Annotated in this window: 36 protein-coding genes, 1 tRNA gene and 2 pseudogenes (1 of these 39 running past the window's edge); 23 read left to right on the top strand and 16 right to left on the bottom strand. The window is 57.1% G+C overall.

The genetic code is table 11. The annotated features are described in order from the left end of the window. Positions 1 to 408 precede the first annotated feature (408 nt). Positions 409 to 1,809: a multiheme c-type cytochrome gene (locus NZK35_RS23195; protein WP_259634908.1), complete on the top strand. Its 1,401-nt coding sequence runs from the start codon at positions 409 to 411 to the stop codon at positions 1,807 to 1,809. Between the two features lie 178 nt (positions 1,810 to 1,987). Here NZK35_RS23195 and NZK35_RS23200 read toward each other — a convergent pair whose 3' ends face one another. The 3 genes from NZK35_RS23200 to NZK35_RS23210 form a co-directional block, all read right to left on the bottom strand. After that, a complete protein-coding gene (locus NZK35_RS23200; RefSeq protein ID WP_259634909.1) occupies positions 1,988 to 3,259 on the bottom strand; it encodes a DUF1559 domain-containing protein in 1,272 nt (423 codons plus the stop codon). A gap of 387 nt (positions 3,260 to 3,646) precedes the next feature. Further along, a complete protein-coding gene (locus tag NZK35_RS23205) occupies positions 3,647 to 5,254 on the bottom strand; it encodes an ArnT family glycosyltransferase (RefSeq protein ID WP_259634910.1) in 1,608 nt (535 codons plus the stop codon). A gap of 202 nt (positions 5,255 to 5,456) precedes the next feature. Next, positions 5,457 to 5,645 (bottom strand): hypothetical protein, encoded by a 189-nt coding sequence (locus NZK35_RS23210; protein ID WP_259634911.1) that lies wholly within the window; start codon positions 5,643 to 5,645, stop codon positions 5,457 to 5,459. Between the two features lie 284 nt (positions 5,646 to 5,929). Here NZK35_RS23210 and ahr point away from each other — a divergent pair, with 284 nt between their 5' ends. After that, entirely contained in the window at positions 5,930 to 6,934 is a 1,005-nt protein-coding gene (gene ahr / locus NZK35_RS23215) for an NADPH-dependent aldehyde reductase Ahr (protein ID WP_259634912.1), read from the top strand. Positions 6,935 to 7,005: 71 nt separating this feature from the next. Here ahr and NZK35_RS23220 read toward each other — a convergent pair whose 3' ends face one another. Next, positions 7,006 to 7,296: a hypothetical protein gene (locus NZK35_RS23220; RefSeq protein ID WP_259634913.1), complete on the bottom strand. Its 291-nt coding sequence runs from the start codon at positions 7,294 to 7,296 to the stop codon at positions 7,006 to 7,008. Between NZK35_RS23220 and NZK35_RS23225 the strand changes: the two genes are divergently transcribed. The 3 genes and pseudogenes from NZK35_RS23225 to NZK35_RS34955 all read left to right on the top strand — a co-directional run. Next, complete coding sequence (locus NZK35_RS23225; protein WP_259634914.1) at positions 7,295 to 8,608, top strand: sulfatase-like hydrolase/transferase; 1,314 nt, start codon at positions 7,295 to 7,297, stop codon at positions 8,606 to 8,608. The two genes, NZK35_RS23220 and NZK35_RS23225, sit on opposite strands and share 2 nt — an antisense overlap. A gap of 248 nt (positions 8,609 to 8,856) precedes the next feature. Further along, entirely contained in the window at positions 8,857 to 10,440 is a 1,584-nt protein-coding gene (locus NZK35_RS23230) for a sulfatase (protein ID WP_259634915.1), read from the top strand. A 230-nt stretch (positions 10,441 to 10,670) separates the two neighbouring features. Further along, positions 10,671 to 11,228: pseudogene (locus NZK35_RS34955) on the top strand (sulfatase-like hydrolase/transferase); the annotation flags it as partial. 8 nt (positions 11,229 to 11,236) lie between these two features. On the opposite strand, the gene NZK35_RS23240 reads toward NZK35_RS34955, so the two are convergent. Next, a complete protein-coding gene (locus NZK35_RS23240; protein WP_259634917.1) occupies positions 11,237 to 11,374 on the bottom strand; it encodes a hypothetical protein in 138 nt (45 codons plus the stop codon). Between the two features lie 21 nt (positions 11,375 to 11,395). Between NZK35_RS23240 and NZK35_RS23245 the strand changes: the two genes are divergently transcribed. Next, a complete protein-coding gene (locus tag NZK35_RS23245; protein ID WP_259634918.1) occupies positions 11,396 to 12,211 on the top strand; it encodes a LamG domain-containing protein in 816 nt (271 codons plus the stop codon). A 446-nt stretch (positions 12,212 to 12,657) separates the two neighbouring features. Here NZK35_RS23245 and NZK35_RS23250 read toward each other — a convergent pair whose 3' ends face one another. The 6 genes from NZK35_RS23250 to NZK35_RS23275 form a co-directional block, all read right to left on the bottom strand. Continuing rightward, on the bottom strand, positions 12,658 to 13,011 hold the full coding sequence (locus NZK35_RS23250; protein WP_259634919.1) for a hypothetical protein: 354 nt from the start codon (positions 13,009 to 13,011) through the stop codon (positions 12,658 to 12,660). 483 nt (positions 13,012 to 13,494) lie between these two features. Beyond that, positions 13,495 to 15,090: a hypothetical protein gene (locus NZK35_RS23255; RefSeq protein WP_259634920.1), complete on the bottom strand. Its 1,596-nt coding sequence runs from the start codon at positions 15,088 to 15,090 to the stop codon at positions 13,495 to 13,497. A gap of 360 nt (positions 15,091 to 15,450) precedes the next feature. Continuing rightward, the gene (locus tag NZK35_RS23260; protein WP_259634921.1) at positions 15,451 to 16,389 is read right to left on the bottom strand and encodes an SGNH/GDSL hydrolase family protein; all 939 of its coding nucleotides are present in this window, start codon (positions 16,387 to 16,389) and stop codon (positions 15,451 to 15,453) included. Positions 16,390 to 16,759: 370 nt separating this feature from the next. Next, positions 16,760 to 18,094, bottom strand: coding sequence for a PQQ-binding-like beta-propeller repeat protein (locus NZK35_RS23265; RefSeq protein ID WP_259634922.1), 1,335 nt, complete (start codon positions 18,092 to 18,094; stop codon positions 16,760 to 16,762). Between the two features lie 114 nt (positions 18,095 to 18,208). Beyond that, entirely contained in the window at positions 18,209 to 19,504 is a 1,296-nt protein-coding gene (locus tag NZK35_RS23270; RefSeq protein ID WP_259634923.1) for a DUF1552 domain-containing protein, read from the bottom strand. Between the two features lie 74 nt (positions 19,505 to 19,578). Beyond that, positions 19,579 to 22,263, bottom strand: a complete 2,685-nt coding sequence (locus NZK35_RS23275; RefSeq protein ID WP_259634924.1) for a DUF1592 domain-containing protein — start codon at positions 22,261 to 22,263, stop codon at positions 19,579 to 19,581. Between the two features lie 233 nt (positions 22,264 to 22,496). Between NZK35_RS23275 and NZK35_RS23280 the strand changes: the two genes are divergently transcribed. Both NZK35_RS23280 and NZK35_RS23285 read left to right on the top strand, forming a co-directional pair. After that, positions 22,497 to 22,784: a sulfatase-like hydrolase/transferase gene (locus NZK35_RS23280; RefSeq protein ID WP_259634925.1), complete on the top strand. Its 288-nt coding sequence runs from the start codon at positions 22,497 to 22,499 to the stop codon at positions 22,782 to 22,784. A gap of 216 nt (positions 22,785 to 23,000) precedes the next feature. Beyond that, complete coding sequence (locus NZK35_RS23285) at positions 23,001 to 24,320, top strand: hypothetical protein (protein WP_259634926.1); 1,320 nt, start codon at positions 23,001 to 23,003, stop codon at positions 24,318 to 24,320. Between the two features lie 147 nt (positions 24,321 to 24,467). Here NZK35_RS23285 and NZK35_RS23290 read toward each other — a convergent pair. Continuing rightward, positions 24,468 to 24,644, bottom strand: a pseudogene (locus NZK35_RS23290) (DUF1588 domain-containing protein); the annotation flags it as partial. Positions 24,645 to 24,809: 165 nt separating this feature from the next. On the opposite strand from NZK35_RS23290, the gene NZK35_RS23295 reads away from it, so the two are divergent. The 14 genes from NZK35_RS23295 to NZK35_RS23360 all read left to right on the top strand — a co-directional run bounded on the left by NZK35_RS23295 (position 24,810) and on the right by NZK35_RS23360 (position 44,125). Continuing rightward, positions 24,810 to 25,277 carry a hypothetical protein gene (locus NZK35_RS23295; RefSeq protein ID WP_259634927.1) on the top strand — a complete coding sequence of 156 codons (468 nt, stop codon included), beginning with the start codon at positions 24,810 to 24,812 and terminating at the stop codon, positions 25,275 to 25,277. A gap of 117 nt (positions 25,278 to 25,394) precedes the next feature. Continuing rightward, positions 25,395 to 26,336 carry a sulfatase-like hydrolase/transferase gene (locus tag NZK35_RS23300; protein ID WP_259634928.1) on the top strand — a complete coding sequence of 314 codons (942 nt, stop codon included), beginning with the start codon at positions 25,395 to 25,397 and terminating at the stop codon, positions 26,334 to 26,336. Next, complete coding sequence (locus tag NZK35_RS23305) at positions 26,333 to 27,706, top strand: sulfatase family protein (protein ID WP_259634929.1); 1,374 nt, start codon at positions 26,333 to 26,335, stop codon at positions 27,704 to 27,706. The genes NZK35_RS23300 and NZK35_RS23305 overlap by 4 nt, the downstream gene beginning before the upstream one ends. A gap of 64 nt (positions 27,707 to 27,770) precedes the next feature. Further along, positions 27,771 to 29,759, top strand: a complete 1,989-nt coding sequence (locus NZK35_RS23310; protein WP_259634930.1) for a sulfatase — start codon at positions 27,771 to 27,773, stop codon at positions 29,757 to 29,759. A gap of 626 nt (positions 29,760 to 30,385) precedes the next feature. Beyond that, the gene (locus tag NZK35_RS23315; protein ID WP_261364841.1) at positions 30,386 to 31,885 is read left to right on the top strand and encodes a sulfatase family protein; all 1,500 of its coding nucleotides are present in this window, start codon (positions 30,386 to 30,388) and stop codon (positions 31,883 to 31,885) included. A 71-nt stretch (positions 31,886 to 31,956) separates the two neighbouring features. After that, the gene (locus NZK35_RS23320; protein ID WP_259634932.1) at positions 31,957 to 32,934 is read left to right on the top strand and encodes a DUF6807 domain-containing protein; all 978 of its coding nucleotides are present in this window, start codon (positions 31,957 to 31,959) and stop codon (positions 32,932 to 32,934) included. A 51-nt stretch (positions 32,935 to 32,985) separates the two neighbouring features. Continuing rightward, on the top strand, positions 32,986 to 34,326 hold the full coding sequence (locus NZK35_RS23325) for a sulfatase-like hydrolase/transferase (RefSeq protein ID WP_259634933.1): 1,341 nt from the start codon (positions 32,986 to 32,988) through the stop codon (positions 34,324 to 34,326). A 101-nt stretch (positions 34,327 to 34,427) separates the two neighbouring features. Beyond that, entirely contained in the window at positions 34,428 to 35,891 is a 1,464-nt protein-coding gene (locus NZK35_RS23330; RefSeq protein ID WP_259634934.1) for a sulfatase, read from the top strand. Positions 35,892 to 35,929: 38 nt separating this feature from the next. Next, a complete protein-coding gene (locus NZK35_RS23335; RefSeq protein WP_259634935.1) occupies positions 35,930 to 37,204 on the top strand; it encodes a Gfo/Idh/MocA family protein in 1,275 nt (424 codons plus the stop codon). Between the two features lie 14 nt (positions 37,205 to 37,218). Then, on the top strand, positions 37,219 to 37,929 hold the full coding sequence (locus NZK35_RS23340) for a 3-keto-disaccharide hydrolase (RefSeq protein WP_259634936.1): 711 nt from the start codon (positions 37,219 to 37,221) through the stop codon (positions 37,927 to 37,929). A 71-nt stretch (positions 37,930 to 38,000) separates the two neighbouring features. Next, positions 38,001 to 38,351, top strand: a complete 351-nt coding sequence (locus tag NZK35_RS23345) for an ArsA-related P-loop ATPase (RefSeq protein ID WP_323379656.1) — start codon at positions 38,001 to 38,003, stop codon at positions 38,349 to 38,351. A 1,202-nt stretch (positions 38,352 to 39,553) separates the two neighbouring features. Beyond that, on the top strand, positions 39,554 to 40,120 hold the full coding sequence (locus NZK35_RS23350) for a sigma-70 family RNA polymerase sigma factor (protein ID WP_259634937.1): 567 nt from the start codon (positions 39,554 to 39,556) through the stop codon (positions 40,118 to 40,120). After that, positions 40,113 to 43,817 carry a WD40 repeat domain-containing serine/threonine protein kinase gene (locus NZK35_RS23355; protein WP_259634938.1) on the top strand — a complete coding sequence of 1,235 codons (3,705 nt, stop codon included), beginning with the start codon at positions 40,113 to 40,115 and terminating at the stop codon, positions 43,815 to 43,817. Before NZK35_RS23350 ends, NZK35_RS23355 begins: the two co-directional genes overlap by 8 nt. 158 nt (positions 43,818 to 43,975) lie before the next feature. Further along, positions 43,976 to 44,125 (top strand): hypothetical protein, encoded by a 150-nt coding sequence (locus NZK35_RS23360; protein WP_259634939.1) that lies wholly within the window; start codon positions 43,976 to 43,978, stop codon positions 44,123 to 44,125. Between the two features lie 297 nt (positions 44,126 to 44,422). Here NZK35_RS23360 and NZK35_RS23365 read toward each other — a convergent pair. Beyond that, positions 44,423 to 44,496, bottom strand: a tRNA-Arg gene (locus NZK35_RS23365). 431 nt (positions 44,497 to 44,927) lie between these two features. Between NZK35_RS23365 and NZK35_RS23370 the strand changes: the two genes are divergently transcribed. After that, positions 44,928 to 46,577: a putative transporter gene (locus tag NZK35_RS23370; RefSeq protein ID WP_259634940.1), complete on the top strand. Its 1,650-nt coding sequence runs from the start codon at positions 44,928 to 44,930 to the stop codon at positions 46,575 to 46,577. Between the two features lie 80 nt (positions 46,578 to 46,657). Here the strand turns inward: NZK35_RS23370 and NZK35_RS23375 are convergent, their stop codons facing one another. The 3 genes from NZK35_RS23375 to NZK35_RS23385 all read right to left on the bottom strand — a co-directional run. Continuing rightward, complete coding sequence (locus NZK35_RS23375) at positions 46,658 to 53,659, bottom strand: hypothetical protein (RefSeq protein ID WP_259634941.1); 7,002 nt, start codon at positions 53,657 to 53,659, stop codon at positions 46,658 to 46,660. Positions 53,660 to 53,985: 326 nt separating this feature from the next. Continuing rightward, entirely contained in the window at positions 53,986 to 57,165 is a 3,180-nt protein-coding gene (locus NZK35_RS23380) for a vWA domain-containing protein (protein WP_259634942.1), read from the bottom strand. Beyond that, a protein-coding gene (locus NZK35_RS23385) for an RNA polymerase sigma factor (protein ID WP_259634943.1) crosses the window boundary here: on the bottom strand, positions 57,162 to 57,671 show its 3' portion. 102 nt of this gene lie beyond the right edge of the window; only the last 510 of its 612 coding nucleotides appear in the window; the start codon falls outside the window, past its right edge; it ends in the stop codon at positions 57,162 to 57,164. Before NZK35_RS23385 ends, NZK35_RS23380 begins: the two co-directional genes overlap by 4 nt.

A 57,671-nucleotide genomic window follows, 5' to 3' on the forward strand; every position in this document is an offset into this window, starting at 1 on the left:
GAGAGATTCGCGAAAAGGGGTCAGCCCCCAATAGCCGGAACGGCCCGAAGGGTGCTTCGCACTATTGGGGTCTGACCCCTTTTCGCCGGCCCCTTTTCGCCGGCCAGCCCTAATTTCAAATTGGAACAAAGCACTCGCTGGGCGCGCCGTTTCGGGATCCTTTCGGTCGATTTTTCGGCAAACCGGACGGGCTCGGCCCCGTATGAAACCGAGACGTGCCCGGTTCGGCCGTCACACGACGCTCGACTAAGCTAAACTGTTGGCAAACCGGTGCGGATCCAAGGCTTGTTGTGATGCAATGCTTTCTCAATGCTTCCGCCAAGGCCCTCTTTCCTGATTAGGACAAAGCACGCGTTCGTGTGGTCCAATCGAGTTTTCTGACAGATCTTCGCCGCAGGAGATGAAACCTTGAATTTGAAACGCTGGTTCGCACTCCTTGCGATCATCACAGTCGTCGCCTGGCTCGGCTACGACGCGATGCAAAGGAAACGCGATGATGATCTGGTTCGTGATCTGATGAATGCGCAGCAACAGCGAAAGGGTGATGAACCGGAAAGGTCGGCCCTCTCTGAACCGCCCGGTAACATGGTCGTTCGTCCAATTCCCGGGAACATCTGGTTCGTCGGCAAATACGAAGACGGCGGCGGCATCGAAATCCCGTTTCGCCCCGGCGAGTCTCCGGAGAAGAGTGTGGGGCTTACCCCCCTGCATGATAATCCGGGATATGTCGGACCTGAACAATGCCAGGAGTGCCACCAAGACAAGTACCAGTCGTTTCTCGCGACGGCGCACTACAAGACAAGCCGACCGGTCAACGAAACGACCATCGACGGAAGCTTTGAACCCGGCTCCAACACCTTCCAGACCTCCGACCCCAACATGTCCTTTGAAATGATTCGCAAACGCGATGAGTTTCTTCAACGCGTCCATTTCTTTGACTGGAGCTTTGAGGTCCCGATGGAAATCATCATGGGTTCCTCCAAAATGGCTCAGACGTATCTGTATTGGCACAAAGACGGGCTCTATCAACACAACGTCACGCACATCACCGACGGCAACCAATGGATCAACAGCCCCGGATACATCGACGGCGACGCCGCGTACGCCCGGCCGATTCCGCAGCGTTGCCTGGAATGCCACCTGACGTATTTTGATTACCGTGGACAAAGGAATCGCTACACCCCCGATTCATTGATTTTGGGTGTGACCTGTGAACGCTGTCACGGGCCGGCAAAGGAGCACGTGGATTATCACCGCGAACACGAAAACGCGCGAGACGCCGTCGGAATCACCAACCCGGCCAACCTGGAACGGCAAGTCCAGATGGAGATCTGTGCTCAGTGTCACGGAGGATCGAGGGAGCTGAAAGGCGATGCATTGAGTTTTCGGCCCGGCGATCGCCTGCAAGACCACTACCATCCACCGGACGATGAACTCGATGCAAAAAACAGCGTTCACACCAGCAATCAATTGAACCGATTGTCACAAAGTGCCTGCTTTCAGCAGTCGCAAATGACCTGTATCGATTGCCATGACCCACATCACAACGAGCGTGGGGATCGAAAACTGTTTTCCAATCGCTGCATGAACTGTCACGAAAGCGAAAGTGATTGCGGATTGTTTCCTCAACCTGGTGTCGACTTTGCCGGAAACTGCATCGACTGCCACATGCCACAACGCCCGACCGAAAAATTGCGTCTCAAGAGCATCGAGGGCGATGTCTTTCCACCACTTCGTGATCATTACATTCGCGTCGATGAAATGGCGACCAGCCGGTTCATCAAGAGCGGCGTCGAGAATGAAGAGTGACGAGATCGCCTCGATGAGCAGTGCAGGCTCCTCGACCAGGATTCTCGAAACGCTGCATTTCACGCCGCGGTAGAGAACGTTCAGCCGTTTCAGCCGAAAAGCAGGTCACCGGTCCAAGAAAAAACCTCGCCCGCTGATTGCGGACGAGGTTTCGATGATCGATAGCTTGCTGTCAACCTTATTGGTTGAGCTGTTCTTCGATGGTTTCACCCGAATCACGTGTGCCCAGGGCACCCCACAATCCGTAGTTGCTACTGCTTCCAGGTACACTGGCCACGCCAACCACGTCGGAACGCTGGACGCAGACCGTCGGCAACTCTGGATCGCCACCGTCGACACTGTCACTCATAAAGATCACGGCACCATCGCCCATCAGCACGTGAGCACCACCTGTATGACGGCTACCGGCGGTCGAGATCACACCGGAATGGTTCCCGTCGTTGTTGGCGTCCACGCAATTGGGATTATTGGGTGGAAGGATGGTGTGGAACGCGGTGTAATAGGCCCGGCAATCCGCCCAGCGACTGTGCTTTGACTGGGACAGCGATGCGCTCACCAAAGCGGTCTCGTCGTAAAAATTAGGCTTATCCGGGTCGATGTGAGCGCCTGTCTTGCATCGGGCCGGAGTCAGGATCGTGTTGTTGTTGGAACCCGGAGCCCGCATTTGGATGTTCCGGACGAAGTCGGCTTTGACCTCGCGTTTGCCGCCCGAAGTGACCACTTCAGCGGCAGCAATGGTGTTGGAGAGTCCGTCCAAAACGTCCCGGAACTTCATCTCGTTACGATTCCAAAAGAACCCGCGCTGGGCGGCACGTGCCCGTTCAACGGCCCAGTTTTCAGCTCGGGCGGCAGCATCGTTGTTGCCGAATTCTCCGAAGTCATTGACACCACCATTGTTGGATCGGTCAACGGCATCGCCGAGATTACAGGCATAGTTCGTCCGTGCAAGTTGCCCGGCAGCAAGAGACTGTGCCGGGTCGCTGGGGCAACGGAATGCCGGCACTTGGGTCGCCCAAGGGATGTACTGGGTTTGCCATGGGCAAGGGCCCATCGCCTGCCAGACGCCCCCGGTTCCTGCCGGAGTTCCACCACCGGCCCGCTCCCTGCTGGGATTCGAGATCTGATCCCACAAGCCTTGCTGCTCCATGTAGGGCAGGATAGGTACCAGCCAACTCAGGAAAAGTCGGTTGCAATCGTTGGTTGGGTTGGGAGTGCCTGCTGTACGCTCACTACCGGTACCGTTCGTAGGGATCTGCTTGAACGCGGTGTGATAGTTGTGCATCGCAAGCCCAATCTGCTTGAAATTGTTGCTGCATGACATTCGCCGCGCAGCTTCGCGGGCTGCCTGAACAGCCGGCAACAACAAGCCAACCAAAATGCCAATAATGGCGATGACGACAAGTAGTTCCACCAACGTGAAACCCTGCCGCAGAGAATGAGGTCTTTGCATTCTGAGACTCCAAAAATAGAAAAAGACATCGAATAGAGATTCGGGGGAAGAAGTCCCCAATAAGGCAGATCAATATAACCTTAAACCGGGATAGTGTGGAGCAATAATCCGGTGAGTTTTTCCAATTTCAACCAGAGACGAAGGCCGCCTCGGGACTGGTATCGTTTAGGCCGGCGGGGGGGGCTTGCTGCCGATTTGGTGCTAAACGCGGGAAAACGTAGCCTTTTGGGTCAGGCTTTTTTCTACCCGCCCCTTGTTTCCTCGGGCTAGCGGCCTGTCGATTTAGTCGATGTTCCGAAATCAACGTGATCATGCCAGGCGCGACGCGTGAGCGAGGAGCGCCGCGTGGCCCCTTGCTAACGCGTGCGGGCTTCAATCGACAGGCCGCTAGCGGATTCGGCTCAGCGCTTCGGCGGCTCGCGCATCGGGTGGGGTTTCGGTCAAGGCGCGTCGATATTGCTCGATCGCTTGCCGTCGCTCACCGGAGTACTCCAGCGCCTCGCCGAGCTGGTAATGGACACCCAGAAGCCGTGGATCAAGCATCAGGGCGGTCTGGAAGCACGGTACCGCGCGAGCTGGCTGTCGATTGAGCATGTACGCCCGGCCAAGATTGACGTACCCCTCAGCCATTTCGGGAAACTCGGCAACCGCATGCTGCAGCAACTGGATCCCGGACGGCAGATTGCCCGCCTTGCAGGCCGCAATCCCCAGGTTCATGTAACAGCTCGCTTGCAGGGACCGTTCTTCATGAACGCGAATGTTGCAGAAGATTCCGGAGACCAGCAGGACCGCGACGACGCCGATCGATCGCCGGTTTGCTGCCCAGGTGCGTGCGAACAGGTCGACCGCGCCAGCGGCCGCAAATGGGATGAACAGGATTGCGACCGGGTTGCGATATCGACCCAGGATAAAGAACCCCACCACGGCCGCGATCATCGTCAGCAAGAGCAGGTAGTACAACCACAGCTTTCGCCAGTCCCGCCAGGTCGCGACCAGGCCCCAGATTCCCAGCGGGCACAGGATGCCGAAGTGCCAGATTCGGCTCATCTGCAACGGGACGGAGTACTCGCGAAAGATGTACATGCTTTCGACGTCGGGGACTTCGTAGCGATTGAACACCATGAACGTTTTCGCGACCATCAGTTGCAGCCAGCGACCGGGTGCCTGCCGAATTTCTTCCCAGGCTCGCGACATCCAAAACTGAGAGACTTCGCGGGCGGACAGCTCATGGCCGACGGCTTGTTCGGCCAAACGTTCCGCGTCCGCACGCTCGTACATTGGTGTTCCGCGACCGGGAACCAAGGGCACGTAGATTCCGTTCGCTTCGATGTTGTTGCCGATGTAGAAGTTGGGGCCCGCTTGAAACGTCGTCGGCGACCACTCCCCTCCGAGTGAACCATTGCGGGCCGCGACAGGCAGCAAAATCAAGGCAATCCCGCCGGCGTAACAGCCGACCAGTTTCCATCGGTGCCAATTCGTTTCGCGTAGCCCCAGCAGGATCCAAACGGGAATCAACGGGGTCCAGAGCAGCGCGTTCTCTCGCGCCAGCACCAACAGGCCCAGTGACACCCCGACCAAGACCGCGTACCACCAACGTTGCTCGGTTTGCAGATAAACGCAGGCTGCGATCACGGCGCACAGCAGAAATGTCGCCAGCGCGGCTTTTTGAATGATGCCGTCGTAATAAATGGCAGGCGGGTAGGCGGCCAGCATCAGTGCGGAGACCAGTCCGACTCGCTCCGAAAACAGTTTGCGACCTGCCAGGCCGATCAAGGCCACGCCGGCAACACCCAGCATCATCTGAACCAGTCGGATCAGGGTGATGCTGGGGCCGAAGATCGAAATCAGGACCGCCAAGAAATAGGGGTACAGGGGCGCCTGGTAAAAGGTCTCGGTGCCATACCAATCGCCATCGCTGATCTTGATTGCCCAGTCGACGTACCCTTTGGCATCTCCCAGCAATTGAACCAGCGTTGGAACTTCAAACGTCTGCAAGACGTGCAGCAAGCGCAGAAAAAAAGCGAGCCCACAAGTGCTCGCTAGGAGGATCGCAAAGGAAGGGCGATTGGCGGACGCCGTGCCCGTCGGGGCAACACCCTTCGAAGTCGGCGGCGCTTGGCGAGGCTTTTGCGATTGATTTCCGCGTCTAGCCATTCAAACACGCCGCGTGCTTCACGAAACCGTCAGTAATCGAGGACTATTGGGTGACATCTTCAGCTGCAGCTGCTTCCATCTCCTTTTCGTAATCTTCCATTTCTTGTTGGATTTCGGCATCCGACCGAGTGTCTTCGATGACGGCGTTGTCAGGGCCACCGCAGCCGACAGCCGAGATCGAAAGGACGAAAAGGCTGAACGCGAACATGACGGAGTGAATCAAGCGTGACATTCCAATGGCTCATTCGTAAAAAGAGGGGGGCAAACCTGATGAAGGGGTTCATTTTTCCCCGAATTGGTCGGTACCGCAAGTAGCCTGGCGTCAAATTGCCCCTCAAACGGGATCTCGCTTCGTTTCGGCGGCACTCAAAGTTTCAAAAGTCGACCCACCACTTGGAGTACTACGCTGCTGGGAATCTCGCGGTTCGCGATCGCCTTGGCTCGCCCCTACAGTCCTCGAAGCGAGTCGACGATCGCAACCAAGCATTCCACCAGTCCTTCGACCACGAGAGATGCATGTCTACCATTGAAGCGTATGCGGCTCACAAGCCGGGCGGATCTTTTGAGCCCTTTGAGTACGATGCGGGCTCGTTGGGGCCTGACGACATCGAGATCAAGGTCGAATCATGCGGGATCTGTCACAGCGATCTATCGATGGTCGACAATGAGTGGCAGATGACCGAGTATCCCTTCGTCGGCGGGCATGAAGTCATCGGCCGCGTCGCTGCGGTAGGCGATCATGTCCCGAGTCTCAACGAAGGGGACTTGGTCGGGCTGGGTTGGACAAGCCGAAGCTGCATGCACTGCGATCGCTGTATCGCCGGTGACCATAATTTGTGCGTGTCGGCTCAGGGGACTATTACCCATCAGCACGGTGGTTTTGCCGACAAGGTTCGCTGCCATTGGGGCTGGGCAACCAAGATTCCCGACGGCGTTGATGCGGCATCGGCAGGCCCCCTGCTGTGCGGCGGGCTGACGGTATTCAACCCGTTGGTGCAATTTGAATTGTCGCCGACGGCACGCGTCGGCGTCGTGGGTATCGGGGGTCTGGGCCACATGGCGATTCAGTTTTGCAACGCATGGGGCTGCGAAGTCACCGCAATTTCGCGAAGCCGCTCGAAAGAGTCGGAGGCACGGCAGCTCGGCGCGCACGAGTTCCTTGCCACCAACGAAGAGGGATCGCTGGAAAAGGTCGCGGGGAAGTTTGACCTCATTCTCAATACCACCGATGCCGAGTTGCCGTGGGACGCCTACATCGCGGCTCTCGCACCGCGTGGGGCACTGCACACGGTCGGTGCGGCCCCGTCCATTACGGCGACGGTTTTCCCGATGATCATGGGACAAAAGTCGTTTTCGTCCTCCCCCACCGGCAGCATCGCGACGACACGAACGATGCTCGACTTCGTCGCGCGGCACAAGATTTCTCCCATGACGGAGGTGTTTCCGATGAGCGACATCAACGAGGCCTTCACTAAGCTACGAGAGGGATCACCACGATTTCGCCTCGTGCTTGTTCGTTAGACTTAGCAACGCACGGAATCTAAGTGGGATACGCTTCCAGCCTGTCGACGCTGAAACGACAGGCTGGAAGCCTATCCCACTTCAAGAGATCCGGCAGTTATATTCCTTTCGTCGCTTAAACGCTCGCCGCCGCGCATGCTCGTCACCTTCACCGGCAATAGAAGCTCAACGATGGACAATAGGATGATGCGAACGCTTGCCCTCCTTACTGGCCTGCTGCTTGGGCCGCTGGTTGGGTTGAACGCTGACGACAACGTTTCGACGGCGCCCGTCCCGCCGAATTCAAAGCCAACGATCAGTTCTCCGGGAGGTTCCGCATCAACCGCAGATGAAGCGACACCACCAAACTTCGTGATCATCATGGTGGATGACATGGGCTACGAGGGAGTCAGTTGCTTTGGGAATCCGTATTTCAGGACGCCTGAAATCGACAGACTGGCTGAAGAAGGTATGCGTCTGACGGACTTTCATTCGTCCGGAACAGTCTGCTCGCCCACTCGTGCGGGATTGTTGACTGGTCGTTATCAGCAGCGAGCGGGCATCGAAGCCGTCATCCACCCTCGCGCCGACCATCCGGAACATCGCAAAGGGCTGCAGAAGTCAGAAACGACGTTCGCTGAAGTGTTGAAGCAGGCCGGTTACGCGACGGGAATTGTCGGGAAATGGCACCAGGGGTATCCGCAGAACTCTCAGGACTATCATCCGCAGAATCATGGCTTCGATGAATTCATCGGCTACCACAGCGGCAACATCGACTTCGTCAGCCATGTCGGCGACCACTATCGGCATGACTGGTGGCATGGCCGTCAGGAAACCAATGAAGACGGCTACACGACTCACCTGTTGAACCGCTATGCCGACGCTTTCATCCGCCGACAGGCAATGGCTGATGCGCCGTTCTGCCTCTATGTGGCCCACGAAGCCATTCACAATCCCGTTCAGGTTCCCGGCGATCCCGTGCGTCGAACGGTCGAAAAATGGGATCGCTGGAAATGGCAGGAGCACTCCGCCGAGGAAAGGATTGCCAAATTCAAAGGGATGACGATGCCTCTGGATGAAGGTGTCGGCCAGATTCGAAAGACGCTGGTTGAGCTTGGGATCGACCGGAACACATTCGTCCTGTTTTTCTCAGACAACGGACCAGCTGCTGACTGGCCGGATTCGGATGATTATCGCGGCCGAAAGGGCTCGATCTATGAAGGCGGCCATAAAGTTCCCGCGATCGTCTGGTGGCCGGGAAGAATCGAAGCTGGCACGCGATCCAACGAACCGTTGATCAGTATCGATGTCATGCCAACGCTGCTCGACCTGGCGGAAGTGACATGTGATGTGAAGCTCGACGGAGTCAGCTTCGGTGATGTCGTGCTCCACGGGGAGTCCTTACCGAAACGTGCTCTGTACTGGGCTTCGCTGTCAAACGGAGGCGGACGCAGCGAAGCGATCCGACAGGACGAATGGAAACTGGTGGTGTTGCATCCCAAAGCCGCTCCCGGGACGTTCGAGAATGCCCGGACGGAACTCTACAACCTGGCGGAGGATCCGGGTGAAACAACCGACATCGCAGAGCGGCATCCGGCCCGAGTTGCGAGCATGCGGAAACAGCTCAGATCGTGGTACGCCGATACTCAGGTGACGGCAACAGAGCAGCCCGGTGGATGGCTTTCCAAACGATAGTCCAACGTGACGCCTGGGGCGCGCCTTCAGCTAAACTCAAGTTGGGTGTTCCGCAGGGCAAGAACACGTCGCTCGGACTACGCGTCAGCCCACAACCATGTCAGCTGGCAGGATGAAAACTTTCGCAAAGTCGTGTTGAACGCAATTCTCTGGACCGCGAACGTCGAAGTTCCCAAGGAGGGGTGCCCTTCGCCGGCCGTGAATGATTCGCGAATCAACGAGAATCTTGACGACAAGAGAAACAAACGATGAGAACCTGGAATACCGCCGCGTTGCTCGTGCTTTGCGCCCTGCTGTCACTGACGCCCTGCACTGACGTGCACGCGCAGTCAAAGCCCAATGTGATCTTCTTTCTCGTCGACGATCTTGGCTGGCGGGATGTGGGTTGCTACGGCAGCCAGTTTTATGAGACGCCGGCGATTGATCAGTTGGCAAAAGAAGGCATGCTTTTCAAGAATGCCTACGCAACATGCCACGTTTGCTCTCCGAGTCGCGCGAGTATTCTGACCGGGAAGTATCCCGCACGCACGAATTTAACCGAATGGCTGGGTGGGCGTCCTGAACGTGACTATGAAAACTTACATCATGGCGCAAAGATCACCGCATTGCCTGATGAAGAGCAAACATTGGCGGAGACATTGCACGAGCACGGCTATGCCACCGCCAACTACGGCAAGGCCCATCTGAACAAAGATCCCACGACTTACGGATTCGATGAAGCGATCACCGGTTGGGTCAGATCCTACTTCCATCCGTTTTCACCGACGTACGAGAAGACCTTGCCGTCGAAACAGGGCGATTACTACACCGACAAGCTGACAGAGGCCGCCATTGATTTCATCTCACGAAACAAACACAAGCCGTTCTTTGTGCACCTGGAACATTTCTCCGTCCATGATCCGATCCAGGGCCGCAAGGATTTGGTTCGGAAGTACCAACAGAAACTCGCGTCGATGACGGAACAGGAAGGCCCAGATTACATTCTGGAGCCCAATCCCGACGGGCCTGCGATCTCAGCGGACAAGCTCAAATTCTTAGCAGAAAGCGACAACGCTGAATTGCACCAGAAAGAGCGGGTTTGGTGGGTCAAGCAAAAGCAGGACAACGTCGAGTTTGCCGGGATGGTTGAGGCGACCGATGAAAGCCTCGGTCGAATCCGTGCAAAGCTTCAGGAACTTGGGCTCGAAGACAACACGATCATCATTTTCACGTCCGACAACGGCGGCATGTCGGCGTCGAACCAGTATCGCGGCATCGATCATCCTCGCCAGACGCTCGATTCCCGCTTCGCAAGCTCCAATCTGCCGCTTCGGGGGGCCAAAGGCTGGAACTACGAAGGTGGGATTCGCGTGCCTTTGATTGTGCACTGGCCAGGCAAGACACCTCCAAACTCCACTTCGCACGCGGTCGTCACGGGAACCGATTACTATCCAACTTTGCTCGAGATGCTGGGCCTTCCCGCGTTACCGGAACAGCACGTCGACGGCCGAAGTTTTGTCCCCGCTTTGAAAGCAGACGACTACGACCGCGGACCCATCTATTGGCATTTCCCCCACTACAGCAATCACGGCTTCCAAAGCCCCGGCGGTGCGATTCGATTCGGAAAGTTCAAGTTACTCGAGTACTACGAAAACGGAACGGTGCAGCTTTTCGACTTGGGAAATGACATGGGTGAACAGAACGACGTCGCGAAGTCTCAGCCCATGATCGCTCAAAAGCTGAAGCAGATGCTGCACGACTGGCGTGACGAAGTCGACGCCAAGATGCCATATCCCAAAACCGCAACGTCGAAGCCCGCACCGGGAGCACGCGTCGCCAAACCGAACCGGTAGGCCGGCGAGCGTGCTCCGGTTGCAGTGGAACGGCAGCCCTATCCCACTCGTATCGATGCCGAATAGAGCCCAGTCTCAGAGAGAAAAGTCCTGTCACGATGAAACAACACACTCTGGCCGTTCTCGCGTTGATCGCAGTTTCGACATGCCGCGAATTGGCGGCTGCGGAAGCTTCTGGCAGCGATTCAAGTAGCGAAGCCCCAAACATCGTTGTCATCTTTATCGATGACATGGGGTTCGCCGATCCGAGCTGCTTTGGTAATCCGCTCATCCGGACGCCGAACATCGACAAGCTCGCCGCCGATGGCATCAAGTTGACTAATTTTTATGTCAATTCGCCGATCTGTTCTGCCTCGCGAGTCTCGCTCACCACCGGTCTGTATCAGGGGCGTTGGAAAATCCATTCGTACCTGAACACTCGGGCGGGAAACGCGAACCGCAGCATGGCAGATTACCTCGACCCGTCCGCCCCGACGACCGCAAGGAAACTCAAAGCCGCCGGTTACGCGACCGCTCATTTCGGCAAATGGCACATGGGGGGCGGTCGCGACGTCGACGATGCACCTCTGCCTCAGGCGTATGGATTCGACGAGTCCCTGGTTTCATTCGAAGGCCTTGGCGATCGCATCATCGAAAACAACCCAAACGCCATCGAACGGGCGCGTGCCCTGGGACGCGGAAAGATTATTCCCTGTGAGCGTTGGGAGAGGATGCAGATCCAGACCGATCGCACGATCGATTTCATCCGGCGCCACCGCGACGGCCCGTTCTATGTCAGGCTGTTCCCCAACGATGTTCATGACGCGCACGTGCCGCTTCCCGGCAGTGCCGACAAGTTCAAGTCCGTTTCCGATGATCCCTCTGTCGATTCGCCGGCGTTCCGGTCGAGAATCACCTCGATGGTCTCGACCGTGGCGGCGTTCTTCTGGGCCATCCCGCCCCTCGCGGCAAGCCAGTGTTCTGGCAATACGGCCATCCGCACGCCATTCTCAAAGGCGGCAAGCCGGAGCACCAGAGCCCCACGTTCGCGATGCGCGACGGTCGCTGGAAATTTTTGGTCAATCCCGATGGCAGTGAAGCCCAACTCTTCGATCTCGAAGCGGATGAAGGCGAGACGACCAATCTTCTCTCTGTGCAACCGAAGCGGGCCGCAGCGATGGCCCGCCAGATCGCGGCCTGGGCCGACGACGTCGGCTTTGCATTCGATGACCAGGCTCCCCTCACCGCCCCCGTGCCCACGATCGCAATCCTCGCCAGCAATCAACTGCTTCGATTCGTCAGCCATGGCGTCAACGGCGATTCCGGTTCGCTTCAGTTGGATGGAAAGTCATGGCTCGACCTGCCGGCGTTTCGTGCGCCGAAAGTGGCGGGAGGTCGATCGCTTCAGATCAAGGGGACCATTGACTCCCGTTCTCCCTCCGGGGTGATCTTCGCTCACGGCGACAGTCGAGCCGGCTACAGCGTCTACCTCGATCAGGGGCATCTGTGCTTTGCCGCCTGCGCCGGCGAAGAACGCACTGTGGTCCGTTCCTCTGCCGCGATCGCCGGTCCGACCCCCTTCGAAGCGAACTGGAATCCCAAGGGTGAGATGTTTCTGAAAGTGAATGGCAAGCTCGCCGGAAAGGCGGAAGCAGGCATCCTCCCGCGCGAACCCGGCGACTCCATTCAGATCGGTGCAGATCTGGCCCAGCCCGTCGGGGCCTATACCGCCCCGAATCACTTTACCGGCACCATTGAAAACCTCACGTTCAAGTATCCGAACGGAACCTGACGATCCTGAGTTCCAGGCCCGAAACAAAGCGGTTGTTGACGCTGGCAAGGCCATTAAGAACGACGAGCGACAACGCCACTTCGGTTCGCACAAGTTGCCGTCGGGCAACCGCAGCTACTTCAGAAATCAACATTCCGGCAAAGGACATTCATGGACATGTTGCGTTCTGCCCACCTTCGCTCTGCTGAGCGGTTGCTGTCTCAGAGAGTGACACCCACCTACTGGCCTTGTTCGGATCCGCGTAATTCGTGTCAGGGAACGACAGAGATGGCAGGAAAATCGCGGGCAGAAAAATGGGGGAGTCGGAAGGAGGGTCGGCAAGAAAATGGTTGACAAGAAAATGGAGTGCGGGAAATGAACTGACCTGGTTCATTGCGGCGGTCTCCGACCTGGATTCCACGTTCGCAACGATCCTCCCAAATTTTCCTGTCATCCATTTTCTTGTCTCACTTTCCTTTAAAACCCCTTTCCCCTCTTCCTATTTGTAGATGCTCCAGCAACGGCCGAAGCATCGCGAAGTACTTGAGCCCTTCAACGTTCAAGTCGGGCTTCTTCTCAGCCTTCGCCTTCTCCGGACGATCAGCCGTCGCAGCTTGCTTGGGTTTTCGTCGCTTTGGTCGTTTCTTGGTCGTGGTCGCCATGTCACAACGTAGCATCGCAATCGGCTGATGCTCGGAAAGTGATTTCGTCGAGAAATTGCAGATCGGCGTCGCTGTTTCCCGGTAACACCAACCGAAATACATTGACATCGCGACCGCTGTGGATGTTTCACGAACGGCCGGAAAATACGCTGAAACCATTCGGGTGCGTTGACATCTTGTTGAGCTCGATGATCACCGAAGAAGCTTGCGCCAGCTTCTGGAATCTCATGCACGCAGTTCATCCGCGTCCGGTCAGAATCGGCGTCTTGATCTCATTGGGACTATTCGGAACGTCACTTCCGCACGACTCCCAAGCAACGGCGCGTCGTGCGATTGACGGAATGGTCCTTTTAGTAAAAGAAAAACCGACTCGATCACACATCGCCGGAAACGTGGGAGTCGTGGGGCTGATGATCACTGCGTGGGCCACCCGAGATCAAAACGCTGCCCCCGCTTCTGCGCCGATGACCTTCGGCCAGAACAATCCAGAAGCGGGCGTTAGCTTCCGGCCGACATCGCGCCGTCGAGTCCGCCGTAAACGCGAGCACCGAATTGCTGGCAAAGATTGCTCGCGCAACGCACACGCCGGGCCGAACACTATTGCCCCTTTCCCCTTTTTTCCTTCGAACCAACACTGCGGCATCAAGAATTCGCCGCCAACAACCGGTCAACGACGCTTGCGACGGGCAGTGCTCCATCACTCCAATCGATCTCCCTAATGATGGTGAGTTGCTTTTCGCTAAGCGGCATTCGCCAGCGATCACGGAAGACGGGCGTCAGGTCTTTTCCTGCGGCTTTCGACGCACAGACGAACCAGTTCAGGCATTGGGACATGGCGGAAGCTTCGTCGGTTGCCGGGAATTCTTTGCACTGGTGAAGTGAATAGAGAAACTTCCTGACCCATCGTTCTCCGCCAAAATGCTTGCGCAGTTTATGCATCGCCGAGGCGTACATGACCGGCTGGTCGCTCGGGTAGATGGTACGGCCCGCTTCGTCTTTCAGCCGATGAGCCTTTTCCCCACTCGACACATTGGTAAATGCGTCCAGAAACTTGACATCGGACTTTGCATAAATCTCTTCGCAGCTCTCGATGACTTGACGAGTCCGATCGCCGTCCGCGTCTTTCAGTCCGAGACTGTCCATGCAGACACGCCGCATGAAGACTGCGTAGCCGGTCGTGAACAGATTGTGTCGGTCGCCGAAAACGAAAAAGTTACGCCCCATCTCGTAAAAGTAATAGTGTGAAAAGACATCGGGGTGGGCGACGAACTGGGGCCAATCGGTATTGTAGAATCCAGCGACTTCGATTCCGGAAGTGCCGACGTATCCACACCCATACCCGCAGGTCAATTTTGAATCTGGTACTGCGCAAATCGTTGGCTTTTGATTCAGATGCCGATACAACCCCGGTTTCTTACCAACCAGTCGCAAGTAGACCTCCCAGCCGCGATCGAGCACGTTGACAAACTTCATCATTTGGTCCGAATTATAGTCGCCAGGGCGCGCGAGAAAGACGATTGTCTCACCCTGCCATGCCGACATCTGAAAACTCAATCCGGCATCTCGCCAGCGGTCAGGATTGAACGCGATCTTCGAGCAATCAACGGACTCTTGTGCGGAAACCAATCCAGAAGCCGAGGCCAAGCCGCCAATCAGCCAGCCGCAAAGAAAAAGTCGGGTCATCGAGTGGGGAATAAGTGGGATAGGCTTCCAGCCTGTCATTTCAGCATCGACAGGCTGGAAGCCTATCCCACGATCAAGATCCGACAGTCGTTTTCCACTCGACATCGAGTGGCGATCTCTAAATGCGATGTTCATTGTCCGGCGTGATCCTCCACCTGTCCCTGCGTTGACTTCGCGAAATGACGACACACAAAAATTCAACATGAAGCAACAACGCAAAAGGGGAAGGGAAACGGGGTGATTCGGAGGTCTTCGGTCTCTCAGCATTGTTGAAAGCTGATTGCTCGCGCCCCTGGCGGAAGCGTGCCGTGCCACATGGAATTCGTCTGGCCCTTGTAGTGAAACAGGAATTGTGACATCGGCTGCGTGATGACTTTGTTGCGAGTGTTTGAATAGTGCCACACGATGCCGCTGAGCAGCAATCCGACATGCTTCTTTGGCACGTTCTTGAGTGTAGTTTTTTCGCCACGGGTGACAAAGTTCTTGCTGCCGCTGACAAAAATGATCCCAGTCAGGGTCGTCGTGGTCTGATTGATTTCGGCGACCTTCGGGCACCGAGCAAAGATTTCGTGGACACGAATGTTTGCACCCGGTTCCGTACCTCCCTTGTGCTGCTTGCAATCATAGCCGAAATGCAAATTCAGGACGTGCGAGACGAAGTGTGCGCAATGATTCGCGGAGTTGTCGTGAAACTTGTTTGGGCAGATATCCGAAATGGTCTGACCGACAAAGGAGTCGAGCTGTGGTTTTGTAATCATCGCGTGCCCTCTAACTCTAAAACGGGAATGTCGTCTCGCAAAGGTGAGTGTTTCGGAGACTGGCACTGTAAAGTATGACGATTCCGGCGAAGGCGTGCAGCATTTTCATCGCCTCCTCTCGAAAAGAGAACACCATAAAAACCCCTTTCCCCTTTTTCTATTTGAGCGTCGTCTTGGCAAGGATGGTGTTGAGGAACACTCTTCGGATCGCATCGTATCCGCGATCATTGGGGTCTTCGATGTTGGTGAAGAACCAATAGTGTGGGTCGTCGCTGTCGTAACTTGAACGCCAGAACTGTCTGCAGTGCGATCCGTGGCCAAGAAACGTTTCATGGAGAGGAACGACATGCACGAACTCGTATTGGGACGCAACGTTGCGTATCACTTGGTTGTAGCGGGCGTGGATCGCTAAACCGTCGGGCCAATCCGGCAAGAAGATGCTCGGCGCATCGCCGACGCCGTCGGTCGGGTCGTAGATATCACCGATGTAGATTTCACAACCTGCCGGAAATTTCGCGGCAATCTCCCGAAGCATCGTGTCCAGTCGATCCCGAAAATTGTCGATCCAAGGTTTCGCTTGCTCAAGCGTCGCGGAGTACATCGCGCACTCGCGAGGCGGGCTGCGGCCGTAGCTGTGAATCAAATCATTTCCGCCGGACGTCATCAAGATGATTCCGAAGGCGTCCGGGTACGTCGGAATCGTTTCACGAATCACGTCCAGATGGAGATTCGATTCCGAACCAGAGATCGCGAAGTTTTCAGCGGCAAGATTGGGCAACACGGATGAAAGGCAAATACCACGCATCGGTTCGTATTCATCCGATGGATTCTGGATCAACCGATTGAAGAACGTATGTTTGGGTGATTTTGCGCCCAGCCCCGCCGTGATGCTGTCTCCGATGCCGACCACGCGAACGGCACGATCCGACCAAACGTTTTCAAAATGAGTGCGATCGACCTCCGGTCCGGCCGGGCCTTCGCCGATCGGCCGTGATAACCAAAACTCGATATAGCCGAAGGTTCCGGGGATCACGATCAATGCAGTCGCGATCAAAATCAACTGCCGTGTTTTGCCTCGCTGCTTTTTCTGATTCATTCAACTCACCTTGCCGACCACTGCTGCGACGGTCCCCCACCGGTCGGTTGACCCGCTCATCGCCGCCAAGCGATCGACCCACAAAATGGCCGTCGGTTTTCGTTAGTATACAGGTATCGCTGAGGCGAATCATTCGATTCACCTGTAGAGACTTGATCATGCGACAGCCGATCGCGGCACCGGTGGGCATGTTCGCCGGTCGTCCACTCCGGCATTCGAAGATGGTCGCTCAGCCGGTTCACAGGGAACGACAGGGAGGGCAGAAAGATCGCGGCCAGAAAAATGGGAGCGTCGGGAAGCGGAGCGACAAGAAAATTGCTGACAAGAAAATGGGGTGCTCAACTGCAACCGGGTTGAGGTCGCCCAATCGCTAGTTTGAAGCGGCTTCCAGGCAATAGAGGTGCTTCGCGCCGCGGAGAAAGAGTTGCTTGCCCGACAGCGCTGGAGAAGCATCAAAACGGTCGTCAAGCCGATTGGTTGCCAGTTCCGTCAGCGTACGAGATCGTTGGATGACAAGCGTGGTCCCGGTGCGGCCGGTGATGTAAACGCGTCCTGACGCGCCGACAGGGGATGCGTAGATGTTGGAGAACTGACCGATGCGTTCGGGGCCAAAAACCGTCTCGCCCGTCGTGGAGTCCACGCAGGTGAGGATCGACTGGTTCGATTGGTTGTAGTACAGCAAGCCATCGTAAAGCAGAGGCGATGGGATGTAGGGCGTGCCGCGGTCTCGCTTCCAGAGGATTTTCTCGCTGCCGGAGATGACCCCGGTCTCGGTCAGCGGAATGGCCATCGCAGCGTAGCCCTTGTAGCCACTCATGCAGATCACGTAATCGCCATTGATCACTGGACACGGGGTGACGTTGCCGGTCAGACCGCTACATTGCCAGATCACCTCGCCTGATTCCAGGTCATAGCTGCGGACGGCACCCGAGGCCGCGGTGATGACTTGCGTTTTCCCGCTATGCCGGATCACCCTCGGTGTTGCCCAAGCGTTGTCTTCATCACGCTGCCGTTTCCACAGGGTCTCTCCGGACGTGGCATCCAGCACTTCGATGGAGCTTTGGCCTGCGTGATCACGAACGATCACCAACTTACCGTCGTGCAGAACGGGGGAACAACCTTCACCGAGACTGGAACCGACCTTGGCTTCTCCGAGATCTCGTTCCCAACGCTTGTTTCCGTCGAGGTCGTAGCAATACAGCCCAGCCGATCCGAACCAGCAAAACAGGTGGTTGCCGTCGGTCGTGGGCGATGCCGACGCAAAGTCGTTGTCGTTGTGTGCGCCCTCGTGGGGGATCTTCGTGGTCGCGGTCCGCCGCCACAATTCGTTTCCGTTGTCACGATCAAGGCACAAAACGACAAATGCATACTCTGTGTTCGGGCGTTTGATGTCGAAGAAATTGGTCTTTGGTTGGTCTGCGGGATCGGGAATCGAAGTGTCCTTCACCCCAGTGTCGATTGCCGTTAACAGGAACACTTTGTCGTTCCAAATGATCGGCGTCGAGGTTCCTTTTCCATCGATCGCAACTTTCCATTTAACATTCTTGTCCTCGCTCCACTCGACTGGAGGATCGGCCGTACGCGACACGCCGGTTGCGTTTGGGCCTCGCCACTGGTGCCAGTTTTCCTCCGGTGAACCCCCGAAAGAGAGAGTTTGCGACAGTAACAGAACGAAGCACGCAATGGAGGTGGGAAATGTTTTCATCGCTGGAGTTAGTTCGCGCAAGTGTTTTCGTATTGGGGATGATGATAGAGCCTCGTTGCCACGTGCGGGTATTTGGCCTCAACGATCGCTTTCCTTTTTGCCCGAAAACGATTGCTACGCAAACTGTGCCAACTCGTCGATGACTCCGTCGGCTTCGCCACCTTGGAAATTCTCGGGCACCGGCACGCCCATCACGCCGAACATGGTTTGCCAGAGATTGCCGAGGTACGCATCCTCTTTGATCAGGTGGCCTTGATGTTTCACTCCGATGCCGGTGCCGCCGCAAATGATCGCCGGCAAGTGATGGTTGTTGTGCGCGTTGATTGTTCCGCCCGACGAACCCCACACAACCATGGTGTGATCGAGCAGTGTGCCGTCGCCCTCTTTCACAGATTTCAGTCGATCAAGAAAGTAAGCCCACTCTTCCATGTACCACGTGTCGGCTTTGGTCCACCAACGCAGCTTCTCGGGGTCTTCGCCGTGATGCGTCATTTCGTGATAACCGTATGGATTGCCTTCGCCCTTGAATGCTCCGGTGCCATCAGAGTTATCCATCCGGGCCATGTAGGAAACCACGCGAGTGCTGTCGGTCTGCAACGCAAGCGTCAGCAAGTCGTACATCAGCCGCTGATAACGCCGATAGTCAAGGCCGCTGCGAGTCGGGTCGAGCCCCTGTTCATCGCCGAACTCGGGCTCATCGACGGTCGGCTTTGGTTCGTACAGCCACTTTTTCTCGACCTGCATTTGCTTTTCCAGGTCTCGAATTCCTGTGAAGTACTCGTCCAGCTTTTCGCGATCGACTTGACCGAGTTGCTTCGCCAACGCACGGGCCTCGTCTCGCACCGAATCAAGCACACTCGACCGCCGCGCGAACTCGGCTTCGCGTTCGGCAAGCGTGTCGGCAGTGTCGGGTCGGAACAGCTGGTCGAACAACACGTGCGGACGGTTCTCAGCCGGAATTGGCGTGCCACTACGGCTCCACGAAAGTGTGTTGTCCTGCGGATTACCGAAACCGGTTCCCCGGCGGATTCCAAGCACCAGCGATGAGTAACGCGTTTGGTGACCGATCGCGGCGGCGAGTTCCTGGTCGCAGGAGATGCGAAGTTTGCTGCTGCTGGCATGAGTGTTCGTGCCGGTCAGGAAGGTGCGGTCGCCGCCGTGGCCGCCGGAGTGCGTGAGCTTGAGTCCACTTACGGTCGTGAAATCGTGGCGATGACGTTCGAGTGGCCGCAGGATCGGCGTCATTTCGTAATCGGGACCCGTCGTCGTGGGCGTAAAGTCGCGACCGTTCAACCCCAGTCCCCACATGCAGAAGACCGAGCGTTTGGGGATCTCGTCGGCCGCAATGCCGCCGGCGGTGTCGGCACCGCGGGCACAAACGCTCATTGCTTCCAACCACGGCAGCGCCATCGTGATGCCAGCTCCGCGAAGAAAAGCGCGACGGCGAAAAGGTGAGGGTGAGGTTTTCATATTCATCCGGTGTGCTATTTCGATTGAAACAGTTCGCTGGCAACGACTTTGCGGATCAGCGTCCGCATTCGGTAGTCGTTTTGGCGAACAGAATCGGAGATGGTTGCCACGGTTTGGTGATCGGGGTAGCCGACAGGGCGAGTGAGCGCATAGGTCAGCATTTTGGCGACGAGGTTGCGGGTGAACGCATCGCGCCGCTCCAGTAGTCCGGCCTTGTACTGCTGGAGTGAAGTGAACGCGTCTCCTTCGGGGAATCTGCCGCTGACATCAATCAACGGCGCGTTCTTGCCGCGGAATCCTTCGCCATTGGCTTGAGTCCGCCACTTGCCGATCACATCGTAATTCTCCAGCGCGATGCCGAACGGGTCCAGCTTGGCGTGGCAGGAGGCACAGGTCGGTTCGTTGCGGTGAAGATCCAGACGCTCGCGGACGGTCAGTTTCTTTCCGGCCGTGTTGGGTTGGATTTCGCCGGCGTTGGGCGGCGGATTGCCCGGCGGATCGCCGAATAGTTCGGTTTTCACCCAGGCAGCTCGACGAACGGGCAGCGTCCGCGTACCGTCGGAAAGCAGGGTCATCAGTCCCGCCATTCCCAACACGCCGCCCCGGTGATGTTGCGGCTCGATCGCGACACGGCGAATGTTTGGACCCTCGACGCCCTCGATTCCGTAGTGCTGAGCGAGCCGCTGGTTGATCATCACAAACTCGCTGTCCAGAAAGTTTGTGACGGGCAAGTCGTCGGCAACCACTTCACGAAAAAAGGCATAGGCTTCAAGCTTTGACGATTCCTCGAGTGCCGCATCGTAGTCACTGTACTCCTTGGCTGGCACCGTGTTGCCGAATTCGCGAACGTCCAACCACTGGCCCGCGAAGCCTTCGACGAATGCGTCGGCTTTGGGGTCATCTAACATCCGATCGACCTGTTCCAGCAGCGTCTGTGGATCGCGAAGCCGCTCACGCTCCGCGAGTTCGAACAGCGTTTCGTCCGGCATGCTTGACCAAAGAAAGTAGCTCAACCGAGAGGCAAGTTCGTAGTCATTGAGCTTGCGTGGTGTGGGGGCATCGGCGGGCTCCTGGATGAACAGGAATCCCGGAGAACAGAGGACACGCGCGAGCCCCAGTCTCACGGCGTCGTAAAATTCGGCTCCCGACTGGCGAGCTTGTTCGACGAATTCAACCACGCCGTCGATTTCGGCTCGATTGACCGGACGGCGATACGCTCGCCCGAGCAAACGGGTGAAGATCTCACGCACGTAGTCTGCATCTTCACGCCCAGCGTTTGCTTCTTCGTCACCGGCGAAAAGGAGTGTTTGGTGACTTTTCGGCGGCCACTGTTGAGCGACCGGCCCGCTGATCTCAAACCAGTCAACAAAGATCGTCGGCGGGTTTTCAGAATCATGTTCAGGGTTGAAATGCCGCAGCGGACCTTTCCACTTGCTCGCCTCGGCAACGATCGCATCTAACTCGGCGCGGGCTTGTTCGATTTCAGCCTTCGGTGCTCCCGACGTGTTGGCGTCGCGAAGTTGACCCTGCGCTTCCCGCACCGCACGCATCCAATGATTGTTCTCGGGTGTGGTGACGATCAATTTGTCGATGTCGTTGAAACTGAAGCCGATGCCGCGTTTGAGTCCGTCGGGTCCGCAGCGCAAGAACACCATCGCTTCGTGAACCTGCGGGTCGTCGAGTCGACTTGGAATCGGAATCTCGACTTCCGCATGAACCGGTGTTTTCGAACCATAGATGGCCCTGACGCGAATCGGTTCGCCGCGAGATCCCGGGCTGGCTCCCGCACGAACTCGGATGCGGTAATAACCGTCCTGCAACACGACGTCTGAGGCATCGAGATTCCCCAGCCGGCCCCAGCGATCACCCTTCGGACGGTTTCCGTACCCGTGAACGAACCGTACGCCCCCGTCGGTGGTCTCGAATCCGCTGGGACCTGGGGCGACGACCGTGTTTGCAAACCGGCTGGTCATCTGTCGTTTGCTGGGCTTCACTCGCGGGTTGTTCTCCGCCTCGGCCCGCTCCGTCTGAACTTCAGGATCGCCAACAACGATCGCACGCTCGGCGATACGTTCGGCAACTTCCAGCGTCCGCTGGATCTGCGTCTGGTCGAAGAACAACGCCACGCCCAACCGGTCGAACCCTTCGGCCTTCCCATCACCCGGCAGCTCTTCGACCAGCGGGGCGAGCACCTTTGGATCCATGTGCAGCAGATCGCGAACAGTGTTGGCAAATTCCACCCGGTTCAAACGCCGCATCGGAATCCGCCCGCCCGCGCTGTGCGCCAACCGTTCCGCGTCACGCAGGCCCCGATGAATCCAGTCAACAACCGGCTCGAATTCGTCCGGCCTGGGCCGAGCCTCCTCCTTTGGCGGCATCTCGCCAAGGTTGATCATGTCCACGACCTCCTTCCACTGCTCCGCCGCCTTGGCAGCCGTGAAGTCCGTCGGGATCTGATCGATTCGGAACCCGGCGTTTGCCTGTTTCGGTCCATGGCAACGAACGCAATGAGCGGCAAGAAACGGCTGAACGACCTCAGTGACCAAGTCGCGTTCCACACTCTCTTCCACAGCCTCCTGACCAAGTGCGATCGCATCAGGAGTCATGGCCGAAACAAGAATCAGCACTGGAAGTGGAAGTACACCGCCGAGATTCCAGTCGGAGTTTGTGTATCGTGAAAGAATGAACGGAAGCTTCATGTTGGAATTCTAGTCGATTCGATGGGCTGATGAATGATTCATGACATGCGTTTCGTTTCTGCAGTTGGCTGCCAGTTTCCCTGCGTCCTCGGCTATACTCAAGCTTGGTGTTCCGCAGGGCAAGAACACGTCGCTCAGACTACGCGTCAGCCCACACGTTCGAAAATCGAGCGAAGAACTGGCACAACCGATGGGCCGACTGGAATCAATTGTAAGTCGATACGGAGCACGCCATGAAGACTAAAGTTTGCCTCAGCTTTGTTTGTGCCATGTTGTTCATCGGCCCAGATGATTTTACCGAGGCTACAGTGGCCGAGGAGAGTCGCGCGAGTATTCTGACCGGGAAGTATCCGGCGCGTACGAATCTGACGGAGTGGCTGGGCGGGCGTCCTGGACGGGACTACGAAAAGTTGCATCATGGCGCGAAGATCACCGCATTGCCCGACGAAGAGCCTACATTGGCGGAGGCATTGCACCAGCACGGCTATGCCACCGCGAATTATGGCCAAGCGATAGGGTGACCAAGTGTCTGAGCGTGTTCGCCGATGCCGCGAGGTTTCCAGGTCCATTCCCTCCGGCCAAACTTTTTCTTACACTCGGTGCTCTGCCGACACGTCGGAAAATTGGATTTTGGTCCGCGTGGTTGTGGTATCGCAAATTGGAAATCCCCGTTTATCTCTCCAGAACGTTCATTGGAACCGGCACGTTTGTAGAGACTCACCTGAGGTTCATCATTCATGGCTGCTTCGACGTCAATTCTCCCGGACAAACTGCACGAGTACCCGCAACAAGATGTGATCGATGGAGGATCGTCTTCGATTCTCGACGACTGCCTGAACAAGAACGGCGGGGTGTTGCAACTGCTGCACCGCTACGCCGGACGAACATTCTGCACGCCCGGTAAACGCCTTCGTCTTGATGAACGATCGTACTATCCGGACTATATGGACGGGACGGGGCTCGATGAACTCTGGATGTGTTGCACGGTTCCCATCGTGACGGGCGTCATCGATACGCGCACCAAGAAGGCACCGTTCCGCGAAGGCGAATCACACGTCCTGACTCCGGACGGGCAAGTCATCTCGCTACAGGATTTGATCGTCGCCAATCCGGAAGCGGTCATGGGTGAAAAGATGACGGCCTTTTCGAAGTCTCTGTTCGGCGACCCGACTTGGCCGATTGTGTCAAAGAAGTTCGACAACCTGAATCCGATTCCGCATCATCTTCACTGGTCAAAGTGGGAAGTCTACGACATCAATTCCTTTGACAATCCTGGAGTCAGCCCGTCGCATTATCACACCACGGCGATGGGATTGTACCCGTTCGTAACAAAGGGCCAGTTTCTCGATTGCATGAAGAGTTTTGGGCAGGGCGAGTACAACGGGGTGCGGCATTTGTCGCCGCACACGATGATGCACATTGACAACGGTTTCGTGATGCCCAACGGGGTGCTGCACTCGCCGACGGACCTTTGCACGCACGAGCTGCACGTCACGATGGATGAGCACTTCCTGGCCGAAGACCTGACGCTTGACGGAAGAATCGGAGCAGCGGATGCGTTTTACGCCTGCCGAGAAGAGGATTACCCGAAGGACAAGCACGAAGACTGGGAGTACCTGGTTGAAAAGTTCGACTTCGAAGCGAACCAGGACCCGGACTTCGTTCGGAAAAACAAACGGCCCGCAATCACCGCCGAAGAATTCGCGGGCGACGGAGTCGACGCCAAGTGGATCATTTACGGTGATTTCCTCGGCGACCAGAAGTGCTCGATTCTGCGGCTCGCCGTGCAGCCCGGCGGTAAGACGAATTTTTCCCCGGAGAGCCCCGCGCTGTTCCACACCAATCGCGGAAGCGGTCGCGTCGGAAAACTCGAAGTGAAATACCACCAGGGTATGAAGCTGGGCGAGATCTATCCCGAGATCGGATTCATCACCCAATCCGCACTCAATAACGGCGGCGTGGAAATCGAAAACACGGGAACGGAACCTCTCGTGTTGACCTTCGACTTCCCACAGAACGCGCATTCCAAAACGCCCGGTGCCAACACGACGAAGTAGTCGCTCGCGCAAGCCGGATCGAGGAGCGAAGCGACGCCGCTTTGGCACTGCGGTAAAGGGCAGCGGGTCATTTCGCGGAGATCTGCAACCGTGAAAGATGCGAGCAGCGAAGATGACCGGTGGATGACATGCGGTGTGAATGGTCATTGTCCCACGCGTGTCCGGTTCGATGGAGCGGACATTGGGTGGGGGCGGATGCGTCGGCAAGCCAACCAGGTTGGTGAGGATGAAGTTGCCCCGACGTACTGGGGAAGTCGTGGTTCCATTGGCCGTTACTTTTCCGCTCGACAAACGCAACCCCAACGCTAGCTGTGGGCCGAGCACTAGGGGAAGTGAGGCAATTCCCAACCCTTGCGTCGAGGCCGAGATAACAAGTAGTTCTCTAGATGACGGAATGCCAGTGGTGGTAGATGTGATCCGCTAAGCAACGCTCTAGCAATTTTGGTCGCCTCCACAGACACAATTCAACTCACAAACATCCCATACCTATTGCTGATTGAATTTCAAAACGTTTTTAAGATTTACGGCGAAGCGGACGCCGAGGTCCGCGCGCTCGACGGCATCAATCTCGAAATCAACGAAGGGGACTTTGTGGCGTTGAAGCTTCTCATTTCACCTTCAGGTGAAGTCTTTCCACGAATCACTCGGGATGCCAATAGAACTCGGGAGGAACCAACACTCCCGGAGAAATGGCGTTTGATCGGGCACACGCTCGACCGTCCCATGGAGTTCAAGCTGACTGGAGAAACGACGGTCATCAGGACAGGCAATCAGGATTCGTTTCAGGGGCCTGTCAAATTCAGCCTCAATGAATCACAACCCGAGCAATCAGCTCAATCGCGTGGCGGCGGTCGTACCACAGAAGCGACAACGGCAATTTCCGCGGAGCCCTCCTATGGAACAAGAAATGACAAGCATTGGACGCGGTGTTCACCAACGCTGTTTTTCTCCGCTTAAACGTAGATCGGGCCCCGGAAAAGTGTGAGTTGGGATATTCTTCTAGATTTTCGTTAACGAAATCTTTCGGCGTTCGGCATACCGGGTACACAGAGATACTTCGCGTCGACCGCTTAGATGAACGAAAACCAAAAACGAGAAGAGTTCACCCATTGCTGGCTGGAGGCTGAGCCTTCGGTATCGGCGTACGTTTTCGCGTCGATTTCCAGTGTTCATGACGCTGAAGACGTCGTTCACCGGGAACAGCGATGGCCTCAGCTTCTGGCGCGAGCTTTGGCGGCCGCCCTTTGTGTGTTGCCGGTCATTGGTACGTCGTTGCTGGTGGCGGCCGACCGGCCCAACATTGTGATCATCCTTGCGGATGACCTTGGGTACGGAAGCCTTAACAGCTACGGCGCGGATGAGTCGCACATAGCAACGCCTAACATCGACCGGCTGGCAAAGCAGGGCCGACGATTCACCAGCGACAACGGCGGCGTGCTGATGACCGAGGGTACACGTCCCGAGGCGGAAGCGTATCGAGAGGGGCTCCGCTGCAACGGCAACTGGCGCGGTCGCAAGCACAGCATTTACGAGGGTGGTTTTCGAGTTCCGTTTCTTGTTCGCTGGCCGGGACATGTTCAGCCGGGATCCGTTTGTGACGAAACGATCAACATCGTCGACATCTACGCCACGCTTGCCGCGGTGATCGATCAGCCGCTTCGACTGGACGAGGACGTCGCCGAAGACAGCTTCAATGTGCTGCCGGCAATGCTCGACACGCCACACCAGGAACCGCTTCGGCCGTCGATGATTGTTCACAGCCCCAACGGCAACTTTGCAATCCGCTGTGGCCCGTGGAAGTATATTGAAGGCAAACCGAGCCCGACGTTGAAACGCATCCCGCGGCGAGACGAACTTCACGCTCAGCTCTACAACCTGCAGGACGACCCGGGCGAGAAACATAACGTTATCAACGAATATCCTGATGCCGCGAACCGGTTGGCAAGTTTACTTGAGCAGCTGCGCAACGACGGAAGGTCATCAACGCGAACGTCTCAACGAGAAAATACCAAATGAACAGGCAACTTCTTTCATTCATATCACAACTGCTCCTCGCATTCCTGCTGGTGATTGCCTTTTCCGCAGGAACTCAGGCAGCGGATGATCGGCCGCCGAACATCGTTTTCATGTTCGCTGATGATCTTGGTTACGGCGACCTCGGCTGCTACGGGCATCCGTATGCAAAGACGCCTGCGCTTGACCAATTGGCTAAAGAAGGAACGCGATTCACGCAATATTATGTGACGGGCGTGACCTGTAATCCGAGCCGCACGGGGCTGATGACAGGCCTGTTCCCCGCACGATTCCCAAAGTACGCAGCCGATTTTGGTTTTGGTGAGCGTTTGACGATCACCGAGTTGCTAAAGGAACGCGGCTATCGGACGGGCCACTTCGGCAAGTGGCATATCGGTCCGGATGAAGAGAACGGCACGTACGGCATCGACACCGTGAAAGTGATCGGCAAGAGCCGCGACAAGACGACTGGTGACGCCGGACGCGACGACGACCTGTATTCGGCGGCGATCGACTTCATCAAGAAAAACAAAGACGAGCCGTTCTACGTCAACGTGTGGGGGCACGCGACACATTTTCCCGTCAACACGGCTGAAGGACTCGTCGCTGGGTTCAACGATGTCACCGTAGACCGCAACGACTTCTCACCAACAATGCAGCACAAGTTCGATGAGAGCCAGAAGATCAGCGGCGATCTGGACGAGTCGATGCGGCAGTACCTCGGCGACGTATATCAGATCGATCGCAACGTCGATCGCCTGTTGAAGACGCTCGACGAACTGGGACTGAGCGACAACACGATCGTTGTCTTCTCCAGCGACCATGGGCCAGCGCCGGTGATTCTCAGCAAGCAGGAACCTCGGAAATACTCGAACAACATGCTCGGCTACGCGGGCGAATTTCGTGGCGGCAAACACGAACAATACGAAGGCGGCACGCGCGTCCCGTTTATCGTCCGTTGGCCGGGCAAAGTCGAAGCCGGTCGAGTCGATACGCAAAACGTCTGCTCGTTCATCGACTGGCTGCCGACGCTGTGTGCGATTGCCGGAGTCGACGAATTACCGAAGCCAATTGACGGCGAAGACATCTCCGATATCTGGTTCGGTACCGATCGTGAGCGAACAAAGCCACTATTCTGGAAGACAAGTGCAGTCGGCGCGACGCCAGCGATGCGGGAGGGCAACTGGAAGTTGCATCTGCCACGCAAACAACGCGGAGAACCAGAACTTTATGACCTGTCGATTGACCCCAGCGAGAGTCGCAACGTCGCTGAGCAGCATCCAGACGTCGTGAAAACGCTTTCCAGGAAAGTCAAAGCCTGGGCCGCCACGCTGCCCACGGAATACTCCAAGAAAAAGGTGAGAAGCAGGTAAAGCTCGTCCACTACGAAGCAGCTTGCCTAAATTTAGAAACGACTAACCGTAAAGACGAAAATCTATGAAACTTCATCACGCCTTGCTCCTCTTGCCGATCGTTGGTCTTGTTTGCCTGTCAGCTAAGGCGAATGGCGAACCGGGACGACCGCCGAACGTCATTCTCTTTCTGGTCGACGACATGGGTTGGACGGACGGGGGTGTCTTCGGCAGCGAATACTACGAGACGCCGAACATCGATGCCTTCGCCAAACAAGCGATGCGTTTCACCAACGCCTATGCGCATCCGCTGTGCTCGCCCAGTCGGGCCTCGATCTTGACCGGGCAGGAGGAATCTCGCCACGGCATCCTTTCCGCCCACGGACATCAGGAGCCAGAGCCGTGGGGCGCGCAGGTCTATCAGGCTGCTACACCAACAGACGAATACCTGCTCACCAAGAGTCGCCGTTACCTGGATCCGGATGCCACGACGCTGGCCGAAGCTTTTCTCGGTGCCGGCTACCGCACGGCTCACATGGGCAAATGGCACCTGGGCTTGACTCAAGAGCATTGGCCGGACCAGCACGGCTTCGAGGTCACGTTTCACTCCGCACCAGATCCCGGACCTCCCGGCAGCACCTATTTCTCACCGCACGGAGTTCACGCTGACGGTAAGCCTGGTGCGGCACGTCGAGTCGGCAATATTGTCGACGGACCAGAAGGCGAACACATCGACGACCGGCTCGGTACCGAGGCAATCAAGTACATCACCGAACATAAGGACGAACCGTTCTACCTGAATCTGTGGATGTATGACTGTCACGGCCCTTGGGAAGCGAAACAGGATCTCATTCAGAAGTTCGCCAGGAAGGAGTCTGGGCCCGACGGTCATACGAACCCGGTCTACGCCGCCATGCTGAAGACGATGGACGACAACTTCGGACGAGTCATGACGGCGCTCGATGAACTCGGTATCGCCGACAACACCATTGTTGTTTTCTTTTCCGACAACGGCGGCAACACCCACAGCATGAGTGCGAGCGAACAGAAGCGCAAGATGGCCAATCCGAAGAGCAAGACGTATGGCTACACGAAGATTTACAACGACTACGCTGGTCTGCAGTATCCGACGAAGAATCTCGGTCTCCGCGATGGAAAAGGATCGCTTTATGAGGGCGGCGAACGTGTTCCTCTGATGGTTCGGTGGCCCGAACACATTCCTGCGGGCTCGGTCAGCGAGACAATCGTTAATAATATCGACCTGTATCCCACGCTGCTTGAACTGACCGGCCAGGCCGAACCTGAGAATCATGTCATCGATGGGAAGTCCTTCGCGAAGGTGCTCACAGAGGGCGTTGAGGCAACGGACCAAACGAGCGTCAGCTATTTTCCGTATCACGGCGGAGGCATCTCGGTGCGTGACGGCGATTGGAAATTCATCAGGCGTTACACCCGCAAACCGGACAGCTACGATGGCCTCGTCGAACTATTCAATCTCAAGGATGACCTCGCCGAATCGAAGAATCTCGCTGCCGAAATGCCGGAGAAAGTGGCCGAGCTTGATCAGTTCATCAAAGCGCACTTTGAACGCACCGGCGGCCTTCCCCCGAAACTCAATCCAGACTTTCAACCGAGAACGACCACATCCGTAGGTTCGAGAACCCCGACGCACGGGCTCGTTCCCAAGCAATGCGAACTCGAGTCGATCGACGGCGGCATACGCGTGATTGCCCAGGGGAAGAATCCCTTCCTGGGAACGGCCCAAGTGAAACTGGACGGACCGATCACGCTGCGCCTGCAAGCTCGGGGCGTCGATGGCAAGAGCGGGACGGGACGTGTTCAGTGGCGAACCCAAAAACAGACTGAGTTTCCTGCAACCGGCCAGACGGTGGACTTCGAAGTTCCTGAGTCGACAACCTGGCAAGACATCACAGTGCAAGTGCCTGTCGAGGGACGAAGTCAGTTGCTTCGTCTGTATGTCCCAGCCACTGACGGTCTCGACATCCGCTCGATCCGCTGGAAAGCCCAGGACGGGAAACCGGTCCAGTGGGATTTTTCAACGGATGCCCGGTAAGGCACGAACGCAAAAGCGGGATTCAGATCTCGCCCACAACGAAAAAGAGATCCATCAACGGAAATCGAATATGCTGAAATCTTTAACATTCTTTGCCCTCATCGGCTGCTTACTGTCGTCACTTGTGTCGGCAACCCGACGGAGTTGGCTGGTGAACATGCGCTGAAGGATGAGGATAGGAAAAAGCGATTGTCAACCGCCCTCGGTGCATGGCTCAGTTCGGTGAAAGAAGATGCAGGCAAACTGACCCCGATCAGCAGAAGCTCACCCCTGAGGTGACCGGCTCGCAACCTCAGAACGCACTTTCCAGAAAAAGGGAATTCGACGTCGGTGGCACAGACCGCAGCCTGGCCGTTGAGCTCTCTAGGGACACGACAAGCAGCCCGCCTCTTGTAACCACAGCTTTGCCTCGGATGTCGCGGTGGTACTCCGCCGAGCACATTTCACAAAGTTTTTCGTTAACGATGTCAGGAGATGATCGGCATTCATTTCGAACCCGAAGTCCGCCCGCGATCTCAAACCAGACCACATTGACGCCAGCGCGCTGTACGTCACGACGATCATCGCCGAGGCCTCGTCCATTCCAAGTTTTTATCGGCCTCTGACCCGACAGAACCCTAAAACAAATGTACCGGACCCTTTCATCGATTTTAATCCTTTGCCTGGCGGCCGCGCATTCGCATGCTCAATCCGAATCGCAGAAACCCAATGTCATCGTGATTCTCGCTGACGACCTCGGCTATGGCGATCTGTCGTGCTATGACGCGGAAGATATTTCCACGCCGAATATTGACCGTATGGCGAACGAGGGAGCGAAGTTTAGCAGCTTCTATGTTTCGGCCGTTTGTTCGCCGACACGCGCGGCGCTGATGACCGGCTGTCATCCGACTCGCGTGGGTATCGGCGGTGTCATGTTTCCTCGGAACAATCATGGGTTGAATCCTGACGAGATCACGTTGCCGGAGCTGTTGAAAGGTCAGGGTTATGCGACAGCCATCATTGGCAAGTGGCATCTCGGCAACGAAGACATGTTCCAGCCTCTGAACCACGGGTTTGATACCTGGTACGGAACGCCGGCATCCAACAACCAATTCTTTTACCCGACGATTAAGAAGTACGCGGCCGACTGCGTGTTTCGCGAAGGCTACACCCGCGACGGAATCCTCAAACGAGAGACCGCAGCCTGTCCGCTGATTCGCGACAACGTCGTCACCGAAGTTCCCGCGGACCAGACGCAGTTCACTCAGCGGTACACACGCGAGACCATCCGCTTCATCACCCGAAACAAAGACAGACCGTTCTTTGTGTATCTGGCGCACAACATGCCGCACATCCCGCTGCATGCGTCCGATAAGTTCGTCGGCAGCAGCCAACGAGGCATCTACGGTGACACGATTCAGGAACTCGACTGGAGTACCGGCGAGATCCTGCGGTCTCTGAAAGAACTGGGACTTGATGCAAACACCCTTGTCATCTTTACGTCGGATAACGGCCCAAACACAGGAAAAGGTGGCAGCGCTGGCCGGTTGAAAGGTGGCAAAGGCTCGACCCTGGAAGGCGGTGTCCGAGTTCCGTTCGTTGCTCGCTGGCCAGAGTCAATTCCGGCCGGCACGGAATCCGACGAAACCATCACAGGCATGGATCTGCTGCCGACGCTGACCAGACTCGCGGGCGGCGACGTTCCAAGCGACCGAGTGATCGATGGAAAAGACATCTGGCCGCTGCTCGCCGGAGAACCGGACGCCAAGTCACCCCACGAAGCCGTCTACTACCTGCGAGGCCGAGGCGTTCAGGGAATCCGTGTCGGCGACTGGAAGTACCTCGTCGATGACTCTTCGAAGAAGGAAGCCTCGAGAATTAAAGTTGAGTTGACTGCTGAGGAACAGAAACTTCCTCGCAGAGAGCGTAAAGCACTCATCAAGGAACGTGGGAAAGCCGCAGCTCAAAATCGGGGACCAACGGCTGCGCTCTACAACCTGACTAACGACATCGGCGAACAAAACAACCTGTTGGCGAAACACCCAAAAATCGTCGCCCGTTTGAAGAAGCTGTTGGATGAGTTCGGCCGTGAGCTTCGCTCTAATTTGAGACCTGCCGGCGTTGCGGAACCAGTGTCGATTGATTAGCAATAGATGAATGCGGACACACACAATTGAGAAACATTATGTCGCATCCCTATCACAGATTCGGAAGGTCAATGAAACGATTCAAAATAGCTCTGATGGTCTTGTTCTATTCGTTCATTGTCACCAACCAGTCGACACTTGGCGCTGAGCTGAATCTGACGGAAACAGATGACACGATTCGCATCACCCTGCGTGGAAAACCGGTCCTGCAGTACATCAAGAAATCGCAACCCGTTCCCGATGGACTGCCGCAATACTTCAGTCGCAGCGGCTACATTCATCCCGTTTACACTCCGACGGGTCAGGAGCTCACCGGAGACTATCCCGCGGATCATGCTCATCAACATGCGCTCTTTTTTGCGTGGGTGAAAAGCAAGTTTGACGGCAAGAGTGTCGACTTTTGGAATCAGGCAAAGGATCTCGGAAAAGTTGAATTCCGCGAAGTGCTGAACCTGGGTCGAGAGGAGCAAAGTGTCTCCTTCAGCGTCAAACACGCGTTCATGGTGAAAGATGGTGACAGGTGGATTGACGCACTCCACGAGGTCTGGACCGTCACCGTTCATCAAACGCCTGCCGACCACTTCCTTTTTGATGTCGTCAGCGTTCAGCAGTGCGCATCCGACAAGCCTCTGAGCCTGGCCGAATACCACTACGGCGGCATGGCGATCCGCGGCAACGTTCAGTGGCTGAAGGAAAAGGGGGACCACAGCATCAATGAGGGAGACCTGCGTCTCCTGACCAGTGAAGGCAAAGACCGCTGGGAAGGCAATCACACTCGCCCCAACTGGGTCGCTTTCTTCGGTCAAATCGATGGCCGGGACGTATCGGCTGCCGTCTTTTGCAGTCCGATAAACTTCCGCGCGCCCCAACACGTGCGGATTCATCCTAACAAACCCTACTTCTGCTTTGCGCCCATGGTGGAAGGTGCGTTCAAAATCACGCCCGGCAAGGAATACGCTTCACGATACCGCTACCTGGTGACTTCCAAAGCAGTCGACGTGCAAATGATCGAGAAGCACTGGGATGAATACGCGAAGACCGAGAAATAACGTCCTCCGCAGCCAGGGTTCATCCGTTGCCAATCCTCACAAAGATCAACAATGAAGTTCGTCCAATCATTCACAGCTTTTCTACTGCTTGCTTCGGTTGCCTCCGCAGCTAGTTCTGATCGGCCGAACATTGTTGTCTTCCTGACGGACGATCAGGGATACGGTGATCTGGGTTGCTATGGATCGGAAGACATCGCCACGCCGAACATCGACCGGTTGTGCGTCGAAGGCATGAAGTTCACCAGCTTCTATGTTCACAACCGCTGTTCACCGACGCGTGCCGCTTTGATGACTGGCTGTCATGCCCAGCGAGTTGGCGTTGACAATGTGGTTTACCGGAGAGAAAGAATCGGACTTCACGCCGATGAGATCACGATTGCGGAACTTCTGAAAACGGCGGGCTACGCGACCGGGATCGTCGGTAAATGGCATCTCGGCGAATGGGATGATTTCAACCCGGTGAACCATGGCTTCGACAGCTTCTTCGGTTTCATGGAGTGCGATGACAAGAAAACAACCGCAATCTATCGCAATAAGGAAATCGTCGAGAAAATTAAACACAAGACGGATGGCATCCACTCGCCAAAGCTACTCGCCGCTGGCATTGAGTTCATCAAACAGCACAAAGAACAGCCCTTCTTCCTTTACTACGCTTCGCCACTGCCGCATGTGAAGTGGCTTCCCCATCCCCGTTTCAAGGGAAGCTCCAAACAAGGTACCTACGGAGATGTGGTGCAGGAGATTGATTGGCAAGTCGGTGAGTTGATGAAAACACTCGAAGAACTCGACCTCGCCGAGAACACGCTCGTCGTCTTTGCGTCCGATAACGGACCGCAGCTCAACGTGGAAGGTTACGGGAGTGCTGGAGTGCTGCGAGACGGCAAATGGACTAACTTTGAAGGCGGTATTCGAGTTCCCTGCATCATGCGGTGGCCAAGCGCGATTCCCCCGAATTCGACCAATGATGAAATCACCGCGATCATCGACCTGCTTCCGACGTTTTGTTCCATCGCAGGTGTGGCCCCGCCAGCGGACCGAGTGATCGACGGTCGCAACATCCTTCCTTACATGCGAGGTGAGCAAGTTGACACGCCGATTCATGACTCCTTCATCGTGCCGAGTGCGAGCATTCGCCACGGGGATTGGAAGCTGCTTGTCAAAGGCCAGAATCCCGGCGGCGGAAAGTCAGATCGGGTCGGCAAAACAGACCGAGTCCCGGCACCTGCTGGTGCTATGTTCAATCTGAAAATCGATCCGAGTGAATCAACCAACGTTGCCGCCGAGTACCCAGATCAGGTCGCCGAGCTGACCAATAGGATGAGCGATTTTATGAAAGACCTCGATGCACATTCTCGCCCCATTGGAAGCCTGTCAACGGAGAGCGGCAAGTAAATACTTACCCAGCGAAGTGGTCGGTTCTCATCGGCCTCTCGCTTACCCGTCGTAGTGGACGAGGTTACGAGTCCCTCTCGCCAGAGAATTAGAAATTAGAGATGACAAATATGAACAAGATCTGCTTGGTATTCCTGCTGATTGTCTCATCGTTTGGTGTCACCAGGGCCGACGCGGCTGATCAGCCGATGAATGTGCTGTTTCTGGTTGCCGATGATTTGAACAGTTGGCTGCTGGACGATGCGGATCGCTACGCGGGTAAAGTCGTCGCGCCGAACCTTCGCAAGCTGGCTGACAGTGGCGTCAACTTCACGCGAGCGTATACCGCAGCGCCGGTTTGTTCGCCTTCTCGCACCGCATTCTTTTCTGGCATCGCGCCCTGGAAGTCCGGGATCTACAACAACGCGCAGACCATCAACAAGAGTGAGGTAGTGAACCGGGACGAAGTGCTATCACTGGCAGGACTGTTCAAGAAGAACGGCTACGGCACTTTTGGGTACGGCAAAATCACTCACGGCTGGGACCAGAAAGAACACTGGGATGACAAAGTTGGCCACAAACGCGATCCGGCTCCTCCCGGTGCGCCTCTGGCCGGACTCAGCGGGGGAGAACAGGATTGGGGAATAATCCATCTCACTGAAGAGCAAATGAATGACACCGGCGGAGCCGACAAGGCCATCGCAGTTTTGGAGAAACAACACGACAAGCCATTCTTCCTGGCATACGGCACGTTCAATCCTCACATGCCCTGGTATGTGCCGAAGAAGTATTTTGACATGTACCCTCTGGACCAGATTGTCCTTCCCGAGCTTAAGGAGGATGACCTGGACGACCTTCCTCCTTTGGCCAAAGCGGTGAGTGACGGGATCGGGAGCTTCGCCGACAAGGTCATCGAGTCTGGCCAGCACAAAGAGGCGGTGCAGGCTTACCTGGCCACAACTACCTACGTCGACACTCAATTCGGGCGTGTCCTCGACGCCCTCGAAAACAGTCCGTACAAGGACAACACGATTGTGGTCTTCCTCACTGATCACGGATTTCACCTTGGAGAAAAACATCACTGGCAAAAGACGACGCTCTGGGAGGAAGGCACGCACACTTTATTGATGTTTCGCGCGCCGGGAGTCAGCCAAACCGGCGGCGTGTCTGAACGGTTCGTTTCCCTGATGGACATCTATCCGACTCTTGCGGAACTCTGCGGCCTCACGCCGCCTGCGCACATCGATGGACGCTCGTTAGTTCCGCTGCTCAAGGCCCCAAAGGCCCCGTGGAAGAGCACCGCCATCACCGGTTTGTGCGATAAAAGCAAAACAGATCTGGCCTACATCAGCATCCGCAACGAACTCGGACGCTACACCCGTTACGGGGCGAACGAAGAGGAATTCTACGACACCACCAAGGACCCTCATGAGTGGACTAACCAGATCGACAACCCGGAATACGCCACCACCGTCAAAAAGCTCCGCGCCCTGGTCCCCAGTTTCGAGGAGGCCGCTCAACCCCTTCCCTCTGCCCTGACCAAGGAGCGCAGGGAAACTCGAGAAAAGAAGAAAGAGAAAAAATAGTCCAACCCTTTCACATCGTGAGCACAAGCTGACCAATCATGAACTTATCACCTCAAAATCACGCTTCACGTCGAACGGCGTTGAAATCAATCGGCGCGACCACCGCGTTGGCCGCGTCTGGCGTCTTACCGTCAACGACTTATGCCGCACCGTCAACTTCCGCTAGCGACAAGTTACGCGTTGGATTGATCGGCGCTGGCGGGCGGGCCAAGTGGCTGACGCGCGCGTTGTCTCGCGAATCCCATCGAGCCGAATTGGTTGCCGTAAGCGATTGTTACCTTCCGCAGATCGACGCCCTTGCGGCTGATAACGAGAAGGATCCGAAGGCCGGTGATTCCTGGCGACGCTATCAGAACTACGAACAAATGTTCGAGCAGGAAGATCTCGATGCGGTCATGATCGCGACGCCGGATCATGTGCGCGTGCGAGCGGCAATCATCGCCTGTGCCAAGGGCCTGGATGTCTACGCGGAAAAGCCGCTCAGTTTCAGCATTCCGGAAGGCCGCGCCCTGGTCAAAGCGGTGCGAAAGCACGAACGCATTTTGCAGGTCGGCACGCAGCAACGCAGCACGCCGATCAATCAATATGCGTGCGAGTTCATTCGTGACGGTGGACTTGGGAAAGTCGCCACGATCCTCGTGAAGAAGTACTCAGGCTCTCGGCCTGTGACAGGCCTCGCCCGACAACCCGTTCCCGAAGGCATGGACTGGAATCGATTTTGTGACCAGGCAACGTTGCTCGATTATCACGAACAGCTTCATCGTCGGTGGCGAAATTTCGATACCTTCACAGGAGGCCCCATCTGTGATCGTGGGTCGCACGCGCTGGACATGGTTCATTTGGCGATGGGTTGGGAGAACGTCGCCCCCACTCGGATCGAACCCACCACAGAAGCGGAGAATGACAGGGACCGCGGTGTGAGGTTGTATTACCCGGACGGCACCGTCATTCGACTGGAAAGCACGGACGGACCGGCGTTCGGCGGCATCTTTATTGGCGAACGAGGCAAGGTAGAAATCAATCGAGGACGCTTCGCCTGTAATCCGAAGGATTTGCTTCAGCCTTTCACCGGATCACAAACCGAATCGCATGTCGGCAACTGGCTGGATTGCATTGAAACCCGCGAACAGCCCAATGCGCCGGTGGAAGTCGGCCATTTGATTACCAGTGTCGCGCACTTGATCAACATCTGTCGCACCACAGGCCGCACGATCAACTGGGACGCCACCAAAGAGCAAATCATCGGCGATGACGCCGCCAATGCATTGCTGACCAAGGAACGACGTCCCGAATTCTCGCTTCCCACTGTTTAGCCACAGGAACGTAAATGCTTTCTCACTTCTTTCGTCGTTTGAATCGTGCGAAAACGCGACGGTGTCGGTCAACGATCGCGCTCGCTGCGATCGCGGTCTTGATGTGCTGTGGCACCGCCTTCGCCGATGATTGGGTTACCCTGTTCGATGGTAAAAGCCTCGATGGCTGGAAACCGTCCCGCGACAACACGCAGTTCGCGCTCACCGACCAAGTCATTATTGGCACGAGTTCTGGCCAGACTCAGTTTCTGCACACGGTCGAGGAGTACGGTGACTTCGAGCTTGAACTGGAAGTCAAACTTCATGACACCGACTTAAACTCGGGGATTCAATTCCGGACGAAGCTGACGCGTACCAACGACGCCGGAAAAGTTCGTCCGTCCGTTCACGGACCACAGGTCGATATCGGTAAATCTCCTGGACGCAGCGGACACATCTTTAACCAGGGCAATGGTGCCTGGATCACGCCCAAAGAAGACTGGACTCGGAACGAGCTAATGGTCAACGGGGAATGGAACAAGCTGCGTGTAGTGGCCGTTGGTCCGCGAATTCAAACCTGGATCAATGGCAAACAGGTGGGGGATGTCACTGATTCCGAAGCCTACGCGAAGTATCCCTCGGGTGTGATCGCACTGCAGGTACACGGTGTCAAGAAGTCACCGGAGAAGGCACGACACGTTTCGTTTCGGTCGATTCGCATTCGCAGAATCGAATCCGCCAAGTAGCACCCGATCATCCAAATCCTTCACGAAGACATGAACACCGGACCACGTTCGAGTATTTGATTCATTGCAGCTTGACGGTCGGTCGCATCGATCCAGCGCAGGAAACAGCGGACTACACAACCGATGTCAGGCAGACCGCTGGTGCTGAACTCGACGCAGATGGAAAGTCACTTTTGCAAGAGGACCTACGGTCACCATGCACCGAAGAGATTGCCGTGTTCCGCGCGTTCGCAAGGACCGTATCGGAGGGGGGCGATGGCTTCGTTGTTCTCGACACGGCCCCGACCGGACACACGATCTTATGGCTCGATTCGGCGCTCGCTTACCATCGTGAAGTGACTCGCCAGACCCATCAGATGCCCGAATCTGTCGAGCAACTGTTGCCGCGTCTACGTGATCGGAACTTCACTCGGCCAGCCTGAAATGAATCGGGAGGGAGCCGGCCGTACGGCGAAGGAATGATCCGGAAATCCTCCAGGTTTTCCCTTGATATCTGGTTCGCATAGGTCCATCCATAACTGTTCTCGTTAAACGCATAGGTGCTGGGCACCGACAGCAGTTGGACATTCGCCCAACTCAATTAGGTTGGTCCAACCGCCGCAGGTTCGCGGCGATGGCGCGACGATCGTCAAGGGTGACGATCTTTCCGCTACGGCACGACTGAGTCTCGCATGTAAGGCGTGTGTGAGCACGAAATTGTGGGACTTCGCCATGGTTCACGTGCCAAGACGCTGAACAACTCGCAATCCACTGACCTGTCGCATCCATCGTAAACTTACCATTGCTTCCCACTGTAGCGTCAGAAGGCCGAACGAGCTGTCTTTCAAAGTCTTGCTGGCCGTGCAACTGGGAGACTTGCACTTCCTGGAGATGGCAACCCACGGGATTGGCGAAATAAATCTTGCTCCCGTCACTCGAAAACTGAACATCGTCCACGGGACCGCTAATCCGACCGATGTAACGAAGATTGCCGGTTGGCATATTCCACAACGACAATCGATCATTTCCTCCCACGACGAGAAGCGATACTAAATTCGGGACTGCGTGCTTTTGAAATGGAGTTCGGCAAAGGGTTGCAATGATTCATCGGCCGGGGGCGCAGCAGTGACTCGGCACGCCGGAAAAAGAATGCCCAAAAAGAAGCTTGCAAGCACAAGGCGATACTTCAATCGATACTGTCACTTCCCTCGCGATATTTTTGCCGAATAACTGCGACAGCATTTACCATAGCGTCCCGATAGGCAACGCGGCGTTCGTGAAGTTTTGCATGGAACACTGGTTTCGGTTCGTTCTGCGCTGGCGTCAGGCTCGGTATCACGACGAACCCAGCGCAAGCGATGAGGAGAAAGCTGACCATAGTTGTGGGAAGGATGACGCAGCGCATCGTCAAGAGATTCGCACTAGCACGGGTGCTAGCTTGCTTCTGGAGTAAACCGCCCCAAACTCTTGATCAACCTGATATGGTAGGCGAAGATTCGAGGCAATGTACTAGGGAGCAAGACTTCCACGTTCAACCGCGCTGAATTTAGGAATTTGAAAAATTCTTGTGGTCGATTCATCGATGAACGTTGCCTAGGAACACCGCAAGCATGCCTATTTTGCACTGCGCCCCCTGATTTCTCCGATGGTGATGGAAGACAGCGTTAATCTCGAGCAATATCGCAACTACCTGCGAGTCTTGGCTGATATGCAGCTGAATCCACGATTACGCGCTAAGGAAGACGTTTCCGACGTCGTTCAGATCACGCTGTTACAGGCGCATCGAGATCAGGGCAATTTCCGAGGGAAATCGGAGGGTGAGCTTCGTTCGTGGTTAAAAACGATTGTCACCCACACCTTGATTAACCTTGCCAAGAAGTACCAGGCTCGGAAGCGAGATCTACGGATCGAACGCTCGATCGATCAGCAGATGCAGGAGTCGGCAATACGGATTGTTGGAGAACTTTCCGCAGATCAGACCTCGCCTAGCGAACATGTCATGCGACAAGAGCGAGCCGAACAACTTGCCGATGCAATGTCGTTGCTGCTGGAAGATGAATGTGAGGCCGTGATGCTGAAGCATGTTCACGACTGGAAAGTTGCAGACATTGCTGAGCATCTGGGGCGGTCACCAGAAGGCGTTGCCGGGCTATTACGGAGAGGTCTCAAAAAGCTCCGCAGGTCAATGCAGGAGTCTGAGCATCATGGCTGATTCACCCGACGGTCACGTCGAAGCATTTGATCGAATCGTCCACGAGTACTACCAGGCAGTTGAAAACGGCCAGAGAGTCGACGCGAAGGTGTTCATCGATCAACACCCGGAGTTCAAGGACGACTTGGAATCGTTTTTTGCCGACCTGGAGATCCTCGGCGATTATGCGAACAAGCGGACCATGTCGGGCACGCTGGCGGATACACCCACCAATCTTGAACCGCGAGTTGTGACGGTTGGGCCAGGTACATCGCTCAAGTACATCGGTGAGTATCGTATTCTGGAAGAGATTGCCCGAGGCGGGATGGGAGTCGTTTTCAAGGCGAAGCAAGAGAAGTTGCGTCGAACAGTCGCATTGAAAATGATCCTGTCAGGTCGCTTGGCAGGTGCGGCTGAAGTGGACCGATTCCAACGCGAAGCTCGCGCAGCGGCTTCGATCAAACACCCAAACATCGTGGGCGTCCACGAGATCGGAGTGCATGAGGGCCAGCACTACTTCACAATGGATTATGTGGAAAGTGAAAGTTTGAGGGAGCGATTGCGCGAGGGTTCGCTTGCACCGCAAAAGGCCGCCAAATTGACCGAAACGTTGGCAAGGGCAACGCAGTTCGCACACACCCGCGGCATCCTTCACCGTGACCTAAAGCCTGCGAATGTCCTAGTTGATTCAAACGAGCAACCGTACATCACCGACTTCGGGCTTGCCAAACCACTCGCTGATTTCGATGACGCTTCGCAGACAGACATCACTCGCTCGGGTCAGATTATCGGCACACCGAGTTACATGTCACCCGAGCAGGCCGCGGCCAAGCATCAATTGGTGGGGGTTGCGAGCGACATCTACTCGCTGGGTGCAATACTGTACGCATGCTTGAGCGGCCGTGCTCCGTTTGTAGCTGAGTCAAGCGTCGAGACGATTCGTCAGGTCATTCATGACGAACCGGTGCCCCCGACCGTTCTTAATCCTCGGGTGCCGCGGGATCTCGAAACAATTTGCCTGAAATGCTTGGAAAAAGAACCGCACAAAAGATACGGCACGGCCGCGTTGTTGGCCGACGACGTAACGCGGTACCTAGCCGATGAGCCCATTCTCGCCCGCAGGGTGACATCGATAGAGAGAATTTGGCGTTGGTGTCGTCGCGAGCCCAGGATGGCCGTTCTATGTATGGTCCTATCGCTCGTTGTTTTGTTAATCGCAACGATAGGTCCAATCATCGCGGCTCAGCAAATCCGGCTCCGCGGAGAGGCCGAATACCTTCTTGGCGAGAAGACTCAATTGTTGGATGAAAAAGCCGGCCTGGTAAACCAGCTTCAAGATTCTGTCAAAGAACAAGAGCGATTCGCAGAGAAGCTCCAAGACAGAAACATCGGATTGTCGCGTCAGACTGCGTTTCTCTACCTTGCCCGGGGCTCCAATCTGTACGACCAAGGATTTTACCGGTCTTCGAGTATTGAGTTTCTCCGAGCTTTCACCGTGCTCCCCACTTCCGATCCCTTATCTGATTCAATCCGTTCCGTTGCTTTGGCTCGGTTGACGCACGGTGGAAGGTGTCAATCGATCATTCCTCATGGATCAGGCGTAGGCCCCGTCGCCTTTAGTCGCGACGGTAGTCGCATCATGACGGCAAGTGGTCGCTTTATTCGCATGTCGGATACTCGCACGGGACTACCCATAGGACCTGTCATCGAATACGAAGAACCGTTTCGAGACTCCCCCTTCGCCAAGAGTCCTGATGGATCACGTATCGTTGTGACCGCTCTGTCAATGCGGAAATCCGACAAGGCCAAAAGTCGTTATTTGGGAAGGGCACGAATTTTGGACACCGCGAGCGGGCGGCAGATAGGAGCGTCACTCACCCATGACAATCGAATTGAGGCCGTCACTTTCAGCTCTGATGGGAAATTCGTCATCACCGGTTCGCATGACAATACAGCCCGCATCTGGAGTGCGACGACCGGTGAACCGATCGGGCAGCCAATTCAGCATGAAGCGGTTGTTGTTTCCGTTGACATCAGCCCGAATGGCCACTTTGTGGCCACCGGGTCAAGCAACAACCTAATAAGAATCTCGGATAATCGCGGGCGGCCCGTTGGCGAACCTCTCAAGCATGATGATGTTGAGTATCAGATTGGCGACCCCAATCTGGGTGAGTCTCGCGTCGGTGGCGTAGTCACTTCACTTGCATTTGGTCCCGATGGATCGCAGCTTTTGTCGGCGGCAACCTCCGGGATCGTGCGTTGGGACGTGAAGACAGGTCGACGCATAGATAAGCTGAAACGGAAGTACAAGTTCACCATAGATCCAAGCCGTAAACGTTTCTTTACCTACTCGGAGTTGGGTGTGGATGCCTGGGATTTCCATACCCTGCGGTTGCGAGGTCATGTTGCCAGTCCTGCTGAAAAGCTTGAGTTCAGTGCTAACGGCAAACGGTTCGTTACGATCTTCGGTACCTCGGCTCGCGTCCACAACGCGTTGACGTTGGAGCAGATTGGAGCACCGCTTCCTCACGAGCATAGGGTCCGCTCTGTTGCCTTCAGTCCGACTGCGGACCGGGTCGCCAGTGGATCCGAAGATCCAACCGTTGCCGGAGGTAGCAAGGAAGACGAAGTTCGCGTCTGGCGGGTCGAAGCACCAACCCGAGTGCTCCTCAATGGAGTCTATGGACAAGTGGCTGCGATCAATTCCGATCGGACACGCCTGATCACGACGGAGGAGAATTTGTCACCGGCAACCGACGGTATGGGCTACGTCGCCAAACTTTGGGATGTGGAGTACGAACGTGTTCTTGGCGAAACATCCGTGCACACGGGGGAAATTACTTGCGTAGCCTTCAGTGCTGATGGTCAACAATTTGTCACCGCAAGCGGGAATACAGCGCGTGTCTGGGGTTCCGACATAATTCAGGAAGCCAGAAAGATCACTTGTGAAGGAGAGATCAAAAGCGTCTTTTTCGCGGGAAACCGAAACTGGGCTACCATCGCTTGGAATCAAGAACGCGGTTATCGTCGCGAGGATCTTCCCGATAGACTTCTGTTCGCGAGAGATTTGCGCATTCAAGTTTGGGATATGGACGAAGTGCGACCTGTGGGTCCCACGATTGAATTTCTCGGGTCATCCATCGCAGTGGCAATAAGTCCCGACGGCCGCATGGTCGCATCTGGATCAAATGGACAGGTACAGCTCTGGGACAGTCGATCCGGCGAACCTTTGGGGGACCCTCTCGGCGAAAAAGTCGTTGCCGGTAGCCGAACCGGAAAAGTACAGGTCGCGTTCAGCCCAAACGGAAGTCAATTGATCGCAGGAAATCATACGCTTCGCATTTGGGATCTCACCAGTCGCCAGCCGATCGGTCAGCACATGCCTCACGACGGAACGGTAACGTCGATTGCCTACGATCAGGAGGGTTTCCGCGTGGCTACCGGCACCTATGAAGGATGGGAGGGCAAAGCGCGTGTTTGGGATGCGCGGACCGGTCAGCCGCTAACGAATCCAATTGAGTTCAAAGAAAGCGCGCTTGACAAAGTCGCCCTCACGAAAGACGACAAGCTGGTGACTTGGACAATGGACGAATGCGGGCTCTGGGATATCGGTACAAACATTAGGTCCGAAGATTTTCGAACCTGGTTCGAGCGAGTTCTGAAAGTCACGGTCGGCGGAGACGGTTCCGTGAACATCAATCGCGCGCCACGCCCATAACCTGATCAGCACGGGCCCCGGTGATGACAGTGTCACCGTCAGTGGTGGAAAAGTGGAACGCACCAGTACCGGTGGAAGCGATGGCGAAGTTTCACTCGACGACGTGACGGTCAATCGTCGAGTCAAGGTGACAACTGGCCGGGGAATCGATCGAACTGGTGATTCGAGACTCGCTGCTCAAAGGTAAAGCGGTCTTCGATGGCGGACTCGATGACGCCACGCTACAAATCTTGTCCAGCCAATTCGATCGCGGCTTCGCCGCAGTCTTCCACGATTTTCGGACAGTTTTCGGCGAAGAGTGCGCCTAAGCGACTATGCGCGGCTGTTAACCAATCGGAAGTTTTTCGTCCGGATCGGAGCGTCGGAAGCAATCGGCGTTGTAACTTGTGCGCGACGTCAATCGAGAGAGCGCGATAGTTTTGACGCGATCGCGCGGTATCGTGCCGGGACAACGACTGCGGGGCGAATGCCGGCGAGAGTTCTGGTTGACCAGCACGTCTCAAAACCTCGCAAAAACAGGGCGGTTTTGCGTAGCGAACGAAAGCGGGCAGCACCAGACAAAGAGCGAACTTGAGGGCCATGCCGAGTTCGCAAAAGAAAAAAAGTACACCCGGCAGGATTCGAACCTGCAACCCTCGGTTCCGAAGACCGATGCGCTATCCAGTTGTGCCACGGGTGCTTGTCTCGCGACTCAGGACCTATTTTGCCTGATTCAGGTTCGGTTGTCTAGCGAGGTCGAGGAAGTTCATCGTGCCAAATTGTGAACGCCATGGGGAGCGTGATTTGCCGTAGGTTTGGGGGGGTGGGCGGCGAACGCCGGCGGGAACCCTCCCCTCGCTGCGCTCGACCCTCCCGCACACGGGAGGGTGACTTTGGAAGCTGCAGGACGTGCTGGCGGGAGGGTTCTTTTTGCGCTTGGTGCGATTGCCCACCGCAATCGGTGGACAACGGCAGTTGGCAACTTGGGGCCGCAGCTGTCCCATTGAGTGGTGGCGATTGATCTAGTACGACACCCCAGAAAGTCAACGGATTCGTGCACGAGGTACGGATCACCTTTGCAACGACTGTTCGTCGAATCAGCCAACACACCGCTACGGAAGTTTCACAATCATGCCACCCGTCGCAGCCGCAATCTTGATCGTCACGCTCGTCGCCGTTTGCGGGCTGTTGTTGGGCGGGATTCGCATCCGGGGTATCGGGCTGGGCCCGGCGGGGGTGCTGTTTGCCGGCATCTTGTTCGGCCACTTTGGCGCTTCGATCGATCCGGAGATCGCGGATTTTACGAAAGAGTTCGGGCTGATCTTGTTCGTCTTCACGATCGGACTGCAACTCGGCCCCGGCGTGATCGAGCTGTGGAAGAAGCAAGGCATCTTGCTCAATTCCATGGCGCTGTCGATTGTGGTTCAGGCGGTCATCTTGATCTGTGCCTTTGTGTTGTTGCTGGAGCTTCCCGTGTTCACATCGGCGGGGCTGTTCAGTGGGGCGACGACCAATACGCCTTCTTTGGGTGCCGCCGAGCAGGCGGCGTTGTCACTGTCGGGCGACGAACGGCCGGCGGGAATCGGCTCGCTTGCCTCCGCCTACGCCGTCGCTTACCCCGGCGGCATCATCGGAATCATCGCATCGATGCTGTTGATTCGACGGCTGTTCGGCATCAACGTCAGTGACGAAGTGGCTCAAATCAAGGAGCTTGAGAAACAGGATCATGAACCGATCGAGCGTCGCACGATCGTGATCGACAACCCCCATTTGGGATCCATTCCCTTCGGCCAAATCCCCGGCGTCGAAGATTCGGGCGTCCGCATTTCGCGGATCAGGCGCGTGGGGGAAGACGTCGTTCAAGCCGCAACGGACGAAACGGACTTGCACGACGGTGATCTGGTTCAACTGGTCGGCCCACGAAGCACGCTGGATCGGATCGAGCCGGTCGTCGGTCGCAAAGTCGATGTCGATCTGATGAAGGAACCGGGCGAAGTGGCGTATCGCCGCGTCCTGGTGACCGATCCCCAAGCCTTGCGAAAGACACTCCGTGAGCTGTCGCTGGATAAAGTCTTCAACACGTCGGTCACGCGGATCATTCGATCGGGCGTCGAGTTGACCGCGCGGGGATCAAGCCGCTTTCACTACGGCGATATCGCACACATCGTCGGTGACAAAGAGTCGATCGAACGGGTCACCCAATTCCTGGGGAACTCCGGCAAGTCGATGAAGGAGACGCACTTCTCGCCGCTGTTTTTCGGCATCGCGATCGGTGTCGTCGTCGGGATGATCCCGTTTCATCTGCCCGGTGTCCCGTTCCCGATCCGGTTGGGGTTTGCCGGCGGGCCGCTGGTGGCGGCGATTGTGTTCAGTCTGATCGGCAGCGTCGGAAAGTTTGTCTGGTACATCCCTTACTCGGCCAACCTGGCGCTCCGGGAATTGGGGATCATTTTGTTTCTCGCCTGCGCAGGCTTGGGCGCGGGTGAAACCTTCTTTGAAGCCGCACTCAGTGTCCAGGGCGTCAAATGGATGGGGCTGGGCATCATCGTCACGATGGTCCCGTTGCTGACGACGGGAATCGCGGCGCGAATGATTTGGAAACAGAACTATCTGACGATCTGCGGCGTGATCGCCGGCAGCATGACGGATCCGCCGGCGCTGGCATTCGCGAATTCTCAGGCCGACTCCGAGGCCAGTTCGACGGCCTATGCAGCCGTTTACCCGCTGACGATGATTCTGCGTATCATCGCCGCCCAAGCGATCGTGATGATGTTTGCGTGAGGCAGGGCCTGGCAGACCCGTTGATGGAACGAGTCTTGAGTCATGGATGACATTTGTTGCTGGAATCGCAGGCTGGAAGCTTACGCCACTTTGCGGCCGCTGGTGGCGAAGGCGAGCGCGGCTGCGAAGCCGGCCAGCAACAGCGTGACCAGGGCCATTTGCCAGGCTTGGATTCTATACTGCGAGGCGAATTCCAGATCGAGTTCCAGCGGTGCGTTTTCGGCAACTTGCACGGTGCGGCCGAAGGTGTAGACCGAGCCTTCTTCGGGCAGGCTGATGATGATCGCTTGCGGAGCCGGTTCGGTGGTGCGTTGGTGACGGACCAGGCGGGCGGCGATCTGTTGCAGCACCGCGTTGTCCTCGGTCGTGTTTCCACGCAGCAGCTGACTCAATTGTTGAGGCCGGAAATTCAACTGGTCCTGTTGCAGGATCGGGTTGTCGGCGGCCGCCTCGCGGAGTTGTGGGTTGTCTCCCGACACGGTGTCGCTTGGCGTGTTGTACAGATACAGGCGTTGACGACGTGTGTTGAGTCCGACGATCGCTTGTTGCGTTTGCAGGTTCTCCAGCTGCACGCGGGCGTCTTCGTTGGAAGCTGCGTCCAAAGCGTATTGATTGGCGACGCTGTTGAGTGCCCAGCGGGCCTTGGTTTGTTCACCGGCCTGCAACAGCTGATTGGCTTGCTCGAGCAACTGGGCGGCCTGTTGCGCTTGGGCTTGTCGCTTGCCGACCGCTTTGGACAAATAAGAACTGCGGTCGTATTGCTCTTGGTTCGTCTGGCTGATCAATTCCAGGTTGCCGTCGTGATCGGTCAGCTCAAATCCTTTCGGGGCAACAACATTCCACTGGATGTTTTCCAACGGCACGTTCAATTGGGGGCTGATCAATTTCAAATCCCTCAACCGATTTCCCGACACCGAATAGACGAAGCGGACGGTTGCGGTGCGGTCGTCGATGCCCGGCAGAATGTAGAACTGCCAGGTGTTCGTGTCGCCTCCCTGACGAATCGAATTGACGCTTTCGCCGTTGACGAAGATGCTGAACAATTCGCCGCCATCGGGGAGGCCGACACTCAGACTGCTGCGCTGGATGACTTCGACGGTCACTTCGACGGCGGTCAGCTGATCGCCGGTCGGCGACAGGATGGTGGTCAAGGAACCTTGGGCCACCCGCAGCTTGAGCGCATCGGCGATCGAATGCCGTTGGGCACGCACGATCAGAGGACTGGCGGGAACGACGGCCCGGAGGGCGAACACCGGCGCGTTTCGATTTTCTGCTTCGCGCAACGTCGGGGGCACCGTGCTCCAGTCGATCTGTTGCCAGCCTTCGGACAGTCCGTCGAGTTCCAATTCCAAGCGGCCGCCGGCGCGAACGGCGTAGAAATAGGACAGTTGCCGCGCCAGCGGGAAGCCCGCCGGGTTGAGCGTTTCACTGTCGTTCTCCCGATCACCCCGCCGTTCGTATTCGATGCGGAAGTCGATCTTGCCGACCACACGACGTTTGAACTGGATTTCCCAGACGTTGGAATCCGCCGCCGTACGAATCAAGTCGCTGACGGTGTTGCCGCTGGCCCGTAGCGTTTTGATTTCGTCGGCGTCGCTGAGCGGCAGAACCACTTGCAGCGAACGCACTGAAGCGTTTTGCACATTGAAATTGGCGATCAATGCGGTTCGCGTCTGGCCTTCCCGCAGCGTGACTTCATGCAACACTTGGCCGGTCACCCAGGGGTCCAGTTTTTCGATGCCCAGAACCAGGTTCCAGTCGCGTTGCAGCAGACGAAACGCCAACGCGCCTTGGGCTTCGCCGCCCATCGCCCGCGGATCGGTCTCGGAAACATTTTGTCGGGACACGGTTCGGAGCCGAATGCCGGTGGTCGGGCGGACGACCAAGTCACCGGTTTGGCGCGTCGCTTCGTTCAGCTCGAAACGGGGGATTTCCCATTGCCCGACGTCACTCGGCGCGGCACCGGTTAGAGCCAGCGCGAAGCTCTGCGTGCCGAGGGTTTTGCCGTTGAGGTGCAGGATGATCTGACGTTGGTCGTTTTCGGTCAGTTCGGCCCAATGGTGCAGCGCGGGGCCGGTCAGCGATTCGACTTCCAGCCCATCGGGTAGCGGAAAACTGAGCTGAAACAGTCCGGCGCGGGAGATTTCGGCGGCAAAGTTGATCGCCAAGACGACGCGTTCGTCGCCGAGTGAAAGGACTTGCTTGCTGGCGACACGGACTTCCGCTGCTACCGGTGCGACGCGCACGGCGACTTCCCCACCTTCGGCACCATAGCGATAGACCCGATGCAACACCGCTTGTTTGTTGGTGATCAAGCCGGCGTCAAAGTCGCCCAAGTTGACGGCCGACATCTGATTCGGTTGCAGCGTTTCCGGTTGGGCTTCGGGACCGAAGGCGATCGCGACGAGTCCGACTTCGCCGTTGGCGCCGCTGACCTTCAGTGGTGAGAGTGTGACATCGGCCGGTAGGGGATCGAGTCCGCGTTGTGTTTCGATGATCACGTCAAAGGCTTGCGACTGCGCGGGATCAATCTGCAACTTCAATCCGCCGCTCTCGGCATCGAATTGCCAGGAACCGACCGGTCCCGAGACCGAGCTAACGGTCAGGCCTTGGGGGACCACGACATTCAATTCGCTCACTTGGCCTTGCGATGTCCGGAGATGCAGACGATGGCGTCCGTCGACGACACCGGGTCCGGGCAGGTACAAGTTGGACGCTTCGACAAAGAACTGTGTTTCCTCCGTCGTCACATCACGGACTTGGGGTTTCAGGAATAAACTCGCGCTGCCGGGGCGCAGCAACACGTTGGCCTGGGTCGCGTCGTCCACTTCGGTGGTTTCAATGCGGACCGCGGAAGGAGAGGTGACGTCCCATCCGGCTTCGTCGTAGCGGAGATCGATCTGTTGGACGGCCGCGATGCCGGTCAGCACGGGGACGCCGTTGATCGGCTGGATCGCTTCCAGCTGAAAATCAAAGGTCGCCTGGTACGTCGCCGAGGAAGCCTCTTGCGGGTCGTCGTTTTGCTGGTCGTCTTCCGTTGGGGGCGACGGGTCGGTTGCCGGAATGCTGACGATGTAGGAGAGGCCTTCGCCGGCCACTTCGGTCTTGGTCAGCCGCAGCCCGGTTCCTTCGAAACGCGTCAGGACGGCGGGGGCTTTGAGCAGCAGGAAGCGGTCCCCCGGTCGGCCGGACAGCGTGATGGTTCCGGTTGCGGACAACCGAGCGTCTTGATGCGTCAGTTTCCACTGTTGGTTGATCGAGTCGGCCGCTTGAAACCCCGCCGGAACGGCCGCCAGACTGCTGCTTGCCATCGACAGCATCAGGGCGAACCCGATCAGCATCGGCGTCACCGGACCAAATGCTTCGCTGGGGACTTCGTTGGAAGCGTCATCTTGGTTTTCGTGTTTGGCTTTCCTTCGCTCGGCGAGGTCGCGCAAGGATTGATTGGTGTGGTGGACCCACTCACGCGCCGGAGGCAGAAACAGCAGGGTGAAAATCGCCACGGCGAGCAGTCCATAGAACCACGCCGCGCCGTCACCTTGCAGCAACACGCCCAGCGCCAGCAATAGAATTCCCCCGCCGCGCAGCAGTCGGCGTTCTTGGACGTCGCGTCTTCTGAACGACCAGGCCACGGCGACGATGGCACACAGCAACGCGGTCACGCCGGCGGACGAAAGATTGACGCGCCACAGCGGCGTGTTCTTCACCTGCAATGCAATGGTTTCGCCGGCCGCCAGAATCGGCACGCTGACTTGCAACGGCTCGGGAACGCCCCGTTGTGAGAGCGCCACCAGCGCGGTTGCGACCGACACGCCAATCGCGATCAGCAGACTCAGCAGACCGGCGACGCGGAGGACGTTCGGTTTGCGGCAGGCCCAGAATCCGAAACCGGTCAGCAACGCGATCACCACCAACGCGATCAGTCCGCGTTTGGCCACCCAATCCAATCCCGACGGCCGCAGCACCGGGACGGGCGGCGTGACCGTTCCGCCAGTCGGCACCAACACGTATTTTTCGTCTCCGGTCACATTCCACTGTGTTTTCAGGATGGGGGCGAACACGGTGGGCAAGGCGAGTTCGGGGCGGGACTGGTGAACGGCCGGTTTGCCCAATCGCAAACTGACCTCGACCGGAACATTCGGGTCCGTGCCGCCGGGAATCGGGATCAACGTGGCCTCGTCGGATTGCCGAGCCGTGACGGGCCGGCCGCCCACGGAAACGGCCCACAGTCGGACCGGTTCGCCGGGCAACTGAATCTTCAACGTGCGTTGCCCGCGTGTCTTGACGAAGTACACGACGTCGGTGACCAGTTCGCCGTCTTGCGAAACACGACTATTGGCTTCGGCGAATTCCACGACCTGCGTCGCGGTCGTGCCGGGCTCGAACCAGCTGACGTTCAGGTTCAGTTCGAACGGACGTTGGGTGTATTGCCAGGTTCCCAGCGGAGGCGCGGTGCTGAGCAGACGTAGCTCCGCGGGCAATTCCAGCGGATCCAGGTTGAGCATGTCATCGGAGATCGATTCGGTTTGGATTTTCACCTGCATCGGGCTGACGACTTGGATGTAACCGCGTTCGCCCTGGACGCCGATCGGAGCGACTTGACCGGGTTTGAACGAACCGTTGCTCTTGTCCGGTTTTTCTTCGAAGGTCACCAGCAGGGTGTAGGCGCCCATGACGGGTTGGTGCAGTGAAACGATCAGCGCGTCACCTTCTCTGCGGTAGGTGCGGACGTCCTTGCCGTCGACCATCACATTGCCCAGTGTGGCCGGGACGGTGATGTTCCACTCGGAAACCGGCGACCCGGTGACGAAGTAGTTGATCAGTGCGCTTCCGTAAACCGTTTCTTCGCTCAACGAATAGAGGTGAAAGACGTCCGACTGCACACTTCGTTCCAATTGCTGGACGCTCATCGTGGCCGACCAACCCGGTTGGCGAATGCGAAAGGCTTGCTGCAGGTTCGGTGTCGGTTTGGGAAAGTACGACAAGGGTTTTTCGGCCAGCAAGTCTGTCGACGCGATTGAAATCCGAAAGCCCGGGGCACCGATGATTCCGAGGTCGCCGCGGACCGATTTTGCCTCGGGGTACTCGATGCGTGGCAGGTTCCAGTCGCCCTCCGACGCGGCTTCACTTTTTTCCAAGTGCAACGCGACGAGCTGGCGTCCGATCACGTCCTGGCCGAAGATGACTTTTAGATTGCGGCGACCACCCGTGACGGCCGTTGCAGTGATGTAGTCGGCGACGCTCGCTCCGGTGACCGAGACCACGGAGTAGTCCGACGGGATTCCAAAATCCCATTCGCGTATCGGGGCTTCGCGAATATCGAGTTCAATGTCCGCCCGGACCACGCGATCCGTCTCGGCCAATTCGTAAAGCACCAGTTCGGAAACGTTGACCTCCGGTTGGATGCGATCTGCGGCGACGGTAAAGCTGTGCCCGGCGGCGGGAAATCGGTACACGAAAACTTGACGGGCTTCGATCGAATCACCGGGAAACTGATCCGGTGCCAGTTGGTTCATGCCGCTCAGCAGCGTCGGTTCCAGACGCACCGATCCCAGGTTCGTCAGCCGCAGGAATCCCGAATGACGGATCGCGCCGATCGGGACCAGCCGCAGCCCTTCGACTCGCACCGGAAACGCGCCCAGCGGCGTTTGGCTGCGCACGTTGATCTGGCTTTGGCCGGTGATCGGCTGGCTGAGGGTGACGTCCAGCTGACGCGATTGCCCCGACTCGGTGACTTTCCAGCCGACGATGTTGTCGCCCTGGACGTCGAGGATTTCGCCCGGTCCGCGTAACCCGATTTGAAACGATTTCAGTTCGCCTTGAAGCACTTGATAGGTGATCTGGTGATCTTGGCGCAGCAGTCCGGTGCCGACTTTCGCTTCGATCTTGCCGGTGGTGGTGAAGAACAGTTTTCCTTCGCCGGTTCGACGAGCGGTTTTCCACTGCAGTTTCGCGCGGCCGGTTGCCGGCAAGAAACCGAGCCAGGTGTCGTCGTTGCGAAGCGGCACGACCGATTCTTGGTCGCTCACAAACTCGAGATCAGATTCCAGTCCGATGAGGGTCAGGGGAACCACGGCGCTGGCGGCGATGGTGATGTCCATGCGATGCACGTTGGGGGCGGGGGCGTCCAGGGTGGCGACGAAATCGAGTGCCACCGGAAAGCTGCCGGCATCGGCAAAGGTCAGTTGGTAAACCGATTGTCCGTTGAGCATCGAGAGCTGCAATTGGTAGTTGTCGTCGGCGGGCACCTCGCTGACGGCGGCATTGCCCGCGAGGATCATGATTTCGGCACCGGGCTCGGTGACATTTGCGGTGCTGCGAAGCTGGAAGCGAATCGATTTGCCATCGGGATGCAGCTCGCCGCGCAAGGTGGTGTCGACGAGTTCGACTGCTGCGGGGGCGGCTCCGTCACGCTGCAGTGAGAGCTGGATTTGGCCGCCGCTGGCTGTCTGGAAACGCTCGGCCCGATCGCCAGAATCCAGCGGGACAAACCCGCTGACCGAACTGACCGTGGCGGCGACCTCAGGGGCATCGATGATGGTTACGACCGAATCGAAACCGACGGACTCGCCCGGGGTCAGGTGCGTCAGATCGATGGACGTGGGAAGTTGCAGTTCGTCCGAGCGTGTTTTGATCTCCACCTTCAGCTCGGTCGCGTCTTGGTTGATGTGCAGATCCAGGAATCGCTCGTCGCCTTCGCGGCGGACGGACCAAGACCGCAGGTTTTCGCCCTGGACATCGCTGAGAGCGTCTGGCCCGCGGAGTCCAAAACTCAAGGTCTTGGCGCGCCCCTGGATGACTTTCGCCGTCAGCTGGATGACTTGCTCGATACGTTCAGTCGAGACGTTTGCAGTCGACGTGGCCTTGGCCGTGTAGAAAACCGGTGGGTCGGGGATTTGTCCGCGGGCTTCCACGACGATCGTGCCGCTGCCATCACCGGCAATGGAACTGCTCAGTTTGGCTTGTGGTTCCTGGTCCTGGGCATGACAGGGACGGCTCGGTGGCAACGGCAGTACCAGCAAGAACAGCGCGATAAAAACGGCGAACGCAGTTTTGGGCACGGGCGATGTTGATGCGTTCATGGATGCGATTCCTTGGGGGCGAGTCTGGTTGCTGAGGCCCGGAGGGCTGGCACAATGCTTGCCGGTGGCGTCAGCCACCGGTCCATGGGTGTTCGAACGCGAAGGCCTGAAGGGCCGACACAATCGGGCACTGAACCCCAGGGCATTGTGTCGGCCCTTCGGGCCTTGGACATTCCTTGGGATCATCTCCGGTGGCTGACGCCACCGGCAGACACTCTGCCGGCCCTCCGGGCCTAGAGAATCTCTCAACAGATAAGCTGAATGTCATAGATCGATTCCGTCAGAGTCAACAAACTTGAAACTTGAAACTTGAAACTTAAATCAACTCAATTCCCGACCAGCTGTCGGGCTTGGCCAATCATCATTTGGAGTTGTTGAACTCGCTTGCGGTTGCGGTCTTGGTCGGGTAATCCGGCCAGCAGATCGGAGAGAGTTTTCAGGTCGACGTTGGCGCCGAGCGGATCGCCGCGGAGCTTGGCCGCGAACAGTGCGGCGGCGGTTGCGATGCGAATCGATTCGGACGCTTGGTCGGGTCGTGGTGCGTTGGGTTCGTACGGGATCGGCCAGCGGTTTTCGATCATCTGTCCGGTCGACAGGTCTTGGAACCTGACCGAGACCGAACCGACGTCTCCTTCGCCATCGGGTTTGGCTTGAAATTGATAGACCGCCACTCCCGCTTCGGCCGCCGCCATCTCGGCGGCATCGACCTTGTCGTTGCGGAAGTCTTCTTTCTTGAGCAGGTGTTTTTCGAAGCCGAGCAATTTGTAGTGGCCGACGCGATTGGGATTGAATTCGATTTGCACTTTGACGTTCTTGGCCGAGGGGCGGAGGGCGCCGGCGATTTGGCTGGCGAAGCCGTCGTCGGCGTCATCGGGTGAATCGAGCAGGTAGTAACGGCCGTCGCCCTTGCGGGTCAGCGCTTCCAGGATTTCGTCGTTGAGTCCTTCGGCAACGATGCCGGCGGCATCAAACGCGATGCCCGCTTCGCGGATCGTCGTGATCCGTTGCGAAAGGCTTTCGGGGTCGGCGTTGCCCAAGTTGACGGCGCCATCGGTGAGCAAAATGATTCGGTTCTGCGCGCCGTCGGTCTGATGTTCGCGGGCTTTTTCAAACGCAAGTTGCAGTGCCGCTTCGATGTTCGTCCCACCTTCGCTGGGCAAGTTGTCGATCAGCTCGACCAGCCGTTGTGCCTGGGCTCCGTCGACCTTGTCGGCCAGCAGTCGCGGTTGGCGTGCGAAGCTGATCAAGGTGACTTGATCGAGTGGTTTGAGTTGCCCGGCGAGCAGGGCGAATGCGCGGCGGACGGTTTGTTGCCGGTCGAGGCGTTCCATCGAACCGGAGTTGTCCAACAGGAACGTCAGACGCAGCGGCGTGTTGCTGGCCCGTCCGGCGGCGGCGGTCCGCATCGAGACACGCAGCAGGTTGCGTTGCTGCAGAAACGGATGAATGGCTTGTTCGAGCCGGCAGGCAACCTTTTCGTCTTGGCTGGGCATCGGATCGCCATAGTCCAAGGCATTGACGAATTCTTCGATCCGAATTTTCGCCGGCTCGGGCCATTCGCCTCGGGCGAGCGCCGCGGCGGCGAGCTTGAAGGAGACGTCGCTGACGTGCAGCGAGAAGGTGGAAAACGCTTCGGTCGCCGCGTCTTTCTCATCCAGGCCGGCGGGCACGGGCGATTTTTCCATGGTCGATCGTTTCAGCAACCTTGATACGGAACTCTCCGTCGACTCGTAAGACATGAAGACATCTCTGCCTTTGCTTGCCACCCGGCCGTTCTGCTGCTGAAGTCCCTTTTGTCGGGTGCTTTGCTTTTCCGCTTGATCGGCCGCGGCAAGTCCGTCGAACCCATCGAGCGAGGCGTCGAGTTTTTGAAGCCAATCCCGATTCACCTGCACGCCCCAGTTTGTCGTTGGTTTCGAAGGATCGGGTTGCGATTCCTCGGGTTGCGATTCACCGGGTTGCGATTCACTGAGCGTGGCCGTTTTGCCGGCGATTTCCGCACGGGAGCGCCGACCGGCAACGCGGGTTCCCCATAGCGCGGGTTCCTCCGCTTGGGGAATGACGATTTTGGGGGTGTCGAGGAAATGTTTTTGGTTGATTGCTTGCTCCGCTGGGGCGGTCACAGCGAGATCGGATCGCTCCTCCGATTCGCGTAACATGGCTTCCGGCACTGCGGCTTCCGGTGCGCTTTCGGGAGCAGGGATGGAATACGACAGAGCGTCGGAGTCGTAAAATCGACCGCTGCCTGGACGGTTGGCCGGCGGCGCGGTTGCCTCGCCCATCATGCTCATCCCCTCCATCATCTCCATCTCGGCCATTGGGCGATCAAACGACTCGGCCAGTCCTTGTTGTGGAGACGCATTGTTTTCGAATGCTTCTCCGCCTAACCCGCCGCCGCCCATCGCGCCGCTCACCGCGCCTTGGAATCCGAGTTGTACGTCGGCCATTCCGTTCTGGTCGACCGCACGTTGCTTTGCTTCACCCCGCTGAACCGATTCGAAATCGGTGACACTTCGACCGAACCTGGTGGAGGCTTGCGGATCAACCATCGTGATTTGATCGGAGAGTTCGGCGCCGTTGTCAAAACGCGGCATCGCGCCGGCGGAGAATTGCCGCGACGCATCGGCTCGGTTCCATTTGTCTGTTGATCGAAAGGTCTGGCCTTTCTCGACGCCCGATTCATCGGCTGCGGCGGCCACTTCGGGCAACGCGGTGCCGGGAGCCGTCGGATAGCTGGGAGCCGTCGGGTAGCTGGGAGCCGTCGGGTAGTACTGCACATCATCTTGCAAGTAATAGGCTGACGGGGGCACGGCTTCCTTCTTGATCGCATCGACACCGAGACTGTCTCGAATGGCCGACAGCGAGGATTTCGAATCCGCCGTGTCGCCGAAGGTGACGCCGCTTTGCGGCTCAGCCGGTTCCGCCGGACGCGCAAGTTGGCCGCCGCGGAATCGTCTTTCCGAACCGCTGACCGCGTAGTCGTCCGCCTGCGACGCGCCCTCCATCGCGTATTCCTCCCATTCAGCCTCCCCCAGTTCCATGTCTGTTGCAAAGTGGGCTCTGCTGTCGCTGGCGGCTTGCGCGGCTCGCTGTGCCCTACTTGCACTCAGCAACAGGTAGGATCCCGAGGCGAGCAGCAAGAAGAGGCCGGCGACGCACAACGAGATCGCGACTCGGCTGGCATTCCAGAAGCGGTTGTTCCGCCGCAGTGCGCTCACACCGCCGGGCTGATTCGTTTGGCCACTGATCGCGGCCAGCACTTGGTGTCGCTTCTCAGCGGGCAGTTTCCAGTCCTCGTCTTCTGGCGGGGCTTCGTCCGAGCTGACGTCGCGCATGAGTCCATCGATGGATTCGAATTGTTTTTTGACCCTCGCCAATTCCGGGCGCTGCTCGATCAATCGGTTCAGTTGATCGCGTTCCAACTCCGACGCTTCGCCGAGCACGAGGGCAACGATGCGAGCTTCCAGATCGGGGTCAAGGCGGTCGTTTTGAGATGCTTCGTTCATGAGCTTCCGTCGATTCCGAGTGGTCGGAGTTTGCCGGCCAGCTTTTTTAAAATGTGGTGCAATCGGTAGCCCACGTTGCCGATGGTGAGCCCGGTTTGGATGCTGATGTCGCGGTAGGTGAGGTCTTCGAAATACTTCAGCCTGACCAGCTGCCGATCCGCATCATCGAGTTCCAGCAAGCTTTGGCGCAGGGCGCCGGCGGCTTCCATTCGCAGCAGCATGTCTTCAGGCGTCTCGTCTCCGGTTTCGTTGAAGCCGGTGTCGCTGTAGTCCGATGACGGTTTGCCGTCATCGCTGGAGAGCGATTCGCGTTTGATGTGTCGGATGTAGCTGAAGGCCCGATTGCGGACGCTGCGGAACAGCCAAGCTTTGGGCGTCTCCACTTCGCCCCAGCGGGCGTGCAGCTGCAAAAAAACGTCTTGGACGATCTCTTCAGCCACCGCACGCCGTCCCGTCAGCGAAAACGCGTAACGCAACAGCGGCGTCTCCTCGGTTTCAAACAGGGC

The organism is Stieleria sedimenti (genome assembly GCF_025060895.1).
Classification (GTDB): Bacteria; Planctomycetota; Planctomycetia; order Pirellulales; family Pirellulaceae; genus Stieleria; species Stieleria sedimenti.

Excerpts from the sequence above, each read along its gene's own strand:
- NZK35_RS23240 (WP_259634917.1), bottom strand. The coding sequence starts at position 11,374 with ATGGCCCAGAAGAACGCCGCCACGGTCGAGACCATCGAGGTGATTCTC.
- NZK35_RS23340 (WP_259634936.1), top strand. The coding sequence starts at position 37,219 with ATGCTTTCTCACTTCTTTCGTCGTTTGAATCGTGCGAAAACGCGACGG.
- NZK35_RS23375 (WP_259634941.1), bottom strand. The coding sequence starts at position 53,659 with ATGAACGCATCAACATCGCCCGTGCCCAAAACTGCGTTCGCCGTTTTT.
- NZK35_RS23265 (WP_259634922.1), bottom strand. The coding sequence starts at position 18,094 with ATGAAAACATTTCCCACCTCCATTGCGTGCTTCGTTCTGTTACTGTCG.
- NZK35_RS23260 (WP_259634921.1), bottom strand. The coding sequence starts at position 16,389 with ATGAATCAGAAAAAGCAGCGAGGCAAAACACGGCAGTTGATTTTGATC.
- NZK35_RS23275 (WP_259634924.1), bottom strand. The coding sequence starts at position 22,263 with ATGAAGCTTCCGTTCATTCTTTCACGATACACAAACTCCGACTGGAAT.
- ahr (WP_259634912.1), top strand. The coding sequence starts at position 5,930 with ATGTCTACCATTGAAGCGTATGCGGCTCACAAGCCGGGCGGATCTTTT.
- NZK35_RS23350 (WP_259634937.1), top strand. The coding sequence starts at position 39,554 with ATGGTGATGGAAGACAGCGTTAATCTCGAGCAATATCGCAACTACCTG.
- NZK35_RS23250 (WP_259634919.1), bottom strand. The coding sequence starts at position 13,011 with ATGGTTTCAGCGTATTTTCCGGCCGTTCGTGAAACATCCACAGCGGTC.
- NZK35_RS23380 (WP_259634942.1), bottom strand. The coding sequence starts at position 57,165 with ATGAACGAAGCATCTCAAAACGACCGCCTTGACCCCGATCTGGAAGCT.
- NZK35_RS23225 (WP_259634914.1), top strand. The coding sequence starts at position 7,295 with ATGGTGGATGACATGGGCTACGAGGGAGTCAGTTGCTTTGGGAATCCG.
- NZK35_RS23220 (WP_259634913.1), bottom strand. The coding sequence starts at position 7,296 with ATGATGATCACGAAGTTTGGTGGTGTCGCTTCATCTGCGGTTGATGCG.
- NZK35_RS23200 (WP_259634909.1), bottom strand. The coding sequence starts at position 3,259 with ATGCAAAGACCTCATTCTCTGCGGCAGGGTTTCACGTTGGTGGAACTA.
- NZK35_RS23355 (WP_259634938.1), top strand. The coding sequence starts at position 40,113 with ATGGCTGATTCACCCGACGGTCACGTCGAAGCATTTGATCGAATCGTC.
- NZK35_RS23270 (WP_259634923.1), bottom strand. The coding sequence starts at position 19,504 with ATGGCGCTGCCGTGGTTGGAAGCAATGAGCGTTTGTGCCCGCGGTGCC.
- NZK35_RS23315 (WP_261364841.1), top strand. The coding sequence starts at position 30,386 with ATGTACCGGACCCTTTCATCGATTTTAATCCTTTGCCTGGCGGCCGCG.
- NZK35_RS23230 (WP_259634915.1), top strand. The coding sequence starts at position 8,857 with ATGAGAACCTGGAATACCGCCGCGTTGCTCGTGCTTTGCGCCCTGCTG.
- NZK35_RS23330 (WP_259634934.1), top strand. The coding sequence starts at position 34,428 with ATGACAAATATGAACAAGATCTGCTTGGTATTCCTGCTGATTGTCTCA.
- NZK35_RS23335 (WP_259634935.1), top strand. The coding sequence starts at position 35,930 with ATGAACTTATCACCTCAAAATCACGCTTCACGTCGAACGGCGTTGAAA.
- NZK35_RS23320 (WP_259634932.1), top strand. The coding sequence starts at position 31,957 with ATGAAACGATTCAAAATAGCTCTGATGGTCTTGTTCTATTCGTTCATT.
- NZK35_RS23325 (WP_259634933.1), top strand. The coding sequence starts at position 32,986 with ATGAAGTTCGTCCAATCATTCACAGCTTTTCTACTGCTTGCTTCGGTT.
- NZK35_RS23285 (WP_259634926.1), top strand. The coding sequence starts at position 23,001 with ATGGCTGCTTCGACGTCAATTCTCCCGGACAAACTGCACGAGTACCCG.
- NZK35_RS23210 (WP_259634911.1), bottom strand. The coding sequence starts at position 5,645 with ATGTCACGCTTGATTCACTCCGTCATGTTCGCGTTCAGCCTTTTCGTC.
- NZK35_RS23305 (WP_259634929.1), top strand. The coding sequence starts at position 26,333 with ATGAACAGGCAACTTCTTTCATTCATATCACAACTGCTCCTCGCATTC.
- NZK35_RS23300 (WP_259634928.1), top strand. The coding sequence starts at position 25,395 with ATGAACGAAAACCAAAAACGAGAAGAGTTCACCCATTGCTGGCTGGAG.
- NZK35_RS23310 (WP_259634930.1), top strand. The coding sequence starts at position 27,771 with ATGAAACTTCATCACGCCTTGCTCCTCTTGCCGATCGTTGGTCTTGTT.
- NZK35_RS23280 (WP_259634925.1), top strand. The coding sequence starts at position 22,497 with ATGAAGACTAAAGTTTGCCTCAGCTTTGTTTGTGCCATGTTGTTCATC.
- NZK35_RS23370 (WP_259634940.1), top strand. The coding sequence starts at position 44,928 with ATGCCACCCGTCGCAGCCGCAATCTTGATCGTCACGCTCGTCGCCGTT.